At 67.9% G+C, this 57671-nt stretch carries 48 protein-coding genes and 3 tRNA genes (1 of these 51 running past the window's edge); 16 read left to right on the forward strand and 35 right to left on the reverse strand.

Translation table 11 applies throughout. The features are described from left to right. A partial coding sequence (locus C0481_RS21880; RefSeq protein ID WP_363223294.1) for a cbb3-type cytochrome c oxidase subunit I occupies positions 1 to 453 on the reverse strand: 453 nt, incomplete at its 3' end. Between the two features lie 130 nt (positions 454 to 583). Here C0481_RS21880 and C0481_RS07685 point away from each other — a divergent pair. Next, positions 584 to 829, forward strand: coding sequence for a hypothetical protein (locus C0481_RS07685; RefSeq protein WP_293402323.1), 246 nt, complete (start codon positions 584 to 586; stop codon positions 827 to 829). Here the strand turns inward: C0481_RS07685 and C0481_RS07690 are convergent. The 4 genes from C0481_RS07690 to C0481_RS07705 are packed head-to-tail and all read right to left on the reverse strand — an operon-like array spanning position 813 to position 7362. Beyond that, positions 813 to 2399 carry a bifunctional aspartate transaminase/aspartate 4-decarboxylase gene (locus C0481_RS07690; RefSeq protein WP_293402325.1) on the reverse strand — a complete coding sequence of 529 codons (1587 nt, stop codon included), beginning with the start codon at positions 2397 to 2399 and terminating at the stop codon, positions 813 to 815. The genes C0481_RS07685 and C0481_RS07690 overlap by 17 nt on opposite strands. Positions 2400 to 2418: 19 nt before the next feature. Next, positions 2419 to 4101 carry an aspartate-alanine antiporter gene (gene aspT, locus C0481_RS07695; protein WP_293402327.1) on the reverse strand — a complete coding sequence of 561 codons (1683 nt, stop codon included), beginning with the start codon at positions 4099 to 4101 and terminating at the stop codon, positions 2419 to 2421. 13 nt (positions 4102 to 4114) lie between these two features. Then, positions 4115 to 5788 (reverse strand): aspartate-alanine antiporter, encoded by a 1674-nt coding sequence (gene aspT, locus C0481_RS07700; RefSeq protein ID WP_293402329.1) that lies wholly within the window; start codon positions 5786 to 5788, stop codon positions 4115 to 4117. After that, positions 5785 to 7362 (reverse strand): DcaP family trimeric outer membrane transporter, encoded by a 1578-nt coding sequence (locus C0481_RS07705; protein ID WP_293402331.1) that lies wholly within the window; start codon positions 7360 to 7362, stop codon positions 5785 to 5787. The genes aspT (C0481_RS07700) and C0481_RS07705 overlap by 4 nt, the downstream gene beginning before the upstream one ends. Positions 7363 to 7418: 56 nt before the next feature. Between C0481_RS07705 and C0481_RS07710 the strand changes: the two genes are divergently transcribed. The 3 genes from C0481_RS07710 to C0481_RS07720 all read left to right on the forward strand — a co-directional run bounded on the left by C0481_RS07710 (position 7419) and on the right by C0481_RS07720 (position 10656). After that, entirely contained in the window at positions 7419 to 8333 is a 915-nt protein-coding gene (locus tag C0481_RS07710; protein ID WP_293402333.1) for a LysR family transcriptional regulator, read from the forward strand. Positions 8334 to 8483: 150 nt separating this feature from the next. Next, positions 8484 to 9797: a dicarboxylate/amino acid:cation symporter gene (locus C0481_RS07715; protein ID WP_293402335.1), complete on the forward strand. Its 1314-nt coding sequence runs from the start codon at positions 8484 to 8486 to the stop codon at positions 9795 to 9797. 91 nt (positions 9798 to 9888) lie between these two features. Further along, positions 9889 to 10656 carry a hypothetical protein gene (locus tag C0481_RS07720; protein ID WP_293402337.1) on the forward strand — a complete coding sequence of 256 codons (768 nt, stop codon included), beginning with the start codon at positions 9889 to 9891 and terminating at the stop codon, positions 10654 to 10656. 18 nt (positions 10657 to 10674) lie between these two features. Here the strand turns inward: C0481_RS07720 and ftsZ are convergent, their stop codons facing one another. Continuing rightward, complete coding sequence (gene ftsZ / locus C0481_RS07725; protein ID WP_293402339.1) at positions 10675 to 11751, reverse strand: cell division protein FtsZ; 1077 nt, start codon at positions 11749 to 11751, stop codon at positions 10675 to 10677. A gap of 167 nt (positions 11752 to 11918) precedes the next feature. Continuing rightward, on the reverse strand, positions 11919 to 12713 hold the full coding sequence (gene lpxA / locus C0481_RS07730; RefSeq protein ID WP_293402341.1) for an acyl-ACP--UDP-N-acetylglucosamine O-acyltransferase: 795 nt from the start codon (positions 12711 to 12713) through the stop codon (positions 11919 to 11921). Positions 12714 to 12821: 108 nt separating this feature from the next. Here lpxA and C0481_RS07735 point away from each other — a divergent pair, with 108 nt between their 5' ends. The 3 genes from C0481_RS07735 to C0481_RS07745 are packed head-to-tail and all read left to right on the forward strand — an operon-like array spanning position 12822 to position 15896. Then, a complete protein-coding gene (locus C0481_RS07735) occupies positions 12822 to 13724 on the forward strand; it encodes a class I SAM-dependent methyltransferase (RefSeq protein WP_293402343.1) in 903 nt (300 codons plus the stop codon). Beyond that, on the forward strand, positions 13721 to 14458 hold the full coding sequence (locus tag C0481_RS07740; RefSeq protein ID WP_293402345.1) for a 16S rRNA pseudouridine(516) synthase: 738 nt from the start codon (positions 13721 to 13723) through the stop codon (positions 14456 to 14458). The genes C0481_RS07735 and C0481_RS07740 overlap by 4 nt, the downstream gene beginning before the upstream one ends. Positions 14459 to 14480: 22 nt before the next feature. After that, entirely contained in the window at positions 14481 to 15896 is a 1416-nt protein-coding gene (locus C0481_RS07745) for a CoA transferase (RefSeq protein WP_293402347.1), read from the forward strand. Here the strand turns inward: C0481_RS07745 and C0481_RS07750 are convergent. Beyond that, positions 15893 to 17320, reverse strand: coding sequence for an MFS transporter (locus C0481_RS07750; protein WP_293402349.1), 1428 nt, complete (start codon positions 17318 to 17320; stop codon positions 15893 to 15895). The two genes, C0481_RS07745 and C0481_RS07750, sit on opposite strands and share 4 nt — an antisense overlap. A gap of 89 nt (positions 17321 to 17409) precedes the next feature. On the opposite strand from C0481_RS07750, the gene C0481_RS07755 reads away from it, so the two are divergent. Beyond that, entirely contained in the window at positions 17410 to 17643 is a 234-nt protein-coding gene (locus tag C0481_RS07755) for a sulfurtransferase TusA family protein (protein ID WP_293402351.1), read from the forward strand. Here the strand turns inward: C0481_RS07755 and C0481_RS07760 are convergent. Continuing rightward, complete coding sequence (locus tag C0481_RS07760) at positions 17640 to 18431, reverse strand: YihY/virulence factor BrkB family protein (RefSeq protein WP_293402353.1); 792 nt, start codon at positions 18429 to 18431, stop codon at positions 17640 to 17642. The genes C0481_RS07755 and C0481_RS07760 overlap by 4 nt on opposite strands. Before the next feature lie 423 nt (positions 18432 to 18854). Between C0481_RS07760 and C0481_RS07765 the strand changes: the two genes are divergently transcribed. Continuing rightward, entirely contained in the window at positions 18855 to 19937 is a 1083-nt protein-coding gene (locus tag C0481_RS07765) for a substrate-binding domain-containing protein (protein WP_293402687.1), read from the forward strand. A gap of 62 nt (positions 19938 to 19999) precedes the next feature. Here the strand turns inward: C0481_RS07765 and C0481_RS07770 are convergent, their stop codons facing one another. After that, positions 20000 to 21133, reverse strand: coding sequence for a CaiB/BaiF CoA-transferase family protein (locus tag C0481_RS07770; protein ID WP_293402355.1), 1134 nt, complete (start codon positions 21131 to 21133; stop codon positions 20000 to 20002). A 63-nt stretch (positions 21134 to 21196) separates the two neighbouring features. Beyond that, positions 21197 to 21973 carry an SDR family NAD(P)-dependent oxidoreductase gene (locus C0481_RS07775; protein ID WP_293402357.1) on the reverse strand — a complete coding sequence of 259 codons (777 nt, stop codon included), beginning with the start codon at positions 21971 to 21973 and terminating at the stop codon, positions 21197 to 21199. A gap of 131 nt (positions 21974 to 22104) precedes the next feature. On the opposite strand from C0481_RS07775, the gene C0481_RS07780 reads away from it, so the two are divergent. Beyond that, on the forward strand, positions 22105 to 23433 hold the full coding sequence (locus C0481_RS07780) for a diguanylate cyclase (protein WP_293402359.1): 1329 nt from the start codon (positions 22105 to 22107) through the stop codon (positions 23431 to 23433). 109 nt (positions 23434 to 23542) lie between these two features. Here the strand turns inward: C0481_RS07780 and C0481_RS07785 are convergent, their stop codons facing one another. From C0481_RS07785 to C0481_RS07805, 5 genes are all read right to left on the reverse strand, one after another. Then, positions 23543 to 24922 (reverse strand): metallophosphoesterase, encoded by a 1380-nt coding sequence (locus C0481_RS07785; RefSeq protein ID WP_293402360.1) that lies wholly within the window; start codon positions 24920 to 24922, stop codon positions 23543 to 23545. Between the two features lie 356 nt (positions 24923 to 25278). Continuing rightward, entirely contained in the window at positions 25279 to 27630 is a 2352-nt protein-coding gene (locus C0481_RS07790) for an arylsulfatase (RefSeq protein WP_293402362.1), read from the reverse strand. Between the two features lie 584 nt (positions 27631 to 28214). After that, on the reverse strand, positions 28215 to 31703 hold the full coding sequence (gene mfd, locus C0481_RS07795) for a transcription-repair coupling factor (protein WP_293402364.1): 3489 nt from the start codon (positions 31701 to 31703) through the stop codon (positions 28215 to 28217). Further along, positions 31693 to 31983, reverse strand: a complete 291-nt coding sequence (locus C0481_RS07800) for a succinate dehydrogenase assembly factor 2 (RefSeq protein WP_293402366.1) — start codon at positions 31981 to 31983, stop codon at positions 31693 to 31695. The genes mfd and C0481_RS07800 overlap by 11 nt, the downstream gene beginning before the upstream one ends. 63 nt (positions 31984 to 32046) lie before the next feature. Next, positions 32047 to 32640 (reverse strand): hypothetical protein, encoded by a 594-nt coding sequence (locus tag C0481_RS07805; RefSeq protein ID WP_293402368.1) that lies wholly within the window; start codon positions 32638 to 32640, stop codon positions 32047 to 32049. A 76-nt stretch (positions 32641 to 32716) separates the two neighbouring features. Here C0481_RS07805 and recG point away from each other — a divergent pair, with 76 nt between their 5' ends. Next, positions 32717 to 34792 carry an ATP-dependent DNA helicase RecG gene (gene recG / locus C0481_RS07810; RefSeq protein WP_293402370.1) on the forward strand — a complete coding sequence of 692 codons (2076 nt, stop codon included), beginning with the start codon at positions 32717 to 32719 and terminating at the stop codon, positions 34790 to 34792. 8 nt (positions 34793 to 34800) lie between these two features. On the opposite strand, the gene C0481_RS07815 is transcribed toward recG, so the two are convergent. Genes C0481_RS07815 through kdsA form a run of 5 tightly spaced genes read right to left on the reverse strand, consistent with a single transcriptional unit; the run spans position 34801 to position 40304 of the window. Beyond that, positions 34801 to 35796 carry an NADP-dependent oxidoreductase gene (locus C0481_RS07815; protein WP_293402372.1) on the reverse strand — a complete coding sequence of 332 codons (996 nt, stop codon included), beginning with the start codon at positions 35794 to 35796 and terminating at the stop codon, positions 34801 to 34803. A 54-nt stretch (positions 35797 to 35850) separates the two neighbouring features. Then, positions 35851 to 36975 (reverse strand): DUF3089 domain-containing protein, encoded by a 1125-nt coding sequence (locus C0481_RS07820; protein ID WP_293402374.1) that lies wholly within the window; start codon positions 36973 to 36975, stop codon positions 35851 to 35853. A gap of 12 nt (positions 36976 to 36987) precedes the next feature. After that, positions 36988 to 37986, reverse strand: a complete 999-nt coding sequence (rfaD, locus tag C0481_RS07825; protein WP_293402376.1) for an ADP-glyceromanno-heptose 6-epimerase — start codon at positions 37984 to 37986, stop codon at positions 36988 to 36990. Beyond that, positions 37983 to 39437 carry a D-glycero-beta-D-manno-heptose 1-phosphate adenylyltransferase gene (rfaE2, locus tag C0481_RS07830; RefSeq protein WP_293402378.1) on the reverse strand — a complete coding sequence of 485 codons (1455 nt, stop codon included), beginning with the start codon at positions 39435 to 39437 and terminating at the stop codon, positions 37983 to 37985. Before rfaE2 ends, rfaD begins: the two co-directional genes overlap by 4 nt. A 21-nt stretch (positions 39438 to 39458) precedes the next feature. Continuing rightward, positions 39459 to 40304 carry a 3-deoxy-8-phosphooctulonate synthase gene (gene kdsA, locus C0481_RS07835; protein WP_293402380.1) on the reverse strand — a complete coding sequence of 282 codons (846 nt, stop codon included), beginning with the start codon at positions 40302 to 40304 and terminating at the stop codon, positions 39459 to 39461. Positions 40305 to 40489: 185 nt separating this feature from the next. Here kdsA and C0481_RS07840 point away from each other — a divergent pair, with 185 nt between their 5' ends. Genes C0481_RS07840 through sseA form a run of 3 tightly spaced genes read left to right on the forward strand, consistent with a single transcriptional unit; the run spans position 40490 to position 43623 of the window. Further along, on the forward strand, positions 40490 to 41746 hold the full coding sequence (locus C0481_RS07840; protein ID WP_293402382.1) for a cyclopropane-fatty-acyl-phospholipid synthase family protein: 1257 nt from the start codon (positions 40490 to 40492) through the stop codon (positions 41744 to 41746). Between the two features lie 42 nt (positions 41747 to 41788). Then, the gene (locus C0481_RS07845; protein WP_293402384.1) at positions 41789 to 42787 is read left to right on the forward strand and encodes a cysteine synthase A; all 999 of its coding nucleotides are present in this window, start codon (positions 41789 to 41791) and stop codon (positions 42785 to 42787) included. Positions 42788 to 42789: 2 nt separating this feature from the next. Further along, a complete protein-coding gene (gene sseA / locus C0481_RS07850) occupies positions 42790 to 43623 on the forward strand; it encodes a 3-mercaptopyruvate sulfurtransferase (RefSeq protein WP_293402386.1) in 834 nt (277 codons plus the stop codon). Here the strand turns inward: sseA and C0481_RS07855 are convergent. Then, on the reverse strand, positions 43620 to 44687 hold the full coding sequence (locus tag C0481_RS07855; protein ID WP_293402388.1) for an amino acid ABC transporter substrate-binding protein: 1068 nt from the start codon (positions 44685 to 44687) through the stop codon (positions 43620 to 43622). The genes sseA and C0481_RS07855 overlap by 4 nt on opposite strands. Positions 44688 to 44783: 96 nt before the next feature. Between C0481_RS07855 and metC the strand changes: the two genes are divergently transcribed. Next, positions 44784 to 45977 carry a cystathionine beta-lyase gene (gene metC / locus C0481_RS07860; RefSeq protein ID WP_293402390.1) on the forward strand — a complete coding sequence of 398 codons (1194 nt, stop codon included), beginning with the start codon at positions 44784 to 44786 and terminating at the stop codon, positions 45975 to 45977. Here the strand turns inward: metC and C0481_RS07865 are convergent. From C0481_RS07865 to C0481_RS07925, 13 genes are all read right to left on the reverse strand, one after another. Then, positions 45974 to 47284 carry a M20/M25/M40 family metallo-hydrolase gene (locus C0481_RS07865; protein WP_293402392.1) on the reverse strand — a complete coding sequence of 437 codons (1311 nt, stop codon included), beginning with the start codon at positions 47282 to 47284 and terminating at the stop codon, positions 45974 to 45976. The two genes, metC and C0481_RS07865, sit on opposite strands and share 4 nt — an antisense overlap. Positions 47285 to 47338: 54 nt before the next feature. Next, positions 47339 to 47415 (reverse strand) — tRNA-Arg (locus C0481_RS07870). Between the two features lie 11 nt (positions 47416 to 47426). Further along, on the reverse strand, positions 47427 to 47732 hold the full coding sequence (locus C0481_RS07875; protein ID WP_293402394.1) for an ETC complex I subunit: 306 nt from the start codon (positions 47730 to 47732) through the stop codon (positions 47427 to 47429). A gap of 28 nt (positions 47733 to 47760) precedes the next feature. Beyond that, positions 47761 to 47837 (reverse strand) — tRNA-Pro (locus C0481_RS07880). Positions 47838 to 47908: 71 nt separating this feature from the next. Further along, positions 47909 to 48337 (reverse strand): PaaI family thioesterase, encoded by a 429-nt coding sequence (locus tag C0481_RS07885; RefSeq protein ID WP_293402396.1) that lies wholly within the window; start codon positions 48335 to 48337, stop codon positions 47909 to 47911. Beyond that, positions 48330 to 48758 (reverse strand): DUF192 domain-containing protein, encoded by a 429-nt coding sequence (locus tag C0481_RS07890; RefSeq protein ID WP_293402399.1) that lies wholly within the window; start codon positions 48756 to 48758, stop codon positions 48330 to 48332. Before C0481_RS07890 ends, C0481_RS07885 begins: the two co-directional genes overlap by 8 nt. A gap of 206 nt (positions 48759 to 48964) precedes the next feature. Further along, entirely contained in the window at positions 48965 to 49564 is a 600-nt protein-coding gene (locus tag C0481_RS07895; RefSeq protein WP_293402401.1) for a cold-shock protein, read from the reverse strand. A 167-nt stretch (positions 49565 to 49731) separates the two neighbouring features. Next, a tRNA-Glu gene (locus C0481_RS07900) sits at positions 49732 to 49806 on the reverse strand. 124 nt (positions 49807 to 49930) lie between these two features. Continuing rightward, the gene (gene recJ, locus C0481_RS07905) at positions 49931 to 51730 is read right to left on the reverse strand and encodes a single-stranded-DNA-specific exonuclease RecJ (RefSeq protein ID WP_293402403.1); all 1800 of its coding nucleotides are present in this window, start codon (positions 51728 to 51730) and stop codon (positions 49931 to 49933) included. Positions 51731 to 51733: 3 nt separating this feature from the next. After that, a complete protein-coding gene (gene glpX, locus C0481_RS07910) occupies positions 51734 to 52687 on the reverse strand; it encodes a class II fructose-bisphosphatase (protein WP_293402405.1) in 954 nt (317 codons plus the stop codon). 45 nt (positions 52688 to 52732) lie between these two features. Continuing rightward, positions 52733 to 54022 carry a homoserine dehydrogenase gene (locus C0481_RS07915; RefSeq protein ID WP_293402407.1) on the reverse strand — a complete coding sequence of 430 codons (1290 nt, stop codon included), beginning with the start codon at positions 54020 to 54022 and terminating at the stop codon, positions 52733 to 52735. After that, a complete protein-coding gene (locus C0481_RS07920; RefSeq protein WP_293402409.1) occupies positions 54019 to 55239 on the reverse strand; it encodes an LL-diaminopimelate aminotransferase in 1221 nt (406 codons plus the stop codon). Before C0481_RS07920 ends, C0481_RS07915 begins: the two co-directional genes overlap by 4 nt. A gap of 114 nt (positions 55240 to 55353) precedes the next feature. Continuing rightward, positions 55354 to 55752, reverse strand: a complete 399-nt coding sequence (locus C0481_RS07925; RefSeq protein ID WP_293402411.1) for a hypothetical protein — start codon at positions 55750 to 55752, stop codon at positions 55354 to 55356. Positions 55753 to 55913: 161 nt separating this feature from the next. On the opposite strand from C0481_RS07925, the gene phaC reads away from it, so the two are divergent. Further along, a protein-coding gene (gene phaC, locus C0481_RS07930; RefSeq protein WP_293402413.1) for a class I poly(R)-hydroxyalkanoic acid synthase crosses the window boundary here: on the forward strand, positions 55914 to 57671 show its 5' portion. It continues 171 nt past the right edge of the window; 1758 of the gene's 1929 nt are visible here — the first part of the coding sequence; its start codon is at positions 55914 to 55916; its stop codon lies beyond the right edge, outside the window.

Genomic DNA, 57671 nt, shown 5'->3' on the forward strand with positions numbered 1-57671 from the left:
CCGCTGGACCACGTAGAAGGAGGTGGCGATCAGGGCGTTGCCGCCAAAGGCGAAGATCACCCCGGAGGTGTGCACCGGACGCAGGCGGCCGAAGTTCAGCCAGCCATGCTCGGGGAAATACAGCAGATTCGGCCACGACAACTGGGCGGCGATGAACACCCCGGCCGTCATCCCGACGATCGCCCAGAACATGGTGGCGATGACCCCTGCCCTGACCACGCCGTCGGCGTAGCGGTCCTGCGGTGATTGCAGGCGGCCGGAGTTGATGGAGACTGTCATGATCGACAGCGCGAGCAGAAACGCCCCGAGGAATATCCAGCCCTGGAGCCGGAACAGCGGGTCTTCGGTGAAGGCGGTGGCGAGGAGCGCTGCGAACGCGCAGATCCCCGTTGTGATGAACAGAAGGACCGCGTCGCGCGGCGCTCTGCTCTCTGGAGCCGGCAAGGTAGTCATGGTCCCCCAAGCGAGTCATGGTGACAGCACCTGGGAGATGGCCGGCCCTTGCCCTAGGGGCATTGATTTCGGTCAAGGCGCCGCTCGAGCGGCTAGTTCTTATGGCTGCACGCTATCCAGTGAGGACGCCATGACACAGCTGAAGTCGGACCTGATCACCGCCGCTGGAGCGGCCATGCTCGTCGGCGCGGCCGTGAGCGCCGAGATGGCCTGGCTCGCCGCCCGGGGCGTGGCCGAACTGGGCGTGCTCTGCGGCGCTGCCGGTCAGCCGCACTGCCCCTGGCTGATCGGCGCGGCCGCCCTGCTCGCCTCCGGGGCGGCGACCCTGATCGCCGGCCGCCGTCGCCCGAAGCCCGCGCCTATTTCTTCGACTTGAAGCGCTCGTAGTAGCCTTCGATCAGCTTGCGCGCCGCACGGCCGATCTTGACGTAGTCAGCCTCGTTGAGGTTGGCCAGCGACACGCGACCCGACGGCGACTGGGTGCCGAACCCGCCGCCCGGCAGCAGCACCACGCCCGATTCCTTGGCCAGCTCAAACAGCAGGTTGGTCGGCTTGACGGTCTTCATCAGCCAGTCGACGAAGTCCTGGCCGAACGCCTTGCCGCCCAGGTACTCGAGGTCGAGCAGCGTGTAGTAGCCGACGTCGTCCGGATTGTGCTCGGGCGCGACGCCGAGCTCGCGGTAGAGCGCCGCCTCCCGCGCGCGGATCAGCCGCTTCATCGCCGCCTTGTAGTCGCCGTGGATGTCCATCAGGCAGAACAGCGAGAACAGGGCCATCTGCGCCTGTTGCGGGGTCGAGAGCCCCGCGGTGTGGTTCAGCGCCACGGTGCGGCTGTCGGCGACCAGCCGGTCGATGAACTTCAGCTCCCGCGGGGTCGTGGTGATCGAGCTGTAGCGCTCGTCCAGCCCCTTCAGCTGCGCCTCCGAAAGCTGGCTGATCAGCCGGTCCAGAACGTTGTCGCGATGGGTGGCGATCGCGCCCAGGCGCCAGCCGGTGGCGCCGAAGAACTTCGAGAACGAGTAGACCAGGATCGTGTTCTGCGGCGCGATCGCGAACAGCGACACGAAGTCGTCGGCGAAGGTGCCGTAGACGTCATCGGTGAGGATGATCAGGTCGGGCCGCTCCTTCACGATCCCGGCGATCCGCTCGAGCGTCTTCTGGTTGATCCGCGCCGAGGGCGGGTTGCTGGGATTGACCAGGAAGAAGGCCTTCACCGCCGGATCCTTGAGCTTGTCGATCTCGGAGTCGGGGTACTGCCAGCCCAGCTTCGGGTCGGCCTCGATGTTGATTTCCTTGAGCCGGTAGTCGTTGAGCTCGGGGATCTCGATGTAGGGCGTGAAGATCGGCATGCCGATGGCGATCGAGTCGCCCGGCGCCAGCAGGTGGTTCTCGCGCAGGGTGTTGAAGATGTAGGTCATGGCGGCGGTGCCGCCCTCGGTCGCAAAGACGTCGAACTCGCCGACGAACGGGTGCTTGCCGATCATCTCCTGGCGCAGATAGGCCCCGACCACGATCTCGGTCAGCGTCAGCATCCGATCCGGCACCGGATAGTTGCAGCCCAGCGCCGCCTCGCACATCTCGTAGAGGAACGCCCCCGCGTCGAGACCGAGCTGGTCGCGGACATAGGACACCGCGCCGGCCAGGAACTTGACGCCCTTATGGTGCGAGTTCTCGCGCACGAAGATCTCGAACCGGTCCTCGATCCCCTGGCGGCGTGGAAAGCCGCCGACGCCCTCTGGCATGTAGGCGAACGAGCGCTCGGACTCGCGCAGGGCGAAGTGGCTTAGCTGCAGGAAGCCGTGCCGCGGCACGGTGGCCAGGAAGTTGGGATTGCCCCGCCCGGCGTTCAGCATCAGCCGGTTCTCGACGCTCGAGGCCAGCTCGATCAGCGCGTCCTTCAGCTCGAAGGGGCTCAGCTGCGACAGTTCTTCGATCTTGGGATCCATGGGGCTTCTCCGAGCGAAACTAGACGAGGCCGACCACAAGCGGACCGAGCAGGGTCAGCAGCACATTGGCCAGGGCGTAGGTGATGGCGAAGGGCACGGTCGGCACGGTGCTCTCGGCCTTGGCCAGCACCTCGCCGAACGCCGGATTGGCGCTGCGCGACCCGGCCAGCGCGCCGGCGAACACCGCGGTGTTGTCGTAGCGCAGCAGGTAGCGGCCGATGACCATGGTGATCAGCAGCGGCAGCATGGTCACGACGATCCCGAGCAGGAAGATCGTCGCGCCATTCTGCTGAATGGTGACCAGCGCCTGCTTGCCGGAATTCAGCCCGACCACGGCGACGAAGGCGGCCAGGCCGAAGTCCTGCAGCAGCTGACCGGCCGGATGCGGCATCGCCCCGAACACCGGCCGCTTGGCCCGCAGCCACCCAAAGACCAGGCCCGAGAGCAGCGCCCCGCCCCCAGCCCCAAGGGTCAGCGGCACGTCGCCGATCTGGACGCTGAGCAGCCCGATCAGCAGGCCGACCAACACGCCGATGCCGAGATAGACGAAGTCCGTCTTGTCGTTGGGTTCGAGGATGTAGCCGGCCTCCTTGGCGGCCCGCTCCGTATCGGTGGCCGAGCCGTAGAAGGTGATGACGTCGCCATGCTGGACGATGGTGTCCGCCAGCACGGGGATCGGTCGGCCCATGCGCGTGATCTTCTCGACATAGATGCCGTGGCGCATGTCCCGGTCGACCGCGTAGCGGACCTGGTCGATGGTCATGTTGTTCATGCCCTTGCGGGTGAACACCGCCTCGCGCGACTGCATGGCCAGCGGCGGGCCGTTGTGATCGAGCACCTCGGGACCGATCACGCTGGAGGCGGAAACGACCTCGGTCCGGCGTCCGACGACGATGATCACGTCGCCCCGATCCAGCGCCAGGTCCGGCCGCAGTTCGAGGGTCTGGGTTCCGCGACGGACCATTTCGACGGTGAAGTCGTCCTTGGCGGTCGCCTCGATCTGCTGGACGGTCTGGCCGGCCCCCTGCTCGACCCGATAGGCCCGGCCGACCAGCGACGGCAGAGCCGGGGTCGCGCCGGCGGCCATCTGCGCGCCGCCGCGCAGCTTGGCCTCGATGTTGGCCGCCGCGGTCTTGATATCCATGCCCATGAACCGCGGCAGGATGTTCACGCAGACGATGATCGCGCCGAGCGAGCCGAACACGTAGGTGACCGCATAGCCGATGGCGACGTTGGCCTGGAGTTGCTTGATCTGCTCGGCCGGCAGCGGCAGCCGGGCGATGGCGTCGCCCGCCGTGCCGATGATCGCCGACTGGGTCAGGGCCCCGCCCGCAAGTCCCGCCGCCAGGCCCTTGTCCAGGTGGAACATCTTGGCCAGCACGATCACCGTGATCAGGGCGGTCACGGCGAGGATCACCGCCAGGGCGATCTCCCGCAGACTCGACTTGTTCAGCGAGTTGAAGAACTGCGGGCCGCTGTTGTAGCCGACCGCATAGATGAACAGCGCGAACATCACCGACTTCACGCCGTTGTCGATCTCGACCCCGACCTGGCTGATCACCACGGCGGCCAGCAGCGAACCGCCGACGCCGCCGAGCTGGAAACGCCCGAAGTTGATTTTGCCGACCGCATAGCCGATCGCCAGGGTCAGGAAGAGCGCCGCCTCCGGCGACTTCTGGAACAGGGCGTGGAGCCATTCCATGCGCCGTCCTCCTTCAATTCATATTGGCCGCGACCCCGACCACGATCGGGCCGAGCAGCGGCAACAGGACATTGGAGATCGCGTAGGTGACGGTGTAACCGACGACGGGCGTGGAATTTCCCGCCGCCGCCGTGACGGCGCTGATGGCCGGCGTGCTGCACTGCTGGCCGGCGATGGCCCCGAGCAGGAACGGCGCCTCGATCTTCAGCAGCCTGCGGCCGATGAACAGCGAGCCGAGCGCCGGCAGCAGCGCCGCCAGCATGCCGGCGATCGGCAGGGTCAGGCCGTATTCCTTGATCAGCCGGATCGCGTCCGGGCCCGCCGACAGGCCGACCGCGGCGATGAAGGTCGCCAGGCCGAAGTCCTTGAGAATCTGCGCCGCCGAGCTCGGGAAGTTCCACGCGCCGGTGCGCTTGGTCGCCAGCCAGCCGAACACCAGCCCCGACAACAAACATCCGCCGCCCGTGCCCAGCGAGATCCGGATCCCTGCGATGGTCACGCCGAGCAGACCGATCAGGATGCCGACCAGGATTCCGACCCCGATCATCACGAAGTTGGTGCGGTCGCCGACCTCGACCAGGCGGCCGAGTTCGCGCGAAGCGCGCACCACGGTGCGTTCGGCCCCGTAGAGCGTCACGACGTCGCCGTTCTGGATCTGGGTGTCGGGCAGGATGGGGATGTCGTGACCCATGCGGCGCGCCCGCGAGATGTAGACGCCGCGTTGGATGTCCAGCGGCGCCAGTTCGCGCAGCTGGCGGATCGGCCGGCCGGTGACCTGGGCGCTCGCCACGACGACATCGCGGCTGACGAGCGGCATGTTGAGCGCGTCCGGCACCCGCTGCTCAGGGCCGAGTTTGGCGGCGGCCTCGAGCACGCCGGCCCGCCGCCCGACCAGCATCACGATGTCGCCGGCCTGCAGGCGATCCTCGCCGCGGGCGTCGCGAATGGCCCCGCCGCTGGCGATACGTTCGATCGTGGCGTTGTGGCCGAGCGCGGCCTCGAACTCGCCCACCGTGGTCCCCGCCGCCGGTCCGGCGAGGTAGGCGCGGCCGACCAGTTCGGGCATGGCCTGCGCCGCTGCGGCGGCCTGGCCCTCCCCCATCCGCTGGGCCAGGGCGGCCGCCTCCTTCTTCAGGTCGATCCGCATGAGCAGCGGCGCGAACTGGCTGGTGAAGAGCACGATGGTAATCAGGCCGACCAGGTAGGTCACGCTATAGGCCGTCGCGATCTGCCCCTGCAGCGCCACCGCCTCCTCCGCCGAGATCGGCAGATGGGTGACGGCCTCCGCCGCGGTGCCGATAACCGCCGACTCCGTCGCCGAGCCCGCCAGCAGCCCGGCCGCCGCGCCGGGATTGAGCTTGAGGAGCGCGGTCGCGCCTAGCACCACAGTCATGACCACGACGACCTCGACAAGCGAGAGTATGCCGAAGCGCCATCCTTGACGGATGTTGGCGAAGAACTGCGGGCCGCCCGTGAACCCCAGCGCAAAGATGAAAAGCGCAAAGGCGATGTTCTTCAGGTCGGGATCGAGCCGAACCCCCGTCTGTCCCAGGATCAGCGCGACGATCAGCGTCCCGCACACCCCGCCCAACTGCACCGGCCCCAGCTTGACCGCGCCGATCGCATAGCCGACCGCCAACGACAGGAAGAGCGCCATCTCCGGGTGGTGAGTCAGCGTCTCGATCATTTGACGAAGTCGTACTTGATGCTGGTTTGAAGACGCGTGACGTCGGCGTCGAGGCCGTTCTGCAGCTCCAGACGGCCGTAAAGCGCCTCGACGCCGACGGTGAATTGCGGGCTGCCCTGCCAGATCACGTTCAGCGCCCCATAGGTCCCTGACCGATAGGCGCTGGCGGCCAGGTTGGCGTCGCGATCGATCACCACGCCGCCGCCCACCAGGTTGCTGCGCCACTTCGGCGACCAGTGCCGGGTGTAGCCGAGGTAGCCGCCATAGGCGGTCAGCAGTTCAACATCGCCGTTCGGTGCGATCACCGCGTCGTACCCCTTGCCGCCGAGATCGTTGAAATAGCGGCCGATCCCTTCGCCATAGGCGAACGAGCCCATGACGAAGTCGCCGTTGACCTTGACCAACCCGGTGAGGCTGACGCCGTAGCCGGTCTCGCTGTGATCATCCGCGCCGGCTGCATAACCGATGCTGCGCACCACGGCCCCGCCCTGCAGATGGCCCCAGTCCTGCTCGAGCCGGAGGGCCAACGTCAGGTCGGGCATCGGCTGGTACGCCCGTTGACCGGCCGCCAGAGTGATATCGGAAGACGGGTCGTCGATGGCGAAAGTCGCGGTAGCGCCGTCCGCGAACGTCCAGATGTACCGCAGCCCCGCCAGCCGCAGCAGCATCTCGCCGCCGGGCCCTTCGTCGTCCAGGGTTTCGGGGAATGAGTCGGAGTCGGTGAAGGCGCTGTATCCGTAGCCGCCGTAAAGGTTGCCGACCTGCCCGTGCGCCTGACGCAGCCGAAAGGCCGTCGTCCCTGCGCCGCCATAGAAGTCGTTCTCAAGATAGAAGCGCAGCGGGCCGAGCGAGCTCGGGCGCCGGAGATCGAAGCTGAAGCGTGTGGCGTTGGCGTCGATATTTGCATTGTCGCCGCCCCCGGCCCCGATCGGGATCGCGGAGGTGACCAGCTTGTCGGGGTTTCCCGCAGGCGAGAAGTCGTAGATCGCATTGACCTTGCCGAAGCCGCCAAGCTTCACCGTCGTTTCGGTCCCGGGGATCTGAAGAAAGCCCTTCAGCTCCGGATCGTTGGGCGGTGGCCGCGTGTCTGGCCGCGCGACGCCGGTCAGCTCATCGCCGAAGGTCTGGCGCGGCAGCGTCCGCGAAGCGCTCGCCGCAGCCGCAGGCCGAGCGGGCTTCAGAAGCGGCGCGGGCGATTGCGGCCCCTCCACCCTCGCCTGACCGCTGGACCTTTCGACCGCGTCGAGACGCGTTTCAAGGACGGTGATGGTGGCTTTCAGCTTGGCGATCTCGGCCCGGAGGGCCGCGGTATCCTCGGCGGCGCGCGCGTTTGGGGCCATGGCAAGTAGACATCCGGCTGCAGCCAGCAGCCGTCCCGGGATGATCGCCCCCGCCGTCTCCACGCCAACCCCTCGCCAGCTATTCTCCCTGGGAGAGAATGCATTCAACCGAAAGGCGTTCCGGCCAAGCCTGCGCCGCCGCCGGGTATAGCGGCGAGCACGTGGCGACAGCAGGGCCATTTTGAGGCCGCCCGGTCGATCTTGTGGCTTGCTCAGCCCATAACCGAAGCTCATGAGACAGGCGCGTCCGCCGTATCCTCGGCGGCGGATGGCGTTGAGGGGAAATGGCCATGGTCTCAGTTCCAGGTTCGTCGATGAACCTGCGCCACATCGAGGTGTTCCACGCGGTCTATCAGTCGGGCTCGGTCAGCGCCGCCGCGCGCGCCCTCAACGTCTCCCAGCCCTCGGTCAGCAAGGTTCTCAAGCACGCCGAGAGCCGGATCGGATTTCGCCTGTTCCGCCTGGTGAAGGGACGTCTTGTGCCGACCGACGAGGCGCACACCCTGTTCCGGGAAGTCGACGACATCTATGGGCGGATCGAGTCCCTGCGGCAGACCACGCGCAACCTGCGGGCCGGCGGCGACGGCCACATCCGGCTGGCCGTCCTGCCGTCCCTCGGACTCGGCGTCGCGCCGGCCGCCGTCGCGCGGTTTCGCCAACAGCGGCCCAACGTTTCGTTCGATATCCACACCCTGCACAACGACGACATCCTGAAGGCGCTGTACGAGCGCAACAGCGATCTCGCCGTGGCCTATGAGGCCCCACGCCACCCCCGATTGGCCGACGTCCGCATCGGTTCGGGCGAACTCGTCATGCTCTATCGCAAGGACGAAATCCCCGACGCGCCCGAGCGGATGAGCCTAGATGCGGCGCGCGGCCGCGACCTCATCAGCCTGGCTGGCAGCGGCCCGGTCGGGGCCCTGTTCGCCAGCGAGGTGGTGCAGGACGACCCCGGCCGCAGCGAGCGCATCGTCGTGCAAACCTACTATGTGGCGGCCGCCCTGGTGCGGCATGGCGCCGGGGTCGCGGTGGTCGACGAGTTCACGGCCCGAGCCAGCCTCAGCCCCGAGCTCGATTTCCGGCCGCTAACCCCGCAGGTGACCTTCGGCGTGCATTGCATCTACCTGGAGGACCGGCCGCCCTCGCGCCCCGCCCGCGACTTCATCGGCGTTCTCCAGCAGACGCTCGCCGAGCGCGACACATAACCGGCGGCTATGTCGCGGCCCACCGCTGGGGCAAGTGCTCACGCCGTCGGCAGGCTCCTGCGACTGATCCTGCGGGTGCGCGGCGCACTAGCGCTCGGCGCGAGCGCCGCACTATCGTCGGCGACCGACCCGCAGCTTTGGAAACACTTCATGGCCACCGAGCAAGACTCCGGCGCCTCGGTTGACGCGGCCCAGCCGCGCGGCGCCGGCGCCCTGCTGCGCCGCTACTGGTTCGGCGTCGTCCTCTGGAAGCGGATCCTGGTCGCCCTGGCGCTGGGGACCATTGCCGGCCTGACGCTGGGCGAGGCGGCGGTGCAGCTGAAGTGGATGGGCGACGTCTTCATCCGCCTGATCCGCATGGTCGTCGCCCCGTTGGTGTTCTTCTCGATCGTCTCGGGCATCGCCAGCATGGGCGATCCCAAGCGGCTGGGCGCCATCGGCTCCAAGACCCTGGCGCTCTACCTGACCCTGACCGTCATCGCCGTCAGCGTCGGCATGACCATGGGCGCGATCTTCCAGCCCGGCGTCGGCATGGATTTCGCCGGCGCCGCTCCGGCCCAGATCGCCAAGGCGCCGCCGAGCCTCGGCGAGCACCTGATCAGCATCATCCCGACCAACCCGATCGCGGCCCTAGCGCAGGGCGACGTGCAGTCGGTGATCTTCTTTGGGATCCTGGTCGGCCTCGCCATCCTGACCATCGCGCCGCGCGCCGAGCCGGTCGGCCGCCTGTTCCAGATGGGCGCCGACATCATGCTGCAGATCGTGCGCTTCGTGATGGAGGTCGCGCCCTTCGGCGTCTTCGCCCTCGTCGCCTGGGTGATGGGCACGACCGGCCCCAGCGCCTTCATCCACGTCCTGAAGCTGGCGGCCGCACTGGTGCTGGGCTGCGCGTTCCAGACCCTGATCATTCATGGCGGCCTGGTGCGGCTGGTCGCGCGCCTGCCGGTGCTGCCGTTATTCCGCGACATCACCGACGTGGTGGCCATCGCCTTCTCGACCTCGTCCAGCGCCGCCACCCTGCCCGTCGCCATGCGTGTCGCCGAAAAGAACCTCGGCGTCAGCCACGCGGTGACCTCGACGGCCATGCCGCTGGGCGTGACGCTCAGCATGGACGGCACCGCGCTCTATGTCGCCCTGCTGGCCGTGCTGTCGGCCCAGGCCTTCGGGATCGATCTGCACCTCTCGCAATACGTCATGCTGGTCCTGGCCACGACGGTCGTGGCGCTCGGGACCGCACCGGTGCCGTCGGCCTCGCTGTTCATGCTGGCTGCGGTCCTGCAGGTGATCGGCCTCGGCGCCGAGCAGACCGCGCTGGTCGTCGGCTTCATCCTGCCTTTCGACCGGCTGCTGGACATGACCCGCACCATCACCAGCGCCACCAGCGACCTGTCGACGGCGGTCACCGTCGCCAAATGGGAAGGCGAACTGGATGTAGAAACCTACCTACGCAGGCCCGCCGAGTAGGTTTTCCGGGCTCTTCATCTAGGGTCTTACCCTGACAGCAATGCGCGGCCGCATGGCCCAATCTCCCGGAAGCTTCGCCAGGAGACACGACATGCGCAGGATCGGGCTACTCGCTTTGCTGGCGGCTACAGCCGGCCTTCCCGCGGCGGCTCACGCCGAGGACGACTGGACCTTCTCGGTGACGCCTTACGTCTGGATCGCCTTTCCGCAGGGCGACGTCGCCTTGGCCGCCGGCGGCGGCAGCGGCGGCTCCCGGCCGACGGTCAACCCGGACGTTCAGGTGAACTTTGACGACATCGGCCTCTCCGGCGCGTTCACCGGCTCGGCCGACGCGCGCTACGGAAAGTTCGGCGTGCTCGGCGACCTCACCTACTACGAAGTCGAGGCCGACAAGGACATCGCCGCCGGCCCTCTGCCCGACGCCGACGGCAAGGTGACCATCTCGGGCACCAAGGGCATGATCGTCGGCTACTGGCGCGCCTACGAGACCGACCGCGCCTCGGTCGACCTCCTCGGAGGAGCCCACTACCTCGGCATCGACGCCGACGTCGCGGTGAGCACCCCCAACCGCGGGATCAACTTCAGCGCCAAGGAAGATCTTTGGGACCCGGTGATCGGCGTCCGCGGCAAGACCTTGATCGGCGAGCATTTCGGGGTGATCGGCCTGGCCACCGCCGGCGGCTTCGGCGTCTCGTCCGAGAGCCTCTACGAGGTCCAGGCCTATCTCAGCTACCGGTTCAACGACCTGCTCACGGCCGAGGCCGGTTACCGCTTCTACTCCACAAAGTGGGAAGGCGACCGCATCGACTATGACGCCTCGTTCAGCGGGCCGCTGATCGGCCTCACCTTCACGTTCTGAACGCGGCGCCCCGCCACGTCACCAGAAGCGGCGCGGCGTCGACGTTTGCGCGCCGGCGTCCTGCGAGCTCGGCGCCTCGGGCGCGGCAGGAGCCTGCGCCAGGACCGCGTCACGGCCGTTCAACGAGTTCATCCCCGTAGCCACGACCGACACCCGCAGCCGGCCCTCCAGCGACGGGTCAAAGGCCGCGCCGAATATGATGTTGCCGTCCGGGTCGACCTGGTCGGAGATCACGTTCGCCGCCTCGTCGACTTCCAGCAGCGTCATGTCCGTGCCGCCGGTGACGTTGATCAGCACCGCCTTGGCCCCGGCCAGCGAGGTTTCGTCCAGCAGCGGGTTCTGGATGGCGTTCTGAGCGGCGACGGCCGCCCGGTCGGCGCCGGTCGCCTCGCCCGTGCCCATCATGGCGTTGCCCATGCCGCCCATCACGCTGAGCACGTCGGCGAAGTCGAGGTTGATCAGGCCCGGCAGCACCATCAGGTCGGTGATCGAGCGCACGCCCGAGTGCAGCACCTGGTCGGCCATACCGAACGCCTCGGCGAAGGTGGTCTGCTCAGTGGCCACCCGGAACAGGTTCTGGTTCGGCACGATGATCGAGGTGTCGACGTACTGCTGCAGCTCCTGCAGGCCGGCCTCGGCCAAGCGCATGCGGTGACGGCCCTCGAAACGGAATGGCTTGGAGACGACGCCGACCGTCAGAATCCCGCGCTCACGGGCGCAGCGGGCCACGAACGGCGCCGCGCCGGTGCCGGTGCCGCCGCCCATGCCGGCGGTGATGAACACCATGTCCGCACCGTCGAGATAGCGGATGATGTCCTCGGCGGATTCCTCGGCGGCGCTGAGCCCCGCATTGGGATTGGCCCCCGCGCCCAGGCCCTGCGTGACCCGCACGCCGAGCTGGATCCGTTGGCTGGCCAGGGACAGCGACAGCTGCTGGGCGTCGGTATTGGCGACGACGAAGTCGACGCCCTCCAGCCCCTGCTCGATCATGTTGTTGACCGCGTTCACGCCGGCGCCGCCGACTCCGAACACCACGATCCGGGGCTTCAATTGGGCGGCCGCCGGGCGCGTTCCGTTCGGGGCTGACACTGACATGCTCGCAATACTCCTCGTACGTCCCTGCCGTGGCCGCCGGCGATTCCACAACCAAGGCGGACCAGTTCCCACAGGAATGTGGTGCAATCCGGACTCACCCCCGGGGCACGGCCCACCGAATTGGCCCATTGCGGAACAAACAGCAAGCGGAGGCGTAGCGCGGCGCTTTAAGCCGCAGCCGGAAGACTCCGCCGTGGCGTAGCGATCACCCCGCGGACACTGGCGCGCATGAAGTCGACCAGCCGCCGAACGCTTTGCGCGTCGACACCGACCTCGGCCGCCGCCAAACGCTCCGACAGCGCACCGTCGCCCTGGAAGATCAACCGGAAGGCACGCTTGAGCGCGGTCATCTCGCTGGCGACGAATCCAGCCCGGCGCAGGCCCACCGCGTTCAGCGACACCAGGCGCGCGCGGTCACCCTGGACCAGACAGTACGGCGCCACGTCCTGGGTCACGATCGCCCCGCCGGCGACGAAGGCCAGCTGCCCTATCCGGACGTGTTGATGGACGGCGCAGAGGCCGCTCAGTTGGGCGCGCTCGCCGATCTCGACGTGACCGCCGAGCGTGGCCCCATTGGCCATGACGACGTCGTCGCCGATCACACAGTCATGGGCGATGTGCGAGGTCGCCATAAAGAGCCCCCGCGCGCCGATGATCGTTGTCGCCTCGCCGCCGGCGTGGACGGTCACGAACTCGCGGAACACGTTGCCGTCGCCGATCTGCAGACGCCCGGAATCGGCGGCCCGTCCTGTGATCTGCGGACTGGCGCCGATCGAACAAGAGGCCATGAAGCGGTTGTCGGCGCCGATCTCGGTGCGCCCGTCGAGCACCGCATGCGGGCCGACGACATTGCCCGGCCCCATACGCACGCCAGGTCCAATCACGGCATAGGGGCCGATCTCGCAACTGGGATCGATCTGCGCGCCGGGCGCGACAACGGCTGTCGAATGAATGCTCGCCATGCGAAGAGACGTGGACCTGTCGAATGTCGCCGCCAACTCAACTTCGGTGTCCGATTGCGACGGGCTACAGATGCCGCCCCAGAATCGCCGCCGCTCCGGACCCCTACTTTGCCTTCAGCCGTCTATGGAAACCCGCCGCCCGACGTCATCGAGACGCCTAAGGGAGCTGCGCAGCTGTCGCCGTTGATCCCCGGCTCGACGGATATCTCGCGCCTGGCCGACGCCAGCCAGGACGAGATCGCGCTGCTTGTTCCGGGCGGCGCGATCGAGGCCCGCCACCTGCTGGCCCATGCCCTGCGCGTTCTGCGTCCCGGCGGCGAGCTCGCCGCCGCCGCCCCGAAGGATCGCGGCGGTTTGCGCCTGAAAAAGACACTGGTCGGCCTCGGCTGCGAGGTCATGGAGACCTCGCGCCGTCATCACCGCATTTGCGAGGTCGAACGTCCGGCCGCCGCGCTCGACCTGGCCGGGGCCATCGCCGAAGGCGCGCCGCGCATCCTGCCGAGCGGGCTTTGGTCGCAACCCGGCGTCTTTAGCTGGGACCGGCTGGATCCGGGCAGCGACCTGCTGCTCCAGCATCTGCCGACGCTCAGCGGGGCTGGCGCCGACTTCGGCTGCGGTATCGGATGGCTGGCGCGGGCGGTCCTGTCCTCGCCCGCCGTCAGCGCCCTGACCCTGATCGACCTCGACCGCCGTGCGGTGGAGTGCGCCGAGCACAACGTCGTCGATCCGCGCGCGCGCTTCGTCTGGGCGGACGTGCGCAACGCCGCCAAGGACCTCGCCGGACTCGACTTCGTGGTGATGAACCCTCCGTTCCACGACGGCGGCCAGGAAGACCGGCGGCTGGGCCAGGCGTTCATTCGCGCCGCCGCCGACAGCCTGAAAACCGGCGGACGCCTGTGGCTGACCGCCAATCGCCACCTGCCCTACGAAGCGGTTCTGGCCGAAGCGTTCAAGGCCGTGACGCCGGTCGCCGACGGCGGCGGCTACAAGATCTACGAGGCGCGCAAATGACCAAGACGCCGACCATGCGGCTCGACCGGCTACTGTCGAATCTGGGCTATGGCAGCCGCAAGGAGATGCACGGCCTGGTCGCCGCCGGTGAAGTCGTGCTGGACGGCGTGGCGCTGAGGGACGCCGGCGCGCGAATCCCCATCGGCGCAGATCTGCCCGAGCGCATGCGGATCATGGGCAAGCCCGTCGATCCGCCGCCGCCGATGGTGGTGATGATGCACAAGCCGCTGGGCGTCGTCTGCTCGCACAAGGAGTATGGCGACCGCGTCTATGATCTGCTGCCGCCGCGCTGGCGGGTCCGCGATCCGGCGCTGTCGACGGTGGGCCGGCTGGACAAGGAGACGTCCGGCTTGCTGCTGATCACCGACAATGGCGATTTCCTGCACCGGGTGATCTCGCCTCGCCGCCACGTGCAGAAGAGCTACATCGCCGACCTCGACCGCCCGCTGGAAGGCCACGAGGGCGAAATCTTCGCCGCCGGGACGCTGATGCTTGAGGGCGAGGACAAACCGCTGCTGCCGGCGACGCTGGAGCCGCTGGGCGAGCGCAAGGCGCGGTTGCTGATTGAAGAAGGCCGCTACCATCAGGTCCGCCGGATGTTCGCGGCGGTGGGCAACCACGTGAACGCGCTGCATCGCGATCGGATCGGTGGGCTGGCGCTGCCCGACGATCTGGAGGCCGGCGAGTTCCGGGTGCTGCCGGCGGCGACGGCCGAGCTGGTGTTCGCCGGCTGACAACACACCAGGGGGACTGCCGATGTCCGCGGCCAACGAAGCGTTCGAACACCTGATGCGATTGGCCGGGCGGCCAGTCCCGGACTTCGTTCGTATCCAGGACGAACCGTCCGCGATGCCCACGCGCTTCCATGCCGAAGCCGGGGCCGCCGCGGCGCTGGCGGCGGTCGGTACGCTCGCCGCCGACCTCTGGACGCTGCGTTCGGGCCAGACGCAGCAAGTGACGGTCTCGCCACGTGAGGCCGGAGCGGCGCTGATCAGCTTCGCCCTGCAGGTGTTCGAAGACCCGTCGCGCGCGCCGCCTCAGCGGCCCGACGACGCCGGCGGCGGCGGACGTGGGACCCCGGCCATGGGGTTCTTCCCGACCAAGGACGACCGGCACGTCTTTCTGCATCCGAGCTTCCCCGAGAGCGCCGCCAAGCTGCACCGCCTGATGGGCTCGCCGGCCGACACCGTCGCGGTCGCGGCCGAGGCGATGAAGTGGAACGCGCTCGACCTCGAAAACGCGATCGTCGACGCCGCGGTCTGCGGGGCCATGGTCCGTACGGCCGAAGAATGGGACGCCTCCGAGCAGGGACGCATCCTTGCCGCACGTCCGATCGTCGAGATCGTGAAGATCGCCGATGGCCCGCCCATGCCCCTTCCCGACCGCGGCGAGGCGCCGCTCTCGGGCGTTCGCGTGCTCGACCTGACCCGGGTTCTCGCTGGACCGACCTGCGGCAAGACCCTGGCCCAGCACGGCGCCGACGTTCTCTACGTCGCCTCCCCCAACCTCCCGGCCACCGAGTTCTTCATCAGCGACGTCGGCCACGGCAAGCTCTCGGCCTGGCTCGACCTGAAGGATCCCGCCCAGCTCGCGCGATTGAAGGCGCTGATCGCCCAGGCCGACGTCTTCAGCCAGGGTTATCGCCTGGGCGCGCTGGAACGGCTGGGCCTGGGACCGCTCGACCTCGCCCAGCTGCGGCCCGGCATCGTCTACACCTCGATCAACGCCTATGGGCAAGAAGGACCATGGGCCAATCGACCGGGCTGGGAACAGCTGGCCCAGACCGTTACCGGCATGGCCGATATCCACGGCGGCACGGCCGGACCCAAGTTGCAGCCGGGTGCGGTGGCCGACTACACGACGGGCTTCCTCGCAGCATTCGGCACGCTGGTCGCGCTCCATCGGCGCGCCCGATACGGCGGCAGCTACCTGGTGCGGGTCTCGCTGGTGCAGACGGCGACTTGGCTGCGCGGTCTGGGGCTGAAGTCCGACGACGACCTCGCCCAGGTGCAGCCCGCCAATCCGACCGAGATCGACGGTTGGCGGATCGATTCCCCCTCAGGCTTTGGACCCGTGCGTCACCTGCGCCCGCCCGTGCAGATGTCGGCGACGCCGCCGCGCTGGGCTCGCCCGACGACGCCGCTGGGCGCAGCCGCGGCGGAGTGGCCCTAGGGCGCGTCGTCAATCACCGACAGCGGCGGGGCGATCTCCTCCAGCGGCTTGCGTTCGGCGGCCACGCCCAGGAACAGCTCGACGACGGCTGCGCTGAGCATCAGGCCGCCGCCCAGCAGGTAGCCCCAGAAAATCTGACTGCGCTCGCCGCTGTCGATCAGCGCGCCGAATAGCGCCGGCCCCCCGACCCCGCCCAGCAGCGTGCCGAACGCGTAGAACAGCGAGATCGTCACCGCCCTTGTCTCCAGCGGGAAACTCTCGCCGACGGTCAGGTAGGCGGCGCTGGCCCCGGCCGAGGCGAAGAAGAAAATCACCGTCCAGGCCGCGGTCTGCGTCGTGGCCGTCAGCATCCCGGCCGAGAACATCCATCCCGTGACGCATAACAGCGCGCCCGCCAGCCCGTAGGTCAGGGCGATCATCGGCTTGCGGCCGACGCTGTCGAAGAAATGGCCGAGCAGCAGCGGCCCCAGGAAATTGCCTGCGGCGAACGGCAGGATGAACCATCCGATCGACGACGCCGGGACCTCGTAGAACTTGGTCAAGATCAGCGCGTAGGTGAAGAAGATCGCGTTGTAGCAAAAAGCCTGCGTCGCCATCAGCACCACGCCCAGCACCGTTCGCTTGGGATGCCGCACGACCAACGAGCGGGCGATGTCAAACCAGGACGTCCGCATCGGCCGCAGTCGCAGGGTCGGCAGATCATCCGTCGGCCCCAGCGACCTGCCGGTGTCGCGCTCGATCCGCGCCTCGATCGTCTCGACGACCGCCAGCGCCTCTTCGGGATGGCCATGGGTCATTAGCCAGCGCGGACTCTCGGGGATGTAACGGCGGACCCAGATGACGATCAGCGCCAGCAGCCCGCCGATGATGAAGGCCAGCCGCCAGCCCCAAGCCTGGTCGACCAGGTTGGGGTCGAGCACGATCAGCGAGCCCATCGCGCCCAGCGCCGCGCCGAGCCAGAAGCTGCCGTTGATCGCCAGATCGGTGTAGCCGCGGCGGCGCGCCGGAATCAGTTCCTGGATCGCCGAGTTGACGGCCCCATACTCGCCGCCGATCCCGGCCCCGGTCAGGAAGCGGAACAGCATGAACGACCAGAAGTCCCAGGCGAAGCCGGTGGCGATGGTCGCCAGCAGGTAGACTCCGACCGTGATGGTGAACAGCCGCCGCCGTCCGAAGGTGTCGGTCAGCCGTCCGAACACCAGCGCGCCCAGCACCGCCCCCAGGATGTAGGCGCTGCCGCTCAGCCCGATCTGGGTGGTGGTGAGCCCCAGCCCCTCGGAGATCGCCGGCGACAGCGAGCCGACCAGCGTCACCTCCAGCCCGTCGAGAATCCAGGTGATCCCCAGCGCCGCGACCACCAGCCAGTGGAAGCGGCTCCACGGCAGTCGGTCCAGCCGCGCCGGTACGTTGGTCGTGAAGCTCATGCGCCCTCCCCCCGTCGTTTCGCGTAAGTGAGCGACAACGCGACGGCGCCGCTTGGGTTCATGCCCTTCTGGCTGTATGGCCGCACAAGATGTTTACCGACGAGATCACCGTTGACGCCCGCGGGCACCGTTGCCCGGTGCCGACCCTGCGCCTGCGCCGCGCGCTCGAAGACGCCCGTCCGGGCGCCAAGGTGCGGCTGCTAGCCGACGACCCGCTGGCCCGGATCGACGTACCGCACTTCGCCAGCGGCGCCGGCTTCGTCGTCGTCGAGACCAGCGAGCGCGACGGGGTCCTGAGCTTCCTGGTCGCGCGCCCGGACTAGTCGTCCGGCAGCAGCCGCCGACTGCGCTCGCGCAGCACGACTTCGATCTCGGTGGCGAAGGCGCCTCCGAAGAACACCGCGTTCACGCTCCACGACAGCCAGATCAGGAACACCACGACCGCGGCGACCGAGCCGTAGGTCGCGCCCAGGTGCGCCACCTGCTCAACGTAGAAGGCGCTGGCCCAGGACACCATCAGGCAGAGGATCGCCGCCGAGACCCCGCCGAGGATCGACGGCAGCCAGGCGACCGGCCGGCTCGACATCGCGAACCGGTAGATCAGCGTCATCGCGAAAGTCAGGCCGAAGCTGGCCCAGGTCCACTCGCTGTAGAGCCACGACACGCCGGCCAGCGGCTTGAGCCCGAAGGCGGCGGCGATGAAGCGAAAGTAGAAGAATATCGCCGAGAAGAAGGCCAGCATCGCGAAGGCGGCGATCAGCACCGCCAGGGCCAACAGATTGAACTGCAGGAAGCTGCGCGGCGCCTCCTCGTCGTGAATGAACGACAGCCCGGCCAGCAACGCCTTGAAGCCGCGGTGCGCGGCGTAACCGCCGACCACCAACGCCACCCCGCTCTGCGCCGACACCGAATGGAACGGGGTCTGCGCCAGCCGCTCAAGCTCGGCCTGGAAGATCGCCTGCGCGCCGGACGGCATCAGCCTGGCCAGCGCCTCGGCCTGATGCGCCACCTCGTTCGGATCGGCCAACAGGCTGTAGAGTCCGATGCCAATCGCCAGCGCCGGGAACACCGCCAGCATGATGAAGAACGAGACCCCCCCGGTATAGAGCATGACATCCCGGCCCCAGAGCCGGCGGAGCGCGCGACCCGTGATCAGGACCGCCAAGCGCAGCCAGTGAGACGGATCCCAGTCCATCTCCTGCACACGCTGGATTCGTTGTCTAAGCGACATGGCGCGGAAGGTGCTGAAGCTCGCCCCCCGGTGCAAGCGGTGATCTTGCCACGCGAACGGCGCGCCGATCCTTGCTGGGGAACCGACGCGCCGCCGATGGGCGTGTCATGCCATCAGGCCGGTCGCCGTATCGAGGGACGGGAGTGACGACGACCGACCGTGGCTAAGCATGGGCCGTGGCGGCTGAACCCCCGCTGAACGCGGTTCGTAGAACCTGTTCAGGTCGCACGCGTTCGTCATCCAACCTTCACAGAACCGTCAAACAACAATGTTAGCGCCTCTGCCGTACCCGAGCGGAGCCAGATCATGAAGACTTTCGCCTATCTCGCCGTCGCCGCCGTCGCTCTGAGCGCCTGCGGCCAGCAAGCCCCGAAGGGCGGAGCCGAAAAGGCCGCGGGCCCCAGCGCCAGTGGTCGCGATCAAGTTTGGGCCGCCGGCTCGTCGACGGTGTTCCCGTTCGCCACCCGCGTCGCCGAGAACGTCGCCAAGACCACGGGCGGTCGCCCGGCCAAGGTCGAGAGCCTGGGCACCGGCGGCGGCTTCAAGCTGTTCTGCAGCGGAACCGGCGCGGGCTTCCCCGACATCGCCAACGCCTCGCGCCCGATCAAGAAGTCGGAATTCGAGCAGTGCGTCGCCAAGGGCGTCACGGACATCGTCGAAATCAAGATCGGCTATGACGGCATCGTCATCGCCAACGCCAAGGGCGGCCCGGCCTACAACTTCAAGATCGACCAGGTCTATCGCGGCCTGGCCGCCGAGCTGCCGCAAGGCGACGGCTTCGCCAAAAACGCCGCCAAGTCCTGGAAGGACGTCGACGCCAGCCTGCCGGCCCAAGCGATCCTGGTCTACGGCCCGCCGCCGACCTCGGGCACCCGCGACGCCTTCGTCGAACTCGGCCTCGAAAAGGGCGCCCGCAAGATCCCGGCGCTCGAAGCCCTGCGCGAGAAGGACGAGGACGCCTTCAAGGCCAAGGCCCACACGATCCGCACCGACGGCGCGTGGGTGGACGCCGGCGAGAACGACAACGCCATCGTCCAGACCCTGACCAAGACCCCGAACGCCATCGGCGTGTTCGGCTATTCGTTCCTCGAGAACAATCTCGACTCAGTGAAGGCCGCCACCGTCGACGGCGTCGCCCCGACCTTCGAGACCATCTCCAACGGGACCTATCCGGTGTCCCGCTCGCTCTACATCTACGTGAAGAAGGCCAACATCGGCGTCATCCCGGGCCTGCGCGAGTACGTCAACGCGTTCGTCTCGGACGCCGCCACCGGCAAGGGCGGCTATCTGCAGCAACGCGGTCTGATCCCGCTGGGCGCCGAAGAGCACGCCGCCCAGAAGGTCGCCACGACCGAGCTGAAGACCATCAGCGCGCCCGCGAAATAAAGCCGCCCTCCCCACAGCGGCGAAACGGAGGCCCCGAGGCGAAGCGCTTCGGGGCCTTTGTCTTATCCGGCCAGCGCGCCAGCCGCCTTGAGCTCGTCGATGGCGGCGGCCGAGAAACCCCAGTCGCCGAGCGCCTCGCGGTCATGCGCGCCGATCCCTGGCGGCAGGCCCTGAATCTCGCCAGGCGTCGCCGAGAACCGCGGCGCCGGGGCCGGCTGCACGACCCCGCCCAATTCCACGAAGGTCTGCCGCGCGACGTTGTGCGGATGCTTCGGCGCCTCGTCGAGGTCGAGCACCGGGGCGAAGCAGACGTCGGTGGCGTCCATGATCTCGCACCACTCGGCCTGGGTCTTCTGGGCGATCACGTGGGCCAGCTTGTCGCGCAGACCGTTCCAGCTCCCGCGATCCATCTGGGCGGCGAAGGCCGGGTCGTTGATCCCAGTCTTCTCCAGCAGCAGGGCGTAGAACTGCGGCTCGATGGACCCGATCGAGATCCACTTGCCGTCGGCGCACTGGTAGGTGTCGTAGAAGTGCGCGCCACCGTCGAGCAGGTTGGCCCGGCGCTCTTCCTTCCACATGCCGCTGGCCTTGAAGCCGTAGAACATCGCCATCAGCGAGGCCGCACCGTCGCTCATCGCGCAGTCGATCACCTGGCCCTGGCCGGTCTGGCGCGCGCTCAGCACGCCGGCCAGCAGACCGAAGGCCAGATAGAGCGCCCCGCCCCCGAAGTCGCCGACCAGGTTCAGCGGCGGGATCGGCTTGTCGCCGGTGCCGATCGCGTGCAGCGCCCCGGTGATGGCGATGTAGTTCATGTCGTGGCCGGCGGCGTTGGCGTAGGGGCCGGTCTGGCCCCAGCCGGTCATCCGGCCATAGACCAGCTTCGGATTGCGCTTCAGCGCGACGTCCGGCCCAAGACCCAGGCGCTCCATGACGCCCGGCCGGAAGCCTTCGAACACCGCATCGGCGCCTTCCATCAGCTTCAGGCAGGTCTCGATCGCCGCAGGGTTCTTGAGGTCGAGCCCGATCGAGCGCCGGCCGCGGCTGGTGATGTCCGCCGCCGACGAACGTCCCTGCCCCTTGCGGTCGATCCGCACCACGTCGGCGCCCAGATCGGACAGCAGCATGCCGCAGAACGGACCAGGACCAATTCCGGCGAACTCGACGACCTTCAGCCCTGAAAGCGGTCCCTTACCCATGCGACGTCTCCCTGTTTTGTTGGTCCGAGCCTAGCGACTATGACGCGCCGTCAGCCAACGGCTTCAGCCGCCGCCGGGCAGCGACTGGCCGTCGTCGATGGTGATCACCGTGCCGGTGATCGCCCGCGCGCTCGGGCCGCTGAGCATCAGCAGCGAGGCGTCGAGATCTTCGGCCTCCATCAGTCGGCGGCGCGGAAACCCCTTCATCTGCTTCAAGCCGCCCTCGGTCTTGAACCAGTCGGCGTTGATGTCGGTCTCGATGTAACCGGGGCAGATGGCGTTGACTGCGATGCCCTTGCGCGCCCACTCGCGGGCCAGGCTGCGGGTCAGCATGGCGACCGAAGCCTTCGAGGCGCAGTAGGCCGACAGGCCCGGCAACACGGTGTGCGAGGCGATCGAGGCGATGTTGACGATCCGTGCGTCGCCTCGCTCGGCGGCGCCCGAGGCGATCATCCGCTTGGCCGCCTGCTGGGCCGCGAAGAACACGCCGCGGACATTGACGTCGAAGGTCCTGTCCCATTCGTCGATCGACAGATCCAGGGCCAGGCCCTCGCCGCCGACCCCGGCGTTGTTGACCAGGATCGAGATCGGCCCCAGCGCCGCCTCCACCTCATCGAAGGCCGGGCCGATGGCCGCGGCGTCCGCGACGTCCAATTTCAGCGCCATCGCCTGGCCGCCCGCCCCCGCGATCGCGCCGGCATGGCTCTCCACCAGGTCCAACCTGCGCGCTGTCAGCGCCACGGACGCGCCGGCCTTGGCCAGCACCCGCGCGAAATGCGCGCCCAATCCACCCGATGCGCCGGTGATCACCGCCACCTGACCCTTCAGAGTCTGCTCCATCCCGTCTCTCCTCCACAGGCTTGCGACTCGGCGTCGCTGTGCCATTCGCCTTGCGGCTGTATAGTTGTGGCGCACGTCGATTCCCCCCCAGCCTGGGCGGGCGCGCGACCGCGAGGCCAGGGTTTAAGCGAATGACGGCGGGCGTCCAGGCGCGAGTCTTGATCGTTGCAAAGGACGACGCGATGGCGGGGCCGCTGGCCGATGGCCTTGATCGGCTCGGCTGGCGCACCGTGACGGCCAGAGGGCCGTATGCGTCCGTGGCGGCGCTGGCGGACCTCAATGTCGAGGCGGCCATTGTCGACCTCGCCAGCGGCGGCCACGAGGCGCTGACCATGGCGCGGCGGCTGAAGTCCGCCTGCGCCCCGCGCCGTCTGCCGGTGATCGCAATCGGCGATCCGGGCCCGGAACTCGAGACCTACGACTTCGACCTGACGCTGGCTGCGCCCGTGCATCCCGCCCAGATGGTGATGCGTCTGGAGACCTTGGTCCGCACCGCCGTGGCCGAGGAAGAGTTCGAACTGCGGCTGGAGACTTTCGCCGAGCGCGGCCGGCGACTGGACATGCCCGAGCCGGACGCCACGCCCTATCACGTCCTGGCGATCGGCGAGCCGGCGCCGCAGTTCCTCGCCCTGGCCAACGCCCTGACCCGCTCAGGCGCCGAAGTCGTGGGCGCTTTCACCGCCTATACGGCCTTCGACTATCTGCATGAGCGGCCGTTCGACGCTGTCGTGCTGTGGGCCGGCGACACCAGCCAGGAAGCGCTGTCCATCGCCGCCGGAATGCGCCGCAACACCCGCCTCTATCACACGCCCGCCCTGCTCTATATGCGCCAGGAGAGCTACGTGACGATGTCGGAGGCCTACCATCGCGGCGTCTCCGACGTGGCCTCGCCCGAGACCCCGGAAACCGAGACGGCTCGGCGCGTCCTGGAACTGGCTCGCAGCTATCGCCGCCAGACGTCGATCCGCCGCGCGCTGGAGCTGGCCCGCACTTCGGGCCTGATGGATGCGGCCACCGGCCTCTTCACCCGCGACCTGTTCGCGCGCCATGCCGGACGCCTGGCCCAGGCCTCCCGCGTCCGCGGCCGCCCGCTGTCGGTCTGCGTGCTCAAGGTCGCCGAGCGGACCGACGTCTCAGCCGCCCGCGCCGGTGGCTGGCTCGACCGGGCGATCCCCCAGATCGGCTCGATGATCGGCCGGCTGGTCCGCGTCGAGGACACCGCCGCGCGCCTGGGGCAGGAAGTCTTCGCCCTGGCCCTGCCGGCGACGGGCAAGGCCGCCGCACGCGCCGCCGGCGAGCGCATCGCCGCCGTCATCGGCTGCACCGCCTTCGAGGCCGGCGACGGCCAACCGCCGTTCGTGGTCGACTTCGACATCGGCGTCGCCGAGGTCACCTCGCCCGAAAGCGTCGGCAAGGCGCTCGAGGAGGCCGCGGCAAGGGCTCACCAAAAAGCGAGCTAGAACGTCCCGGCACGGCGACGTCGAACACGGGCCCCGTGCGTCGAACGACGACGGCCGGCGTCGATGCGTCGGCGGCCTACCCGCTAGCTAACGCGCCTACGGGCGGCCATTAGATAGCGAACTCATGCCATCCCCAACTCGCGCTTAGGCTCGGGCCGAGGAAGGTTTCACCGTCCAAGCCCGCGCCGACATGCCAAAGCGACGGCCAGTCGATCCCCTCCACGCCGGTCGGGCTTGCCCCGATCAACGACGACCACGGTGATGCAGGGTCCGTTCGCCATAGCAAGCCGCCAGCCCCCATAGCCGGACAAATCCGCAGGTCGAGCGTAAACGCCGCCGCGTCGCCGAGGGGTGGGCCCTGCCAGAAGTGCGGGCTGCGCCCAGGGGTGCGCGCGATGATCGCTGTGAGCCGCTGCTCGGGCCCACGGAGCCCGATCCAGATCATCGGAAGTTTCCCAGGGGAATTGGCGCAGAACAGGGTCTGGGCCTGCGCAGCCGACGATGCCGTTGTCCCGGTTATCGAGAGATCAAGCACCGCTCGTTCGGGCAGTCGTGCTTGGAGGGGTGCGTCTTGAGCACCGATGCCTAGGGGCGACGGCGCCGCGAAACGCGGCAGCGGCCAAGCCAACTGCTCGCGCCGCCGCCCGCTTTCATCGAGCACCTGGTAACGGAGACCGGCATCGTCCAAGGCGGCTTGGACGCAGTGAAGGTACTCGACGCCCTCGGGCATGCGATGAGCCGTCCCTGCCCCGGCGGTGCAGAGTTGCAGCACCCCCCGATGAACCTGCACATCAAAGGCCAGGATGTGGCTGCAGACATAGGCGAGGACGCCCTCGCGCACGAGCACCTCCCACATTGGGCCGGCGTGCTCCGGGCCGATGTCGCGCTGGTATGCGCCAGAGAAGCCGTTCACCGAGAAAATGGGGTGATGGCCAATGACGATCTTGCGCCTGGCGTCGCGGTGCTCGACCAGGACGCGTTCCAGCCAGGTCACGTCGACATAGCCTTCCCCGCCGAGTTCGGTCGCCAGCGTGTGGACGAAGACCAGCAGCAGGTCGCCGCGGCGCACGTAGTAGGAGAGCCCCTCCTGGCCGGGCGGCCCATTGCGGGGCATGCCGAGCACCTCCCGGAAAACGCGCTCACTCATTCGGTTGTAGGTCGTGTGATTGCCGGTGGCGTGCCAGATCGGCGTGGTCGTCCGGTCGAGCCACGCCATTTCCACATCCAACCAATGCCGCCATTGGCTGCGCAACTCAGCCTCGTCTGGGGTCAGCCCGACGATTTCATCCCCTGGAAAGATCACAAACTCGGGCGTGGGTTCGAGGCGACGGACGACATCACAGACCTGGGAAAAGGTGGTCTCGTGCAGCGCGCCCGGCACGCCTGAACAAGCGTCGCCGAAGATGACAAACCGCCACCCATCGCCGCGCGGCAGTAAGGCTGGAATACCTGTGGCGTCGGCGGGAGCTGTCTGGGCAGGGATGTTCATTGAGTGTCCCAAAAACAAAAAAAGCCCGCCTGGGCAGGCGGGCGTATCAACGGCGAATGGGATGGCTGTGACTTGAGAGCTAGCTCAAGCAGCAGCGCATAGCCGGCCGTGACGCCCAAGGGCGTCGGCGTCGGTTCGAGATCGTGCGGCCATGCGACATGCCGTGATGCTCGTCTCCACACGCGCGTCTTGTCAAGGCGCCGGGCGAACGCCGCCCCAGCCGAAGCCACGCAACTCCAATGGCGATCTTCCGCTTTCCGCCGCTCGCAGACGTGGGAGGCGTATGCTTTCGGACACGGAGGCCGATGTCCGTTGTGGGGTCTAGCCTATGGCTGAAACCGACCCAACGCGGCCGTTCATTCGTGGGTGTCGGCGAAGGCGGTTTGCATGCGGTGGAGCCTGGTCTCGTCCTCGGGCGACAGATCGCGCGGGCCGAGTTCGACATCGACGCGCAGCACCTTTCCGGTGAACCGGAACGGGGCCTTGTAGCTCTTGCCGACCGGCGAGCCGGTGTCAGCGCCGACCCCGAAGGTGTCGATGCCGAAGCGGCCGGCGACGGTGTTCTCGATCCGAGTGCGGCCGACCTCCTTGCCGTCGATGCCGATCACCGCCTCGCCGCCCTTGCCGAGGCCCCCGCCGTCATAGGCGAACTCGACCGTGACCTTGGAGCGGCCGGCTGGCACGGGGATGTCGGAGGTCAAGGTCGTGCGTTCCTTCTCGAACCAGTTGTAGTGATAGACCAGCTTCCCATCCTGAACGTAGAGCGCGTAGCCGGCCGAGGCGCCGCCGGCCGCGACGATCATCCCCTCGCCTCCGGACTTGGGCATTTCGATCTCGGCGGTGATCCGGTGCGAGCGGTTCTTGGTGTTGGGCGAGGCCGTTTCGGCCAGCCGCAGGGCGCCCGGATAGTAGGTGAAGTGGGTGCGGTTCGGATCGGCGCCGCCCGGCGGCGGCTTGGGCGTGGCCAGCCGTCCAGAGCCGCGGTCGTCGAACGGGTAGACGTTGTTCTTGGCGGCTTCCTCGTCGAACACCGCCTTCAGCTCGGCCAGCTTGTCGGGATGGACCGCGGCCAGGTCCTTGGCCTCCGAGAAGTCCTCGTCGAGGTGGTAGAGTTCCCACTTGTCGTTTTCCCAGTGGCCGGGGGCCAGGTCCTGCCGCCAGGGCAAGGTGTGTTGGGCGCAGGCGATCCAGCCCTTGTCGTAGATCGCCCGGTTGGTGAACACCTCGAAGTACTGGCGCTCGCGCACCGGCTTGGCCTTGGCGTCGGCGAAGGTCGAGGTGATCGGGACGCCGTCGAGCGGCTTCTGCTTCACGCCGTCGACCGACTCAGGCGCGGGAATGCCGGCGATGTCGAGGATGGTCGGCATGATGTCGATCAGGTGGGTGAACTGGTCGCGCACGCCGCCATGGTCGGTGATCTTGGCCGGCCAGGCGGCGACCATCGGATTGCGCGAGCCGCCCAGGTGGGAGGCAACCTGCTTGACCCACTGGAACGGCGCGTTGCCGGCCCAGGCCCAGCCGAGGGGATAGTGCGGCTCGGTGTCGGGCCCCCCGATCTCGTCGAGCTTGGCGAGGTTGTCCTCTAGCTTGGAGGGCACGCCGTTGAGATTCATGATCTCGTTGACGGTGCCGGAGAAGCCGCCCTCCGAACTCGCGCCGTTATCGCCGACGATGTAGAGGATCAGCGTGTTGTCGGCGTCGGGCAACTGCTCGATCGCCTCGATCAGCCGGCCGCATTCGTCGTCGGCATAGGCCAGGTAGCCGGCGAAGTTTTCCATGAAGCGGGCATAGAGCTTGCGCTCGTCGGCCGAGAGGCTGTCCCACGGTTTGACCCACTCGGGGCGCGGGGTCAGCTCGGTGCCGGGCGGGATGATCCCCTTCTCCAGCTGACGGCGATAGGTGGCCTCGCGCACGGCGTCCCAGCCGGCGTCGAACTGGCCGGCGAACTTATCACGCCAGGCCGTGGGCGCGTGGTGCGGGGCGTGGGCGGCGCCCGGGGCGAAATAGAGGAAGACCGGCTTCTGCGGGGCCACGGCCTTGCTGTAGCGAAGCCAGTTGATGGCCCGGTCGGTCATGTCCTCCATGAAGTGATAGCCCTCTTCGGGCGACTTCTCGGGCTCGACCGCGACAGTGTTCTCAAACAGCACCGGGTAGTACTGGTGGGTCTCGCCGCCGATGAAGCCGTAGAAGTAATCGAACCCGAGACCGGTCGGCCAGCGGTCGAAGGGACCGGCGACGCTGCTCTCCCAGTCGGGAGTGTTGTGGTTCTTGCCGAACCACGAGGTGGCGTAGCCGTTGCCCCGCAGCACCGTGGCGACGCTCGCCGTGCTCTTGGGGATCATGTTGTTATAGCTGGGAAAGCCCGTCGCCCATTCCGACAGGAAGCCGACGCCGCAGTTGTGATGGTTGCGGCCGGTGATCAGCGCCGCGCGCGACGGGCCGCAGATCGCCGTGGTGTGGAAGCGGTTGTAGCGCAAACCACGCGCCGCCAGCTTGTCCAGGGCGGGCGTCGGGACCGGTCCGCCGAAGGTGCTGACCTGGCCGAAGCCGACGTCGTCGAGCAGGATGACCACGACGTTGGGCGCGCCTTCGGGCGGCTTTGGGACGGCGGGCCAGTCCTCCTTGGAGTCCAGATAGGTCTTGCCGATGACGCCCTTGAACGGCGGCTCGGACAGCGGAAGACGGGTGCGGTCGGTGGCATCGGCCATCGTGGTCTCCTGGGCGCGCTGAATGCGCCTGGGAGCTAGCCAAGGCGTCCCCAGGCTCGCCATCGGGGCAAACCCGGAGGCGGCGCTCGGTTAGGCCCGCGATAGCGGCGCCTTGCGAGCGAACCGTAGCTGTCAGCTAGATGGCGTTCGCCCGAGCGCTCTCTGTGTCCGCTACCCACCCTTCGCTGCCGTTCGCGGCGTCCGCTTCTGGTCGATCTGCTGGACGTCCGCTGTATGCGGTCCCGGACCGAAATCGACCCGTTGCGGACACTCGGCTTGCTAGGACCTACAGCCAGCCACGGGCTTGAAGGGCAATGACGTCCAAGTATCCGGCGAAGGCGCTAGCCGCCAACAGCAGCAGCAAGTGCAAAATCATCGCGCACCAGTAAGCGAAGGGCGCAGACGCCCTCCGGGCGCCCGGTAGCCCGACGTATACCCAGTAGGTCCCGCTTCGATAGGATCGCCACAGGGTGAACGCTAGAATTGCCGGAACGAGATTCAGTGCGAGCGAAAAAAACACAGGCAGCCGCTCTCCCCCAATGGGAGCGACAACTTAAAGCGGCGCCGCGCGCCGCCAAGCGAATTCAGGCGGCCAGCTTCGCCAACTCGCTCAGAATGCCCTCGGCCGCGGCCAGGCGCTGCTCGGGGGTCTCCCATTCGCCCTTCACAACGACCTTGTGGTCAGGTCGGATCTTCCAGGCGACCTGGTTCTTCTGAACGAAGCCGACCAGGCCCATCGGGTTCTTGAACTCGTCGCCCCGGAAGGTGACGACCGCGCCCTTCGGCCCGACGTCGATCTTGGCGACGTTGGCCTCGCGGCACATGCCCTTGATGGCCACGACCTTGAGCAGCTGGCCGGCTTCCGGCGGCAGCGGCCCGAAGCGGTCGATCATTTCGGCAGCCAGGGCTTCGCGGTCGCCCGCCTTCTCGGCGTCCGACAGGCGGCGATAGAGCGACAGGCGCACGTTCAGGTCCGGCACGTAGTCGTCGGGGATCAGCACGGCGGCGCCGGTATTGATCTGCGGCGACCATCCGCGGTCAGCCGCCTCGCCCTTGCCGGCCAGTTCCTTGAGCTCGTTGACCGCGTCTTCCAGCATCTGCTGGTACAGTTCGACCCCGATCTCGCGGATATGGCCCGACTGTTCGTCGCCCAGCAGGTTGCCGCCGCCGCGCTGGTCCAGGTCGTGGCTGGCCAGCTGGAAACCGGCCCCCAGATTGTCCAGGGATTGCAGCACCTTGAGGCGGCGCTCGGCCGACAGTGTCACCTGCTTCTCGGCCGGCGTGGTCAGGTAGGCGTAGGCCCGGGCCTTGGCCCGGCCAACCCGGCCTCGCAGCTGATACATCTGAGCCAGACCGAACATGTCGGCGCGGTGCAGGACCATCGTGTTGGCGCTCGGGATGTCGAGGCCGCTCTCGACGATCGTCGTCGACAGCAGCACGTCGTACTGCCCCTCGTAGAAGGCGCTCATCACCTCCTCGAGCTGGGTCGGCGCCATCTGGCCGTGACCGACGACGAACTTCACCTCGGGGACCTGCTCGCGCAGGAACTTCTGCAGATCCGGCAGGTCGCTGATCCGCGGGGCGACGTAATAGGCCTGGCCGCCACGGTACTTCTCGCGCAGCAGCGCCTCGCGGATGACGACCGGATCGAAGGGCGTGATGTAGGTCCGCACCGCCAACCGGTCGACCGGCGGCGTGGCGATGATCGACATCTCGCGGATGCCCGACAGCGACATCTGCAGCGTGCGCGGGATCGGCGTCGCCGTCAGGGTCAGCATGTGCACGTCGGCGCGAAGCTCCTTGAGCTTCTCCTTGTGCTTGACCCCGAAGTGCTGCTCCTCGTCGACGATCACCAAGCCGAGGTCCTTGAAGCTGACCTGCTTGGACAGCACCGCATGGGTGCCGACGATGATCTCGACCTCGCCGTTGGCCAGGGCCGTGCGGGTCTCGCTGGCCTCCTTGGCCGGGACCAGCCGCGACAGGCGGCGGACCTTGACCGGCCAGCCCTGGAACCGCTCGGAGAAGGTCTTGTAGTGCTGACGCGCCAGCAGCGTGGTCGGGGCCACGACGGCGACCTGCTTGCCGCTCATGGCGACTACGAAAGCCGCGCGCAGGGCGACCTCGGTCTTGCCGAACCCGACGTCGCCGCAGATCAGGCGGTCCATCGGCTTGCCGGCGCCCAGGTCCTCCAGCACGTCGCCGATGGCGTTGAGCTGGTCCTCGGTCTCTTCGTAGGGGAAGCGGGCGCAGAACTCGTCGAACACGCCATGCGGCGGCGTGATCGCGTCGGTGTCCTTGGTCGCCCGCTCGGCCGCGATGCGAATAAGGCCGATGGCCATCTCGCGCAGGCGTTCCTTGGCCTTGGCCTTGCGGGCCTGCCAGGCCGCGCCGCCAAGGCGGTCAAGCTGGACGTTCTCGCCGTCCGAACCATAGCGAGTCAGCAGGTCGATGTTTTCGACCGGCAGGTAGAGCTTGGCCTCGCCGCCGTACTGCAGTTCCAGGCAGTCGTGTGGCGCGCCCGCGACGTCTAGGGTCTTCAGCCCCTCGTAGCGGCCGATGCCGTGGTCGATGTGGACGACGAGATCGCCCGGCGTCAGTGATGAGGCCTCGGCCAGGAAGTTCGAGGCGCGGCGCCGGCGGCGCGGGCGCGCCAAGCGGTCGCCGAGGATGTCGGTTTCGGAGATGACCGCCAGCTTGTCGGTCTCGAAGCCCGATTCCAGCGGCAGCACCACGCGCTGGAAGACCTTCGGATCGGCCGCACGCGCCGCGTCCCAATAGGGCGCCAGCGAAATGTTCTTCAGGCCATGGTCGGCCAACATCGCGCCAAGACGATCAGACGATCCGTCCGACCAGGACGCGAACAGGACTCGCTTGCCCTCCCCCACCAGTCGCTTGGCGTGGTCGGCGGTCGCCTCGAACAGGTTCACCGAATCCTGCTGGCGCTCGGCCGTGAACGCGCGCCCGAGCCGCGCGCCCATGTCGATGACGCTCTCGCCTTCGACCTCTTGGAACGCCGAGAACCGCCGCGTCGGGCGCACCGCCAGCCGCTCGCGGTACTCGTCGGCGTCCATGTAGAGCCGCGTCGGCTCCAGCGGCCGATAGTGCACCTTGCGGTCGGCCTGGGCGCGGGCGTCGTAGGCGTCCTCAATCATCGAGAGACGCTCGTCGCGGGCCCCATCGGCCAGGTGGTCCAGGGCGATCAGCGTGTCGCTCGGCAGATAGTCGAGCAGCGTCGCCATGTCCGGATAGAACAGCGGCAGCCAGTGCTCCATGCCGGCGCGGCGACCGCCCTCGCTGACCGTGTCGTAGAGCGGATCCCCGCCCGGCGCCCCGAAGGCTTCGACATAGCCGCGGCGGAACCGCGAGATCGCGTCCTTATCGAGCAACGCCTCGCTGACCGGCAGCAGCGAGATGTCTTTCAACTGCCGGGTCGAACGCTGGGTCTCGGGATCGAAGCCGCGGATCGATTCCAGCGTGTCGCCGAACAGGTCGAGACGAACGGGCTCTTCAGCGTTGGGCGGGAAGACGTCGATCACCCCGCCGCGGATGGCGAACTCGCCGCGTTCCGACACCGTGGAGGCGCGCTGATAGCCGTTGATCGCGAAGTAGCGTTCGAGATCGGCGATTTCGACGACGTTGCCGACCGTGGCCGAGTAGGCCGCGCCCTCCACCGCCGACTTCGGCGGTACGCGCTGGACCAGCGCCGGGACCGTGGTCACCAGCAGGGCGGGCTTTTTGGCGTCGAACCCCTTGGCCAGCCGGGCCAGGGCCGTCATCCGCTCGGCGGCGGCGCCGGCCGAGGGGCCGATGCGGTCGTAGGGCAGGCAGTCCCACGAAGGAAAGCGAACGATCTCGACGTTCGAAGCAAAGAACGAGAAGGCGTCGATGAAGGCCGACAGGCGCGATGCGTCACGGGCCACAAACACCGAGAGCCCGCCGCGTGACTTGACGATGTCCGCCATCACCAGGGCGTCGAAGCCCTCCGGCGCGCCGACCAAATCAAGACGCCCGGGGTCCTGGGCGATGCGCCGCGTCTCCGCCGCCGTCGGCGCGCGGAAACCGTCAGCCGCCATGCGGCCCTCCCCGCGCCTCGAAAGCTTCGAAGCGGAAGGTCTTGATCATGCCCATGATTTCGCCGTCGAACTCAGGCGGCGTCGGCGTGCGCTCGACGATCCACTCGTACAGGTCCTGATCGGCCTGCTCCATCAACGCCTCGAAGGCGTCGAGCTGGTCGACGGTCAGCGTATGGGCGTACTTGTCGGCGAACGGCCCCAGAATGAGGTCCGCTTCCCGGAAGCCCCGGTGCCAGGCCCGGAACTTCAAACGCTTCAGTCGTGTGTCATCGATACTCATGGGCGAGCGGCCGATATAGGCCGCTGCGCCCACTCACGCCAGTCCGCGTTCGCCGAAAACGTGTCAGCCCCAATCGCCGCCGCGCCAGGTGAAGGCCACGGCCTTGAACGGCGTATCTCCGACCTGCAGCGCGCCGTCGGCCACGGTCACGCCGTCCTTGCCCTTCGTGCCCTTGGTCTTCTTCAGCGCCGCAGGGTCGAGCTTCACGTCCAGCCGGACATCGCCCAGCTTCGGATGCTTGCCGACCAGCCTGATCCGCTCGTCGGTAACGGCGTAGGCGTCCGGCAGCACCTTGAGCTTCACCGAATAGACGACGTTGCCGAGCGCGTTCTTGCGGGCCGGGCTGGTAATGTCGACGAACTCCAGCATCACCGGCGCATAAGTCTTGGTCCGCTCGCCTCGTTCCCAGTCGTTGAAGCCCATCTGGCCGGCGATGTGGAGGTTGTCGAGCCGGTAGTCGCCGACCTTCACTTCGGCGGTCGGCAGATAGTAGCCGAACTGGTCGTCGCCCTTCGGCCGGGTCAGGCCCGTGAACGTCGGATCGACCGGAACGGCGGGTTCGGCGACCGGGGCCTTGGCCTGTTCGACCTGTTCGGCCGGCGGGCTGCAGGCGGCCAGCAGGACGACGCTCGCCGCCGCGAGAAGCGCTTTACGCATATGATTTCCCCCCTGGGTTTTGCGGAACTTCATCATGGGCGCCGCAGCCTGTCCATGGTCGCGCTATGTTCCGCCCATGCGGCCCGAGATTCTCTTTCCGCTCTTCGCTCCGATCACGACCCTCAAGGGCGTCGGCGCGCGCGTGGCTCCCCTGCTGGAGAAGCTGGCGGGGCCGATCGTGCGCGACGTGGCGTTCCTGCGCCCGCACTCGGTGATCCGCCGCGAGCACGCCACCGTCGCCAACGCCATCGAAGGCGCCGTGCAGATCTTCGAGGTGCAGATCGACGCCTACAAGCGCCCGCGCAGCCCCCAGCAGCCCTGGCGGGTCGAGACCTACGACGGCACCGGCGTGCTCAGCCTGGTGTTCTTCGGCAGCTTCGGCGGCCAGCTGGAGGCCAAGCACCCGCTCGGCGCCAAGCGACTGGTCAGCGGCAAGGTCGAGCGCTTCGGCGCGGGCCTGCAGATCGCCCACCCCGACTACATCGTCGCCATCGATCGCGCCGAGGACATCCCGGCCTTCGAGGCGGTCTATCCGGCCACCGCCGGTCTGCCGGCCCGCACCGTCCGCAAGTTCGCGCTCGAGGCCCTCGGCCGCGCGCCCGAGCTGCCGGAGTGGCAGGACGCCGCCTGGCTGGCCCGCGAACGGTTCCCCAGCTGGCGCGAGGCGCTGGCGCTCATGCACGCCCCGCAATCCGAACTCGACCTCGCGCCCCAGACCCTCCACGCCCAGCGCCTGGCCTATGACGAGCTGCTGGCCCACCAGCTGGCCATGGCCCAGCGCAAGTCCGAACGCCGCGCCGAGCCCGCCGCCCGCATCGCGGCCTCCGCGCGGGCCGGAAGTGTGCGCGAGGACCTGCCCTATCGCCTGACCGGCGCCCAGGACCGCGCGCTGGCCGACATCCGCCGCGACCTCGAGGCCGGCGACCGCATGAGCCGCCTGGTGCAAGGCGACGTCGGGTCCGGCAAGACCGTCGTCGCCATGCTGGCCATGGCCGACGTCGCCGCCGGCGGCGGCCAGAGCGCGCTGATGGCCCCGACCGAGATCCTGGCCCGCCAGCACTTCGAGACCATCTCCGGCCCGCTGTCGGACCACGGGATCACCGCCATCCTGCTGACCGGTCGCGACAAGGGCGCGGCGCGGGCCGAGAAGTTGCGGGCCCTGGCCTCCGGCGCGGCGCAGGTCGCGGTCGGCACCCACGCCCTCTTCCAGGACGACGTCGGCTTCCAGAATCTCCAGCTGGCGGTCATCGACGAGCAGCACCGCTTCGGCGTCGCCGAACGCCAGCGGCTGCAGGCCAAGGGCCAGGCCGTCCATCTGATCGCCATGTCGGCGACCCCGATCCCGCGCACCCTCGAGCTGACCATCTACGGCGACCTCGACGTCTCGCGAATCGACGAGAAGCCGCCAGGCCGCACGCCGGTCGCCACCCGCGCCGTGCCGACGACCCGCCTGGACGAGATCGAGGCCCGGCTGCGCGACGCCATCGCCCACGGCGCCCAGGCGTTCTGGATCTGCCCGCTGGTTTCGGAATCCGAACTGGTCGACCTCAAGGCCGCCGAGAAGCGCGCCGCCGAGCTGCGGGCGAAGATCGGCCCCGGCGTCGGCCTGGTGCACGGCAAGATGACCGGCCCGGAGAAGGACGCGGTCATGGCCGACTTCGCCGACGGCAAGATCAGCCTCCTGGTGGCCACGACCGTCGTCGAGGTCGGGGTCAACGTCCCCAACGCCACGATCATGGTCATCGAACAGGCCGAGCGCTTCGGCCTGGCCCAACTGCACCAGCTGCGCGGCCGGGTCGGCCGCGGCTCGCGCGAGAGCGCCTGCGTCCTGCTCTACGACCCGCCGCTCTCTGAGACGGCGCAAAAGCGCCTCGACATCCTGCGCCGCACCGACGACGGCTTTCTGATCGCCGAACGCGACCTGGAGCTGCGCGGCGGCGGCGACGCCCTCGGCCTGCGCCAGTCCGGCTTCCCGGCCTACGTGTTCGCCGATCCCATCGCCCATCGCGACCTGATCGCCGCCGCCGGCGACGACGCGCGGCTGATCCTCGAACGCGACCCGGAGCTGACCTCGCCTCGCGGCCAGGCGCTGCGCGTGCTGCAGGAGCTGTTCGACTGGCGGCCGAGCTCGCCGCTGAAGGACGCTGGTTAAGGCCCCGGCTAGCTGACCTTGACCATGCGCTTGCCGCGGTTCTCGCCCGCCAGCAACCCGACCAGGGCGGCCGGCGTGTTCTCCAGCCCCTCGATGACGTCCTCCTGGACCTTCAGCGCCCCGCTGGCGACCCAAGCCTGAAGCTCCGCCAGGGCGATATCGCGGCGGTCATAGAAGTCCGAGACGATGAAGCCGCGCACGTTCAGCCGCTTGGTGACGATCAGGCCGGGCACCCCGCGCGGCCCATGCGCCGGAGCGGCGCCGTCGTACTGGGAGACCGCCCCGCAGCAGGCGATGCGGCCAAAGTTGTTCATGTTGAACAGCGCCGCCTCGAAGATCTCGCCGCCGACATTGTCGAAATAGATGTCGATCCCGTCGGGGCACGCGGCCCGCAGCGCGCGGCGCACGTCGCCAGCCTTGTAGTCGACCGCCGCGTCGAACCCGAGCTCGTCCGTCAGCCAGGCGCACTTCTCGGCCCCGCCGGCGATCCCGACCACGCGGCAGCCCTTGATCTTGGCCAGTTGCCCGACGATCGAGCCCACCGATCCCGCGGCGGCCGAGACCACGACCGTTTCGCCGGCCTGCGGCCGACCGCACTCCATCAGCCCGAAATAGGCCGTCAGCCCGGCGACGCCGTAGACGCTGATCAGGTGGGTCACCGGCGTCAGGTCCGGCAGCGGCGACAGGCCCTTGGCCGGGACCGCCGCGTACTCCTGCCAGCCGGTGTCGGCGAACACGAGGTCGCCGGCAGTCAGGCCCGCCGCCTTGCTCTCCACCACCTCCGCGACCGATCCGCCGGCCATCACATCGCCGGCCTGCAGCGCCGAGCGGTAGGTCGCGCCCTGCATCCAGGCGCGGTTGGCCGCGTCGAGCGAGATGTAGCGGGTGCGCACCAGCACCTCGCCGTCCGCGGGCGTCGGGGCCGGCGTCGTCTGAAGCCGAAAGTGCTCCGGCGTCAGCTTGCCCTGCGGGATCTGCTCAAGAACGATCTGGCGGTTGTCCATCCGGCGTCTCCTGTCCTGCGGTGACGAGACGATGATCCCCGAAGCCCGCCAGGGTCAATCGACAGGCTTGGCCCCATGCTCGGCCAGCGCCGCGACCCGGGCGCCGGCGTCGGCCTCCAGGTCGGCGAAGAACACGTTGTAACCGGGCGCCCGGCGCCGGTCGGTCCACGACCCGGCGGGCCTCAGCGACGGCGACTTCGGCCGCGTCACCCGCAGGATGCCCTTCTCGCACTTGGCGCCGACCTGGCGGGTCAGAAAGGCCGGCCGCGCCCCCCATTCCAACCCGGTCGCGTTGGTGGCCCCCAGGTTGAGCCTGGCCGGCGCCTCGGCGTCGAAGACCGCCCCGAACAGCGGATTGAAGCAGATCGGCGTACGGCCGCCGAGATTGACCAGTTGCCCGGCGTCGCCCCAGACCAGCGAACGGTCGAGCAACGCCTGGGCGCGCTCGGGTTCGCCGTCATAGACCGAGGCCCAGGCCGCCAGGCACCCGGTCTGCTTGGGCGCGATGCACGGCGGCAGCGGCGGCTTGTCCGAGGGGACGACCGTCTGCATCAGGTAGGCTGCGGCGATGCGCGCCCGCAGCGCGGGATTGGGCGCGATCTCCTCGGCGATCAGCCGCGCGGCCAGGGTGCCCCCCTGCTCCACTCCGACGATGACGAACGGACGGTCGAGGTTGTAGTGGGCCACGTAGTAGCGGAACGCTTCGGCGACATCGCCATAAGCGAAGCGGCGCGCCTCCTTGGCGTCGTCGCGCAGCGTCATCAACGTGTACAGGCTGGCCTGGCGGTAGCGCGGGGCGAAGATCCGCCCGACGCGCACGAACGGACCGGCATAGTTCGGCGCCATCACCTGGCGGAACAGCCGGTCGGCCCTCGGATCGTCGATCGGCGCATTCCAATGGCGACCGCCATCGAACGTCGTCGGGCCGACAAAGAAGACGTCGGCCGGCGGCTCTGCGGCCGTGGGCGCCTCGGGCGCGTTCGGCATCAGCGCCCAGGCCGAGCGCTCGGCATAGTTCGGCGCCGGCGGCGGGTCATAGATCTGGAACGGCTCCTTGGGATCGAGCCGCGTGCGCAGGATATCGTCGCGCCAGACATAGACGGCTGCCGACAGCACCAGCGCGGTCAGCACGATCGCGGCGGCTGCTAGACGCCGAAAACCCTTGGGACGATCGGCCATACGTCCCTTCGCCTAGCGGTAGGGGTCGGGCTGGGAGAGATAGCGCTTCACGTAATCGGTGACGCCGTCCTCGAGAGTGGTCATGGGCTGGTTGTAGCCCGCCGCCTGCAGCCGCTCCATGTTCGCCTGGGTGAAGTACTGGTACTTGTCCCGGATCGCCGGCGGCATCGGGGTGTACTCAATCTCCGGTTCGCGGCCGGCCGCCGCGAACACCGCGCGTGCCATGTCCTCGAACGTGCGGGCGGTTCCCGAGCCAAGGTTATAGACGCCGTTCACCTGGTCGTTCTTGGCCAGCCATCCGATCACGTCGGCCACGTCGCGGACGTAGACGAAGTCGCGAGTTTGGCCGCCGTCCGGCACGCCTTCGCGGTACGACTTGAACAGCTGCACCGAATGGCCGTCGCGGACCTTCGGCCAGATCTGCGAGGCGACCGACTTCATCGAGTGCTTATGCTCTTCGTTCGGCCCGTAGACGTTGAAGAACTTCAGGCCAACCCACTGCGGCGGCGCATAGTCGCGCGCGGCCTGGCGCGCCGCGAAGAGATCGAACAGCGCCTTGGACCAGCCATAGGTGTTCAGCGGGCGCAAACCGGTCAACCACTCCAGATCGTCACGATCGCGAAAGTCGGTGGAGTCGCCATAGGTCGCGGCCGACGAAGCGTAGATGAAGCGGCGCTGGTGATCGGCGCACCAGCGGAACAGGTCGCGCGACAGCGTGAAGTTCGAATGGATGATCTTGTCGGCGTCCGGCTCGGTGGTCGACGACACAGCGCCCATGTGGACCACCAGCTCGACGTCGCGCCAACGCTTCTCCAACCACTCGAACATCGCTTCGGGGGCCACGAAGTCGCCGATCGGATGCTTGGCGATGTTGCGCCATTTGCCGAGCTCGGCCTCGCGCAGGCGGTCGCAGACCACCACGTCCAGCGACGGGTCCTCGGCCAGCTTGGCGACGATGTTCGAGCCGATGAAGCCGGCGCCGCCCGTGACGAAGATGATGCGACGCGTCATGCCTTCTCCTGCATCCGTGCGATGGCGGCGGTCGTGGAATAACCGTCCACGAGCTGAGCCAGCCTGACCTCGCCGCCATAAGACTTCACAAAGTCGCCGCCGACCACCTCGCTCTCAGCGTAGTCGGCGCCTTTGATCAGCACGTCGGGCCGGGCCGCCTCGATCAGCGCGATGGGCGTGTCCTCGTCGAACGGCGCCACCAGGTCGACCGACCCCAGTCCGGCCAGCACCATCGCCCGGCTCTCCAGGTCGTTGACCGGGCGTCCCTCGCCCTTCAGCTCGCGCACCGAACGGTCGGAGTTTACGCCGACGATCAGCCGGTCGCACCAGGCTCTCGCCTGGGACAGATAGGCGACATGGCCGCGATGCAGGATGTCGAAGCAGCCGTTGGTGAAGCCGACCTTCAGCCCCTTGGCGCGCCAGCGGGCGATCTCGTCGGCCATCCGCTGCGGGGTGGCGATCTTGGCTTCAGCCGGGGCCATATGGGCGGTGATCGACGCCTCGATCATCTCTTCAGGCGTCACGACCGCGGTGCCCGCCTTGCCGACCGCAACGCCGGACGCCAGCATCGCGAACTCGATGGCGTCGGCGACATCGACCTTGGCCGCCAGCGCGACGCCCAGCGCCGCCAAGGTGGTGTCGCCGGCGCCGGAGGCGTCAAACACCTCGCGCGGCACGCCTGGGAAGTGGCGAACCGGCTCGCCGCGGACGGCCAGCGAGATGCCCTTGGCCGCGCGCGTCACCAAGATCGCCTTGGCTTCGCAGAGCGTCAGGGCGTGGCCAAGCGCGGCCTCGATCTCGGCATCGGTTTGGGTCGGCATGTCGGTGGCGTGCGCCAGCTCGGCCGCATTCGGCTTGACGATGTCGACCGCGCCATAGCGCGCAAAGGATCGGGCCTTGGAGTCGACGATCATCAGCGCGCCGGATGCCCGGCAGGCCTCAATGACCGCCGCGGTCACCACGCCCTTGCCGTAGTCCGACAGCAGGATGACGCCCGCCCCCTTGGCCACGTCGCGGACCGTGCGGACGAGGCGCTGCTCTACGTCGCCGCTGGCCGGGCCGCTGGTCTCCATGTCGACGCGCAGCAGCTGCTGCCCGCCGGAGACGAAGCGGGTCTTCAAGGTGGTCGGCCGCGCCGCATCGCTCACGACGAAGCCCTCGACGCCCTCTTCCGCCTTGATCAGCCGCAGGGCCTCCACGCCCTCAGGGTCGCCGCCGATCATCCCGACCAGACAGACCTCGCCGCCCAGCGCCGCAGCGTTGCGCGCGACGTTCCCGGCCGCGCCCAGCATCACCAGCTCACGCTTGCGCGCCAGCACCGGGATCGGCGCTTCCGGCGAGACCCGGGTCACGTCGCCGTAAACGAACCGGTCCACCATGAGGTCGCCGACGCAGACGATGCGGGCGCCCGACAGGGCCGAGAGGATCTTTTGAAGGGCCGCCAGGTCCATGATGCTCAGACCCTACGCCGATTACTGAACCGCCGCATGAACGGCTTTGACGCTGGCCAGCAGGTCACGCGCGCCATCGAGCGGCAGGCAGCTCGGACCGTCGCACAGCGCCTTGTCGGGGTCGGGGTGGAACTCGAAGAACACCCCGTTGGCGCCCGAGGCCACCGCCGCCTTGGCGATAATCGCGACGCCGTCGCGACGCCCGCCCGTCGAGGCGCCCCCGGTCCGCGGGTCGGCGCCGGGAAGCTGCACCGCATGGGTGGCGTCGATCGTCACCGGCGCGCCGAGCTTCTTCATCTCCGGGATCGCGAGCATGTCGACCACCAGATTGTTGTAGCCAAAGGAGCTCCCGCGCTCGCACAGGACCACACCGACGTCCGACACTTCCTTGATCTTGCTGAGGATGTTCTTGGTGTCCCAGGGCGCCAGGAACTGCGCCTTCTTGACGTGCACCAGGCCGCCGGCCGCGCCGGTCGCCTTGGCGGTCGCCACCACGAGATCGGTCTGCCGGCAGAGGAAGGCCGGAATCTGGACGAGGTCGGCCACGGCGGCCACCGGCTCGGCCTGCTCGACCTCGTGCAGGTCTGTGCAAACCGGAACGTTCAACTGCGCCTTCACCTCGGCCAGGATCTTCAGGCCTTCCTTCAGGCCCGGGCCCCGGAAGCTCTTCACAGACGAGCGGTTGGCCTTGTCGAAGCTCGCCTTGAACACATAGGGCAAGCCCAGCTCGGCGGTGACCGCCTTCAGATGGCGGCCGGTTTCCAGCGCCAAGTCCAGGTCTTCGATGACATTCAGCCCGGCGATCACGACCAGCGGCTGGCCGTCGCCGATCGAGAGATTCCAGCGATTAAGCGTCAGTGCGGTCATGACAATCTCGAATTTGGGTGATCTGCGGCGCGCTCGCGCCAGGGCCTAAGTGGCGCGCGTGCGCCCGGTTCACAAGCGCGAAAACGTGAACCTCTGCAACCAGCTGCACAGCTTCCGCGTACTGGAGTTGATTCTATTCAATCCCAAATGCAGTGTTGCAGGTGTGAAAATCGAGGGTTGCGACCATGAGCTTGGCGCACGAACCATCGCTGGCGGCCCTGGCCGCCTCACCCAGGGCCTTCGGCAAGCTGCCGGCGCTCGTCGGCGCGCCCGCCGCATTTCGCTTTGCGGCGCGGCTGATGGCCCTCAACTGGAGGGTGGGTTCGCTGACCTTTGTCACGCCCTCCGGCCAGGAATTGCGGATCAAGGGCGCCGACCCTGGGGTCGACGGGCGGATCATCGTCCACGACTTCGGCTTCATGCGGCGGGTGCTGGCGGCGGGCGACATCGGCTTCGCCGAGGGCTACATGGCCGGCGAGTGGGACACCCCCGACCTGTCGGCCGTGCTCAGTACGGTCAGCATGAACTTCGACCGCATGGCGCGCTTCTTCATCGGCAACCCGGTGGTGCGCGCGGTGAACTTCATCGGCCACAGCCTTCACGCCAACACCCGCAAGGGCTCGCGCAAGAACATCCACGCCCACTATGACCTGGGCAACGCCTTCTATTCCCAGTGGCTCGACCAGACGATGACCTACTCGTCGGCGCGCTACTCCCATGACGGCGAGGCGCTCGAGCTCGCCCAGACCAACAAGTACCGCTCGCTGGCCCAGGGCATGGGCCTCGAGCCCGACCACAGCGTGCTGGAGATCGGCTGCGGCTGGGGCGGGTTCGCCGAGTACGCGGCCAAGGAGGTCGGCGCCAAGGTGACCGGCATCACCATCTCTCAGGAGCAGTTCGACTTCGCCCGCAAGCGCGTCTTCGAGCAGGGCCTGGCCGAGCGCGCCGAGATCCGGATGGTCGACTACCGCGACGTCCACGGTCAGTTCGACCGCGTCGCCTCGATCGAGATGTTCGAGGCGGTGGGCGAGCGCTATTGGCCGACCTACTTCGGGAAGATCCAGGATGTGCTGCGGCCGGGCGGCCGCGCCGGCCTGCAGATCATCACCATCCGCGACGAGATCTTCGAATCCTATCGGCGCCGCGCCGACTTCATCCAGAAGTACATTTTCCCCGGCGGCATGCTGCCCTCCGAGGCCCGTCTGAAAGACGTGACCAACGGGGCGGGCCTGGCCTGGACCGGGATCGTCCGCTTCGGCCACGACTACGCCGACACCCTGGCGGAATGGGGCCGGCGCTTCGAAAGCGCCTGGGACGACATCGCCACGCTCGGCTTCGACGAGCGGTTCCGCAAGCTCTGGCGGTTCTATCTCAGCTATTGCGAGGCCGGGTTCCGCACCGAGCGAACCAATGTGGTGCAGCTGAGCCTCGCCAAGACCTGACCCCCCTGTTCCTCGAGCGCGACCAGCCTTAAGTAGACGGCCATGACCGTCGCCAGCAGCGTCCTCGACGCCATCGGAAACACGCCTCTGATCCGCCTCCGCCGTGCGAGCGAGGCGACAGGATGTGAGATCCTCGGCAAGGCCGAGTTCATGAACCCTGGTGCGTCGGTCAAGGACCGCGCAGCCCTCTACATCGTGCGCGACGCCGAACGCCGTGGCCTGCTGCGTCCTGGCGGCCGGATCGTCGAAGGCACCGCCGGCAACACCGGCATCGGTCTGGCCATGGTCGGGGCGGCCAGCGGCTATAAGACCACCATCGTCATCCCCCGCACCCAGAGCCAGGAGAAGAAGGACGCCATCCGTCTGCTTGGCGCCGAGTTGGTCGAGGTCGATGCGGTCCCCTACTCCAACCCCGACAACTACGTCCGCTACTCCGGCCGCCTGGCCGAGGAGCTGAACGCCAAGGAGCCGGCGGGCGCGATCTGGGCCAACCAGTTCGACAACGTCGCCAATCGTCAGGCGCACGTCGAGACGACCGCCCCGGAGATCTGGGAGCAGACCGGCGGCAAGGTCGACGCCTTCATCTGCGCCGTCGGCTCAGGCGGCACGCTCGCCGGCGTCGCCGAGGGCCTGCGCGCCCGCAATCCGAACGTCAAGATCGGCCTGGCCGATCCGCACGGCGCGGCGCTCTATTCCTGGTACGCCGACGGCGAACTGAAGTCGGACGGGACTTCGATCAGCGAGGGCATCGGCCAGGGCCGCATCACCGCCAACCTCGAAGGCCTAACCGTCGATCATCCCTACCGCATCGACGACGTCGAGATGCTCAATGTGATCTTCGATATGGTCGAGCATGAAGGCCTGGTGATGGGCGGCTCGACCGGCATCAACGTCGCCGGCGCCATCCGCATGGCCAAGGATCTCGGCCCCGGGCACACCATCGTCACCATCCTCTGCGACCAGGGCGCCCGCTACCAGAGCAAGATCTTCAACCCGGCGTTCCTCAAGGAGCGCGGCTTCCCGATCCCGCGTTGGCTCTAGTCATGGATCCGGTCGTCTCCACGGCCTGGCTGGCCGAGCGCCTCGGTTCGGTCCGCGTCGTCGACGGCAGCTGGCACATGCCCGCCGAAGCCCGCAACGGCCGCGAGGAACACCTCCAGCGGCATATTCCTGGAGCCGTGTTTTTCGACATTGATCATGTCGCCGATCACGACACCGACCTACCGCACATGCTGCCGACGCCCGAAGCCTTCGCCCAGGCCGCCGGCGAGCTCGGCCTGTCGCGCGACGCCGACATCGTCGTCTACGACGTCCATGGCATCCGCTCGGCCGCCCGCGTCTGGTGGACCCTGCGCGCCATGGGATACGACAAGGTCCGCGTGCTCGACGGCGGCCTGCGCAAATGGCTCGCCGAAGGCCGCCCGGTCGAAGCCGGCGAGGTCGTTTCTGAGCCCGTCGTCGTCACGCCGAGGTTCGACGCCGACCTGGTCCGCGACGCCGAGGACGTCCGCTCGATCCTGCAGACGGGCGCGGCGCGCATGCTCGACGCCCGCTCAGCCGCCCGCTTCCGCGGCGAAGCGCCCGAACCACGCGCCGGCCTGCGGTCCGGCCACATGCCGGGCGCAGCGAATGTACCCTGGGAACAGGTCATCGCTGACGACGGGACCCTGCGGCCCGCGCACGAACTGAAATCCATCTTCGAACAATCCGGCGTCGACCTCGCCAAGCCGATCGTCACGACCTGCGGCTCAGGCGTGACCGCCTCCGTGCTCGCCCTGGCGCTCGCCCGCCTCGGGTTGGTCCGCACGGCCGTCTACGACGGCTCCTGGACCGAGTGGGGCGGCCTGTCCAACGCCCCGGTCGTCACCGGCGCCTAACGCGCCGGCGGCGCATAGAGCAAACCGGGTTTCGGAGCGTTCCACAGCGCGTTGTGGCCCCGCTCGAGCTTCAACGCCGACTGCGGTCCCAGATTGCGGGCGAAGACCTCGTCATAGGCGCCGACCTGGGCGATGGCCTGAAGCGCAAAGTCCGCCCGCAGCCCCATCAACGGGCCGAAATCGCCCTCAACCCCCAGCAGGCGCCGGACCCGGGGGTCAATCGAGTTCTTGGCGAGATCCTCCGCGGTCTTCGAGCTCACCCCAATCTCCTCGGCCAAGATCAGCGAGTAGACCGTCCAGCGCACGATGTCGGTCCAGACAGGATCGTCCTGGCGGACCGCGACGGCCAGCGGCTCCTTAGAGATAACCGTCGGCAGGATCGCATGGGCGTTCGGGCTGTTCATCACCGAGCGCGCCGAGGCCAGCGCCGAGACGTCCGCAGTGAAGGCGTCACACCCTTCGGCCTGATAGAGCGCACGCGCCTCGGCCTCTGACTTGGTGACGACCAGGGTGTACTTCAGCCCGCGGGCCTTGAAGTAGTCCTCGACATTGGTCTCACTCGCCGTGCCGCGCTGAACGCAGATGCGCGCGCCGTTGAGCTCGTCCGCGCTCGTCAGGTTTAGCGCCTTGGGCGCCAGAAACCCTTGTCCATCGAAATAGGTGATCGCTGCGAAGTCCACGCCCTCGCCGGCGTCGCGCGCCAGCGTCCAGGACGTATTGCGTGAAAGGATGTCGATCTTGCCGCTGCGCAACGCCTCAAAGCGGCCCGGCGCATCCACCGGGGTGAAGCGTACCGCTTTGGCGTCGCCCAACACGGCCGCCGCGACGGCGCGGCAGATATCGACGTCGAAGCCGCGCCAGCCGCCGCGATCGTCGGCGAAGGCGAAGCCCGGTAGCCCAGGATTGACCCCGCAGGAGATCCAACCGCGGGCCTTCACGGCGGCAAGGGTCGGGCTGGGCTTGGGCTTGTAGGCGCCCGCCGGCGCAGGCGTCTCGACTTTCGGCGCGGGCTGGGGCGGCGGCGCGGTTTGTTCCTTCCCGCAGGCGGCCAGCAACAGCGCCACGGCGATGCAGCTGGAGGTCTTGGTAGAAATACTGAGCCGCGAGATTGGCCGCCCTCCTTGATTGCAAAGCTGTGGAGGCTCTAATGCCACGCGATCATGGCTCAAGTTCGCTCCCCCTCGTCAACCCGCGTCGCCCAAGAAACTCGCCTCGTTCGCGCCGGGGCGCGCGAGGGCGAACTGGTGAAGACTGTCGGTCCGCCGATCCAGAAGGGGTCGACTGTTCTGTTGCCCAATGCGGCGGCGCTGTACGACGACGATGCCTTCCTGACCTACGGTCGCGCCGGCCTTGCCGCCCATGACGCCCTGAAGTCCGCTCTGGCCGAGATGGAAGGCGCCGAGGGCGTCTGCCTTTACCCGTCAGGCCTGGCGGCGGTGACTGGAGCCGTCCTGGCGGTGCTGCAGGCCGGCGACGACGTGCTCGCGGCCGACAACATCTACAAGCCCAGCCGGCGGTTCTGCGACAACGTCCTGAAGCGCTACGGGATCGGTGTTCGCTACTTCGACTCTCGACTGTCGCCGGACGCGCTGATCGCGCTGGCCGGCGAACGGACCCGGCTGATCATGATGGAGTCGCCCGGATCGCTGACATTCGAGATGATGGACCTGGCTGCGGTCGCTGCGCTGGCCAAGGCGAAGGGCATCCTGACGCTCACCGACAACACCTGGGGCGCCGGCTACCTCTTCAAACCGCTCGAGCACGGCGTCGACATCAGCGTCCAGGCGCTGACCAAATATGTCGGCGGACACTCCGACGTGTTCATGGGCTCAACCGCGGCGCGGGACCCGGCGCTGGTGCGCCAGCTCGAAGATGGCGTGCACAATCTGGGCTGGTCGGTCTCCGCCGACGACGCCTACCAGATGCTGCGTGGCCTACGCACGCTTCCAGCCCGGCTCAAGGCCCAGGGTGACGCGGCGCTGAACATCGCCCAGTGGCTGTCCGAGCAGCCGGAAGTCGCCAAGGTCATCCATCCGGCGCTCCCTGGAGCAGCCGACCACGACCTCTGGACGCGGGACTACAGCGGAGCCTGCGGCCTGTTCGGCTTCGTGCTCAAGGGCGGCTCACCGCAAGCTGCAGACGCGTTCCTCGACGCTCTGCAGCTGTTTGGACTGGGCTTCTCGTGGGGCGGCTTCGAAAGCCTGGCCATCGTCAGCGACCCGCAACTCGGCAAGCGCAAGTTCGCGCCGACCTATGAGGGCCCGTTGATGCGCCTTCACATCGGTCTCGAGGCCGAGGCGGACCTGTTGGCGGACCTGCGCAGAGGCCTCGACGCCTTCGTCGCAGCCCGCTAGGGCTGCGCCATCCGGCTCATGAACAGGGCGGCCCGTTTGGTCTGCCGATCCAGGCTGCTGATGTCCATGGTCTCGCCAGGCGCGTGAGCGCCGGCGCCCGCCGCGCCGAACCCGATCAGGCCCGGAACGATGTCGCCGACGAAACCAATGTCGCCAGCCCCGCGCTTGAGCGGATCGAGCTCGGCCATCGGCTCCAGCCCGAGGTCGCGGTTGACCTCGTTGAGCCGCGCCAACAGCTGCCGCGACGCCTCGCTGGGCGCCATGGCCGGGTAGCCGTCGTCAAACGCGATGGACGCGGTCGCACCGCCCAGCGGCTGGGCCACGATGGCCCGCATCTTCCCACGGATGCTTTCGGTCTGAGCGTTGGAGAGCGTACGCAGATCGCCACGGGCCACAGCCTGGGCCGGGATGATATTGGTCTTGCCGCTGGCGAGGCCGCCGGTGTCGCTGTCGTTCGCGGCGGCCGTCGTCCCGGCCAGCATGTAGCCGACGTTGAACGTCGCATTCGGCTCGCGCGCCTCCTCGCGGAAGGCGTCGACGATGCGGGCCAGTTCGTAGGCGGCGCCATAGCCGACGCTGTCGTTGAAGACGCCTGACGAGTGCCCGGACTTGGCGGTGATCGTCAGTGTCCAGTCGGTCGAGGAGCGGCGGGCGATCGACGCCATGTCCTTGCCGTTCTCCTGAGCGAGGCCCTCGAACTCCAGAGCTAGGTCGCTGGCTTTAGCGGCGCTGATCAGGTCGGCGCGCGACACCGACAACGGCCGCCCGGCCCGCTCCTCGTCGCCGGTCAGGACGATGGTGATGTCGGCGTCCTTCAGGGTTCCGGCCGCCTGCATGGCCCGCAGAGCGGCGACCATGATCACCAGCCCGCCCTTCATGTCGTTTACCCCCGGCCCTTCGGCGATATCGCCGCGGCGGACGTACTTCTGGAACGGGCTGTCGGGCTCGAACACCGTATCGAGGTGGCCGATGAGCAGCATCCGCCTGCCTTTGCCCGATCCCTTGTGGACCGCCACCACATGGCCGGCGCGATCGACCTTGGCCATCGGAATCCAGCGTACGTCGAAACCCAGGGCGATCAGCTCGGCCTGCATCCGGCGGCCGACCTCTTCCACCCCGGCCTTGTTGAGGGTGCCGCTGTTGATGTTGACCAGCGTCTCCAGCATCTGGAGCGAGCGGCCCTCCTCGGCGGCCGCGGCCTGGACCAGCTTCTGTTCCTGGGCCGACAGGCCAGCCGCATACGCCGGATCGGCGACGAGCAGGGCCAACACCGCCAGCACGGCGGCGGAAGACTTCAAACGGATCACACGCGATTCCCCCAGGCGACTTGGATCCACCACAGCCGCCGGAGGACAGCCGCCTGGCGCGCCCAGCAGGACTCGAACCTGCAACCGTCCGCTTAGAAGGCGGATGCTCTATCCGGTTGAGCTATGGGCGCCTGGCCGGCCGCTAGTGCGTCCAGGACTGCTTGCGATTGTAGGCGAAGTTGTCCGCGTAGGCCTTCAGGATGCGCTTTGGCGCCTTCGGCTCGGTGATCTGGAACGGAATCCCGTGCGCCTGGGCGTAGGTCACCGCATCGTCGCTCGTCTCGAACGACAGGCGAATCTGGCCGTTCATGTCGTTGGTCAGCGTCCAGCCCATCAGCGGGTCGGAGCGACGGGCCGAGGCAGGCTCGAACTCAAGCACCCAGTCCTTGGTCTTAGCCTTGCCGGACTGCATGGCGTTCTTGGCCGGACGGTAGATGCGCGCGAGCATGCGAACCCTCTTAGAAATTTCACCGGCGTGGTCGGGGCGGCAGGATTCGAACCTGCGACCCTCTGGTCCCAAACCAGATGCGCTACCAGGCTGCGCTACACCCCGAATAACGCCGGCGAGGGCGAGATATAAGGCTTTGGCCTTTCCCGCAATTGAACAAAATCGCGCGCCGGTGCTTAGCCGTGGCGCCGCATCAGTTTGAACACCGCCGAACCGCGTACGACGTCAGTGCCGGCAACGTGCGCCCGGGCCTCCACGAACGCGACATCGCGCGTCGCGCGCGTCACCCGGGCCTCCCCCATCACCCATTCTCCGACCCGCGCCATGTGCAGGAAATCGATGGACAGGTGAATCGTCACCGCCGTCTGCCGCGCGGCGCGGTACACGGCCGCGCCCATCAGGCCATCGAGAAAGGCCGTCAGCATGCCGCCGTGCACCAGGCCAAGGCCGTTAGCGTGGCGCGGCAGCGCGTAGAACGCCTGCTCGGTCACCTCGCCCATCTCGGCGCGATGAAAATAGGGACCGTTGTGGCTCGAGAACGGGCCACGGCTTCCCGACGGCACGAATCCGGGCGGCGGCTCGGGAACGACGTCTTTTTCAGTCACGCTTGAAAATCCGATGCTCGATGCGGTCGCCTGGCATCAGGCCGATCTCCCCGGCTCGCCCGCCGGCAAGCTCCAGGACGCCGACCACGGGGCCGCCCGACGGAATCGGGGCCTCCGACAGCGGCGTGGTGTTACGTGCAATCGACAGCACAACGCCGTCGGCGCGGATGTAGATGATGTCCAAGGGGATCAGCGTGTTCCGCATCCAAAACGCCACCTCGCGCGGCGTCTTGAAGTCGAACAGCATGCCGCGGTCGGGCGGAACGTCCTTACGGAACATCAGCCCCTTCTCGCGCTCGGCGTCGGTGTCGGCGATCTCGACAAAGAAGCGCGTGCGCCCGGTCGGCGTCACCGCCTCCAGCGCCTCGAAGCCGGCGGGCGGCTTGCCGACAGCTCCGCCGACCGACGTCGCAGACGACACGGTCTGTGCGGCTGCCGCCGGCGCGGCGCGCGCAGACGCTTCCTGCGCCGCCGGTTCCTGCGCACAAGCCGCTAGAAGCGACAACGCACCGACAAGCACAGTCAGGCCGCGTCGCAGCCTCATCTGACTAGGCACCGGAAACCTCCGAGCTATGGGTCCGGAGCGCGACGGACGCCGCGCCCCAAGGCAGAGAGTTCCGAAGAACTCTAGGCCAGACCTACAGACTCGATCTCGGCGACGACAAGCCCCTTTGGCCCCTCGGCGAACCGCACCATGACATCGTCGCCCGGCTGCAGGTCCTCAATACCGGACCGCCGCAGGGTTTCAATGTGCACGAAGATGTCGCCGCTCTCCCCGTCGCGGACTACGAAGCCGTAGCCTTTGGCGCGGTTGAACCACTTCACCTTGGCGCGTTCCAATGGGCCGCGCGGAGTCAACGGACGGCGCGCCGGACGGGCGCCGAAGCCCCCGCGATCGAAACTGCGCCCGTGATGCCCCTCGTCTTGTCGTCGGCGGTCGGAGGGCGGTGGAGCGGAACTCTCGTCCACCTCCAACACCTCTGCAACCTGCCACCCCTTTGGACGCCGGATCACATCACAAACGATCACCGCGCCTTCAAGCGCGCTTTCGCGCCCCGAATTGCGAAGACTTGTGACGTGAAGCAAAACGTCCTTGAGCCCCGTTTGATTGGGGTCGTCAGGAACGACAAATCCATAGCCCTTGCCGGCGTCGAACCACTTCACACGCCCGCTGATCCGCACGGCTTCTTCGTGTGGACCTACTCCCTCGAATTCGTAACCAGACATCTGCCCCTCTGGCCCCGGTCTCCCCCCGATCCTTTCGGATATGGCCAACTCGAACAGTGTTCTCGTTACGCTAGTGCCGTCAATGGGGCATTTTACAAGCAACACACGCGTCGGTCGTAATCCTCGCGCCAGCGTGGTGAACTCTGCTTTTTTGGGGAGCCTCGCGGTGGCAGTCCCTAGGGGAGTCGAACCCCTCTCTCCAGGTTGAAAACCTGGCGTCCTAACCGATAGACGAAGGGACCGCGTCCGCGAGAGCGGTGTCTATATGGGCGAATCTTCGGGTGCGCAAGCGCCTTGCTCAAACCTTTTTCAGCACGGTGTTATTCGAACGCCAGGCGAAGTCGCCAAGGCCTTCTGGCTCAAGGCTCAGCCGACGCGGCGAGGGTCTGCGACGTCTTCGATTTCAAGTTCGACGCTCTCGCGTCCCTGCCAGTCGTCGGGCTTCAATCGGCCGGCGACATGGATCGCGCCGGCGCCGCTCAGCAGCGTACGTCCCAGATCAGTCTCTTCAGCCCGCCAGGCCACGGCTTTGAGACGACCGCCAGAGCCGTCGGTCAGCGTGACTCGCACATGCCCGCCGCGCAGGGCCATCGGTCGCTCGACGCGGACGTTGGCGGCCGCGAACATCGGCTCAGGATTGCCTGGCCCGAACGGCGCCATCGCCTGAAAGGCCTTCCAGAGCCCGCGGTCGGCCCCGCCGGCGGTGACCAGCGCATCAATATCCAAGGCGTCCTCGGCGGCCGCCACTTCTGCTTCCGCGGCGACACGGTCGTTGAGGAACGCCCTCAGATCAGGGATGAGCTCCGGCCGCACCGACAAGCCGGCGGCCATGGCGTGGCCGCCCCCCGCCAGCAACAGCCCCTCGTCGAACGCCGCCTGCACGGCGCGTCCGAGGTTCACACCCGGTTGGGAACGCCCAGAGCCCTTGCCCACGTTCGCGGCGCGGTCGATCCCGATCACCAGGGTCGGCTTGCGATAACGCTCGCGCAGCCGGCTTGCGACGATGCCGATCACGCCCGGATGCCAACCATCAGCGGCCACGAGCGCCATCGGGGCATCGGCCTGGTTGCTTTCCCGCTCCACGATGCGGACGGCCTCGTCGAAGATTTCCTTCTCGACCTCCTTGCGTGAAGCGTTGAGCCCGTCGAGTTCGGCGGCCAAGGCGGCAGCCTCTTCCGGGTCGTCCGTCGACAGCAGTCTTGCGCCTAGGTCCGAGCGACCGATACGGCCGCCAGCATTGATGCGCGGCCCCAGGATGAACCCCGCATGGAACACGCTGGCAGGCCCCGAGCCCTTGGCGACATCCAGCAGCGCCTTCAAACCCGGGTTGCGCCAGGCGGACATCACCTTCAGCCCCTGGGCGGTCAGGGCGCGATTGAAGCCCACCAGCTGGGTGACGTCGCAGATCGCGCCGAGCGCGGCGAGGTCGAGCCACTGGCGCAGGTCAGGCTCCGGCCGCCCCTCGAACAGTCCCCTGCCCCGCGCCTCGCGGTTCAGGGCCGCCAGCAGCACGAAGGCCACGCCCGCGGCCGCCAGGACGCCTTGGCCGGACTCGCAGCCCGGACGGTTGGGGTTCACCAGGGCCGCGACGTCCGGGATCTGCTCGCGCATCAGGTGGTGGTCGATCACCACCACCTCCAGGCCGATCTCCTTGGCGCAAGCCAACGCCTCGTAGGCGGCCGCCCCGCAGTCGACGGTGACGACGAGGTCGACGCCAGATTCGCGAATTTTCCGGAACGCCGCCGGCGACGGCCCATAGCCCTCTGTCATGCGATCGGGGACGTAGATCGGCAGTTCCTTGCCCATGACTCGGAACCAGCGGACCAATTGGGCGGCGCTCGAGGCGCCGTCCACGTCGTAATCGGCGAACACGGTCATCGGCCGGTCGGCCAGCAGCGCGTCGATCAGGATCGAGGCGGCCCGATCCATGTCGAGAAAGCTCGACGGATCGGGAAACTGCGCTTTCAGCGTGGGATTGAGATAGGTCTCGCCGCCCTCGGCGCCGACCCCGCGCGAGGCCAGCGCCCGCGCCAAAGGTTCGGAAAGCCCGAGCGCCAGCTGGTGGCGGCGCACCACAGAGGGTTCAGCTGGACGCTCGCGCCACGCACGGCCGGTCAACGACCGTGCGACGCCGAGATAGCCCGCAGCCGAACCCCCGTCGGGCACGGCCTAGACCGGCCGCTTCATCCGCACTTCACGCACGGTGCGGGTCGACGAATTCATCACCAGGGTATGGGTGTGGACGAAACCGTCCTCATAGGCCACGCCGTCCAGCAGAGCGCCATTGGTGACCCCGGTCGCCGCGAAGATCGCGTCGGCGCGGACCATCTCGTGAAGGTCGTACTTCTTGTCGAGGTCGGTGATTCCGACTCGCGCCGCGCGCGCCTTTTCGTCCGCGTTGCGGAACACCAGGCGCCCCTGGAACTGACCGCCGACGCACTTCAGCGCCGCACAGGCCAAAACGCCTTCCGGCGCGCCGCCCTGACCGATGTAGAGGTCGACCCCGGTGGTCGGATCCGAGGTGTTGATCACGCCGGCGACGTCGCCGTCGGTGATCAGATAGACGCGCGCGCCCACCGAGCGGACCGAGGCGATGATCTCGGCGTGGCGCGGACGATCCAGCACGCAAACCGTGATTTCCGAAGGATCGACGTCCTTGGCCTCGGCCAGCGCCTTGACGTTCTCAGCCGGCGACTTGTCGAGGTCGATCACGCCCGCCGGATAGCCCGGACCGCAAGCGATCTTGTCCATATAGGTGTCGGGCGCGTTCAGCAGGCTGCCCTTCGGCGCCCAGGCCATCACGGCCAGGGCGTTGGCCATCGCCTTGGCCGTCAGGGTCGTGCCTTCCAGCGGATCGAGCGCGATGTCGATGGCCGGGCCTTTGCCGCTGCCGACCTTCTCACCGATGTAGAGCATCGGAGCTTCGTCGCGCTCGCCCTCGCCAATCACGATCTCGCCGTCGATGTCGAGATCGTTCAGGGCCGTGCGCATGGCGTCCACGGCGGCTTGGTCAGCAGCCTTCTCGTCACCACGCCCGACCAGCTTCCAAGCGGCGATCGCGGCGATTTCTGTCACCCGGACCGCGTCCAGAACCAGACCGCGATCCAGATCTTGCGAACTCATCTGTCTCTCCCAGCACCTCGAAGGGCGCAGATTATCCTTGGATTCTTATATGCGGGCGATCCGCAAGAGGCGCGGTCTTTCCAGCACAGCCGGCAGATTGGCGATGCGGTCGATCGCCGCCGTCAGCACCGACTCGGCCACCGCGTGGGTGGTGAGCACGATCGGCACGCCCGCGGCGTTCTCCACCGGCTTCTGCAGGAAGCTCTCGATCGAGACGCCGGCCTCGGCCAGCGTCTCGGACACCGCGGCGATGACGCCCGGCTCGTCCTTGACCAGGAAGCGCAGGTAGGCGCGGCTCAGGCTGCGAGCCGGATCAACCGGGGTGAACGGCTTGAGCGACTTCGCCGGGGCCTGGAAGACGGGACGCTTGGCGCCCGTCATCACGTCGGCGATGTCGGCGGCCACCGCGGCGGCGGTCGGCCCGGAGCCGGCGCCCGGCCCCTGGATAAAGATTCGGCCGATCCGCGTGCCCTCGATGAAGAGCGCGTTGAGCGCGCCGCCAGCCTGAGCCAGCGGATGGCTCTGGGCCACCAGCGTCGGGTGGACGCGCACCAGCACGCCCTCGTCGGAGCTGTCGGCCGAGGCGATGAGCTTGATCTTGTAGCCGAGGTCCTTGGCCAGCTGGATGTCCAGCAGCGCGACCTGGTCGATCCCCTCGATCTCGGCCGCCGCATAGTTGGGCGCGCAACCGAAGGCCAGGGCGGCGAGGATCGAAATCTTGTGCGCGGCGTCGAAGCCGCCGACGTCCATCGTCGGATCGGCCTCGGCGTAGCCCAGGCGCTGGGCCTCGGCCAGGACGTCGGCGAACGAGCGGCCGCCGGTGTCCATTTCCGAGAGGATGTAGTTGCAGGTTCCGTTGAGGATGCCGGCCACCGACTTGACGTCGTCGCCGACCATGGCCTCGCGCAGCATCTTCACCGCCGGGGTGCCGCCCATCACGGCGGCCTCGAACAGCAGCGGCACGCCCTTGGATTCGGCCAGGGCGGCGAGTTCCGCACCATGCTCGGCGATCAGCGCCTTGTTGGCGGTCACGACCGGCTTGCCCGCGTGCAGCGCCGCTTCGACGGCGGCCTTGGCCGGGCCGTCCGAGCCGCCGATCAGTTCGACGAAGATGTCGACATCCGACGACTTCGCCAGTTCGACCGGGTCATCATACCAAGGCAGGTTCGAGATATCGAACGGACGCGGCCGCGACCGTGAGCGCGCCGAAACCCCCGTCACCACAGCCTTGCCACCGGCCGGGGCGAACCCGGCTTGATCCGACAGGAAGTTCAGCAGGCCGCCGCCGACCGTACCCAGGCCCGCGACGCCGACCCGCCACTCAGTTTTACTCATTGCGCCGCCATAGTGTTGTGGGCCCGGCCGAGGATCTCATCGGCATTGGCCAGGAACTTCTTCACGTTGCGCGCGGCCTGGCGGATGCGGTGCTCGTTTTCCACGAGACCGATACGCACGTAGCCCTCGCCATACTCGCCGAACGCCACGCCGGGAGCCACGGCCACGCCGGCCTCCTCGATCAGCAGCTTGGCGAACAGCATCGAGCCGGCTTCCCGGAACTTCTCCGGCAATGGCGCCCAGGCGAACATCGAAGCCGGCGGCGGCGGGATGTCCCAGCCAGCGCGCTTCATCGACGACACCAAGGTGTCGCGCCGCGACTTGTAGATCGCGCGGATCTCGTCGACGCAGTCCTGCGGGCCGTTCATCGCTGCGGCCGCCGCAACCTGGATCGGCGTATAGGCGCCGTAATCGAGATAGGATTTCACCCGCGCCAGGGCCGCGCACATGCGCGCGTTGCCGACGACCATGCCGACCCGCCAACCGGCCATGGCGTAGGTCTTCGACAGCGAGTTGACCTCGACCGCGATGTCCTTGGCGCCCTCGACCTGCAGGATCGACGGCGGCGGGTTGTCTTCGAAATAGATCTCCGAGTAGGCGATGTCCGAGAGCACGAGCATGTCGTGCTTCTTCGCCAGGGCCACGGCTTCCTTGTAGAAGTCGAGGTCGACCCACTGCGCCGTCGGGTTCGACGGATAGGACAGGATCAGCACGCTCGGCGGCGGCGCGGAGTGTTTCACGGCGCGGCTGATGCCGGCCAGGTACTCTTCCGGCGACGGCGCAGGCACGTGGCGGATGACCCCGCCGGCCATGATGAAGCCGTAGGCGTGGATCGGATAGGCCGGGTTCGGGCAGATGACGACGTCGCCCGGCGTGGTCAGCGCCTGGGCCAGATTGGCGAAACCCTCTTTCGAACCGAGCGTCGCAATGACCTCGGTGTCGGGGTTCAGGTCGACGTCGAAGCGCTTCTTGTAGTAGCCGGCCATCGCCTTGCGTAGGCCAGGAATGCCCTTGGAGGCGGAGTAGCGGCCCGCTTTTGGATCGCGCGCCGTTTCGATCATCTTGTCGACGATGTGCTTGGGCGTCGGCATGTCCGGGTTGCCCATGCCGAAGTCGATGATGTCGACGCCTTCGCCGCGAAGCCGCGCCTTGATGCGGTTCACTTCTTCAAAGACGTACGGCGGAAGGCGGCGGATACGGTGGAATTCGGGAGTCATTTTGAGCTCTGGCCGCGACCCTCGCGGCGGTGGGGAGCTGAAGTCGCGCATGGATAGCCCCCGTGGCGGGGCCAGCCAAGCAGGTTCAAGGTCTTTTATGCCCCCGCAGCCGCATCACCTCGGCGACGGAGGCGGTGTAGCTCGTTCCCGTAGTTCCTTGGCGAACGCCTCACTGGACGGCGTGGTCGAGGTGTCAGCCCCGACATCGGGGCCAGCCTGCGAGCGCGCGCGCGCCACAAAACGCTCTGTCCCGGTCAACGTCCAGGTGTTCGGCGCAGTGGCCCGATCAACCTTCGCGCGGGCGATCTCAAGCTGATCAGCCGCCTGGCCCCAGGAGGCCAGAGGCCGCTGCGCCGTCGTCGGCACCGGCGGCGGAATATCGGCGAAAGTCGGAAAGGCGCGCGACTCATGCGCCATCCGGGCCACGTCGTCCGAGACTGAGGAATTGGCGTCGACCTTGGCCTCAGCGAACGGATTGGCCGCGCAACCGGCCGTCAGCACGGCGACCGCCATGCAGCCGAGCACCCCCCGAGCGGAGGCTCCGAGCGACGAACATGCAAAAAGTCGAAGCGGCGCGTTCATTTCCTTCCCGGTCTTATGCCACTATCGCGTCGGGCGGAAGAGCGTGGGCGCTTTCGCTTCAAAGGAATGCGCATACGGGAGGACAACGGGCGATGAGCGATCAGGCCACGGCGCCGCCGAAAGCCAAGGTGAAGAAGAAGGCCAAGGCCGCCTCAAAGGCGAAGACGGCCGCTCCCCCGCCTCCGGAGATGGTCCCCGGGCAGGCGCCGCCCGCAGCGGCGGCCGCGCCGAGCTTCGAACAGCTCAGCGCCGAACAGCGCGACATGGTTGAAAAGCTCTCGACCAATCTGGCCCGCGCCGCGCTCACCGCCCAGGGCGCCATCGCTGAAGCGGCGCTTCGCCAGGCCGAGCGCCCGGCCGGACTACAGCCCGACCCGTTCCACGTGGCCCCGGCCCTCACCGACGTCATGGGCCGCCTGATGGCCCAGCCTGACCGCCTGATCCGCGCGCAGGCCGACCTCTTCCAGCGCTATCTCGAGCTTTGGCAGTCCGCCGCCAGGCGCGCTGGCGGCGAGACCGTCGAACCGGTGGTGCAGCCGGAACGCGGCGACAAGCGGTTCAACGACCCCGACTGGGCCGAAAACCCGGTGTTCGACGTGATCAAGCAGTCCTATCTGCTGACCTCGAACTGGCTGAACGGCTTGGTCGCCGAGGTCGACGGCGTCGACGCCATGTCCAAGCGCCGCGTCGAGTTCTTCATGAAGATGCTGACCGACGCCTTCTCGCCCTCGAACTTCCTGGCGTCCAATCCCGCGGCGCTGCGCGAGGCGATGACCAGCCGTGGCGAGTCGCTGGTCAAGGGCATGGAGAATTTCGCAGCGGACCTGGCGCGCGGCGGCGGTCAGCTGGCGATTAGCCAGACCGACTATCAGATGTTCAAGATCGGCGAGAATGTCGCCACGGCGCCCGGCAAGGTCGTCTTCCAGAACGAGATCCTGCAACTGCTGCAGTTCGATCCGACGACCGATCAGGTGCACGAGATCCCGCTGCTGATCTTCCCGCCCTGGATCAACAAGTTCTACATCCTCGATCTGCGGCCCGAAAACTCGATGATCCGCTGGCTAACCGGCCAGGGCTTCACCGTGTTCGTCGCCTCGTGGGTGAATCCCGACCCGACGCTCGCCGATAAGACTTTCGAAGACTACATGCACCAGGGCATCTATGCGGCCACCGAGGCGGCGATGACCCAGGCCGGCGTCGATCGGGTCAACACCGTCGGCTACTGCATCGGCGGCACCCTGCTCTCTTCGTCGCTGGCCCATATGGCCGCCAAGAACGACCCGCGGATCTCCTCGGCCACGTTTTTCGCGGCCCAGCAGGACTTCGCCGAGGCCGGCGATCTGCTGCTGTTCACCAACGAGGACTGGCTGAGCGACCTTGAGAAGCAGATGGACGCCGCCGGCGGCGTGCTGTCCGGTCAGGCGATGGCGGAGACTTTCAACTCGCTGCGCGCCAACGACCTGATCTGGTCGTTCTTCGTGAACAACTATCTGATGGGCAAGGAGCCCAAGCCCTTTGATCTGCTGTTCTGGAACTCCGACCAGACCCGCATGCCCAAAGCGCTGCACCTCTTCTACCTCCGCAAATTCTACGGGGAGAACGCGCTGTCGAAGGGCGAGCTGGTGCTCGACAACGTCAAGCTCGACCTGAAGAGCGTCAAGACGCCGGTCTATGTGCAGTCCTCCAAGGAGGACCACATCGCCCCTGCCCGTTCGGTCTATCGCGGCGCCAAGCTGTTCGGCGGCCCGGTGACCTTCACCCTTGCCGGTTCGGGCCACATTGCGGGCGTCATCAACGCCCCGGTCGCCAATAAGTATCAGCACTGGACCAACGGCGATCTGCCCGATTCC

The sequence above is a fragment of the Phenylobacterium sp. genome (genome assembly GCF_013822795.1).
GTDB lineage: Bacteria > Pseudomonadota > Alphaproteobacteria > Caulobacterales > Caulobacteraceae > Phenylobacterium.

Coding starts and splice junctions, on each gene's coding strand:
- kdsA (WP_293402380.1), bottom strand. CDS start 40,304: ATGACCGCACTGACGCTTAATCGCTGGAATCTCTCGATCGGCGACGGC.
- C0481_RS07785 (WP_293402360.1), bottom strand. CDS start 24,922: ATGAACATCCCTGCCCAGACAGCTCCCGCCGACGCCACAGGTATTCCA.
- C0481_RS07840 (WP_293402382.1), top strand. CDS start 40,490: ATGAGCTTGGCGCACGAACCATCGCTGGCGGCCCTGGCCGCCTCACCC.
- lpxA (WP_293402341.1), bottom strand. CDS start 12,713: ATGGCGAGCATTCATTCGACAGCCGTTGTCGCGCCCGGCGCGCAGATC.
- C0481_RS07845 (WP_293402384.1), top strand. CDS start 41,789: ATGACCGTCGCCAGCAGCGTCCTCGACGCCATCGGAAACACGCCTCTG.
- C0481_RS07895 (WP_293402401.1), bottom strand. CDS start 49,564: ATGTCTGGTTACGAATTCGAGGGAGTAGGTCCACACGAAGAAGCCGTG.
- C0481_RS07690 (WP_293402325.1), bottom strand. CDS start 2,399: ATGGATCCCAAGATCGAAGAACTGTCGCAGCTGAGCCCCTTCGAGCTG.
- C0481_RS07800 (WP_293402366.1), bottom strand. CDS start 31,983: ATGAGTATCGATGACACACGACTGAAGCGTTTGAAGTTCCGGGCCTGG.
- C0481_RS07750 (WP_293402349.1), bottom strand. CDS start 17,320: ATGAGCTTCACGACCAACGTACCGGCGCGGCTGGACCGACTGCCGTGG.
- C0481_RS07685 (WP_293402323.1), top strand. CDS start 584: ATGACACAGCTGAAGTCGGACCTGATCACCGCCGCTGGAGCGGCCATG.
- C0481_RS07710 (WP_293402333.1), top strand. CDS start 7,419: ATGGTCTCAGTTCCAGGTTCGTCGATGAACCTGCGCCACATCGAGGTG.
- C0481_RS07925 (WP_293402411.1), bottom strand. CDS start 55,752: ATGGCGGTCGCCGTGCTGACGGCCGGTTGCGCGGCCAATCCGTTCGCT.
- C0481_RS07705 (WP_293402331.1), bottom strand. CDS start 7,362: ATGAGCTTCGGTTATGGGCTGAGCAAGCCACAAGATCGACCGGGCGGC.
- C0481_RS07815 (WP_293402372.1), bottom strand. CDS start 35,796: ATGGACAACCGCCAGATCGTTCTTGAGCAGATCCCGCAGGGCAAGCTG.
- recG (WP_293402370.1), top strand. CDS start 32,717: ATGCGGCCCGAGATTCTCTTTCCGCTCTTCGCTCCGATCACGACCCTC.
- C0481_RS07745 (WP_293402347.1), top strand. CDS start 14,481: ATGTCCGCGGCCAACGAAGCGTTCGAACACCTGATGCGATTGGCCGGG.
- C0481_RS07790 (WP_293402362.1), bottom strand. CDS start 27,630: ATGGCCGATGCCACCGACCGCACCCGTCTTCCGCTGTCCGAGCCGCCG.
- C0481_RS07875 (WP_293402394.1), bottom strand. CDS start 47,732: ATGCTCGCGCGCATCTACCGTCCGGCCAAGAACGCCATGCAGTCCGGC.
- mfd (WP_293402364.1), bottom strand. CDS start 31,703: ATGGCGGCTGACGGTTTCCGCGCGCCGACGGCGGCGGAGACGCGGCGC.
- C0481_RS07805 (WP_293402368.1), bottom strand. CDS start 32,640: ATGCGTAAAGCGCTTCTCGCGGCGGCGAGCGTCGTCCTGCTGGCCGCC.
- rfaD (WP_293402376.1), bottom strand. CDS start 37,986: ATGACGCGTCGCATCATCTTCGTCACGGGCGGCGCCGGCTTCATCGGC.
- glpX (WP_293402405.1), bottom strand. CDS start 52,687: ATGAGTTCGCAAGATCTGGATCGCGGTCTGGTTCTGGACGCGGTCCGG.
- C0481_RS07920 (WP_293402409.1), bottom strand. CDS start 55,239: ATGACTCCCGAATTCCACCGTATCCGCCGCCTTCCGCCGTACGTCTTT.
- ftsZ (WP_293402339.1), bottom strand. CDS start 11,751: ATGTCAGTGTCAGCCCCGAACGGAACGCGCCCGGCGGCCGCCCAATTG.
- C0481_RS07755 (WP_293402351.1), top strand. CDS start 17,410: ATGTTTACCGACGAGATCACCGTTGACGCCCGCGGGCACCGTTGCCCG.
- sseA (WP_293402386.1), top strand. CDS start 42,790: ATGGATCCGGTCGTCTCCACGGCCTGGCTGGCCGAGCGCCTCGGTTCG.
- C0481_RS07915 (WP_293402407.1), bottom strand. CDS start 54,022: ATGAGTAAAACTGAGTGGCGGGTCGGCGTCGCGGGCCTGGGTACGGTC.
- C0481_RS07760 (WP_293402353.1), bottom strand. CDS start 18,431: ATGCTCTATACCGGGGGGGTCTCGTTCTTCATCATGCTGGCGGTGTTC.
- C0481_RS07820 (WP_293402374.1), bottom strand. CDS start 36,975: ATGGCCGATCGTCCCAAGGGTTTTCGGCGTCTAGCAGCCGCCGCGATC.
- aspT (WP_293402329.1), bottom strand. CDS start 5,788: ATGATCGAGACGCTGACTCACCACCCGGAGATGGCGCTCTTCCTGTCG.
- C0481_RS07775 (WP_293402357.1), bottom strand. CDS start 21,973: ATGGAGCAGACTCTGAAGGGTCAGGTGGCGGTGATCACCGGCGCATCG.
- metC (WP_293402390.1), top strand. CDS start 44,784: ATGGCTCAAGTTCGCTCCCCCTCGTCAACCCGCGTCGCCCAAGAAACT.
- C0481_RS07780 (WP_293402359.1), top strand. CDS start 22,105: ATGACGGCGGGCGTCCAGGCGCGAGTCTTGATCGTTGCAAAGGACGAC.
- rfaE2 (WP_293402378.1), bottom strand. CDS start 39,437: ATGGACCTGGCGGCCCTTCAAAAGATCCTCTCGGCCCTGTCGGGCGCC.
- C0481_RS07715 (WP_293402335.1), top strand. CDS start 8,484: ATGGCCACCGAGCAAGACTCCGGCGCCTCGGTTGACGCGGCCCAGCCG.
- C0481_RS07720 (WP_293402337.1), top strand. CDS start 9,889: ATGCGCAGGATCGGGCTACTCGCTTTGCTGGCGGCTACAGCCGGCCTT.
- C0481_RS07740 (WP_293402345.1), top strand. CDS start 13,721: ATGACCAAGACGCCGACCATGCGGCTCGACCGGCTACTGTCGAATCTG.
- C0481_RS07770 (WP_293402355.1), bottom strand. CDS start 21,133: ATGGGTAAGGGACCGCTTTCAGGGCTGAAGGTCGTCGAGTTCGCCGGA.
- aspT (WP_293402327.1), bottom strand. CDS start 4,101: ATGGAATGGCTCCACGCCCTGTTCCAGAAGTCGCCGGAGGCGGCGCTC.